This window comes from Novosphingobium sp. Leaf2, assembly GCF_001421325.1.
GTDB lineage: Bacteria > Pseudomonadota > Alphaproteobacteria > Sphingomonadales > Sphingomonadaceae > Novosphingobium.
The window spans coordinates 519,045-575,278 of record NZ_LMJY01000012.1; the positions used below are offsets into that span (position 1 = coordinate 519,045).

General features: G+C 64.7%; 55 protein-coding genes and 1 pseudogene (1 of these 56 only partly in view). 27 read left to right on the forward strand and 29 right to left on the reverse strand.

Annotation, left to right across the window (positions count from 1 at the left end):
- Nucleotides 1–272, forward strand: partial view of a tetratricopeptide repeat-containing sulfotransferase family protein gene (locus ASE49_RS09090; RefSeq protein ID WP_056770760.1) — the 3' end only. 1,324 nt of this gene lie to the left of the window's left edge; the window shows 272 of its 1,596 coding nt (coding positions 1,325–1,596); its start codon lies off the left edge, out of view; the stop codon is at nucleotides 270–272.
- Between the two features lie 184 nt (nucleotides 273–456).
- Nucleotides 457–879, forward strand: coding sequence for a hypothetical protein (locus tag ASE49_RS18205; protein WP_156370225.1), 423 nt, complete (start codon nucleotides 457–459; stop codon nucleotides 877–879).
- A gap of 200 nt (nucleotides 880–1,079) precedes the next feature.
- Here the strand turns inward: ASE49_RS18205 and ASE49_RS09100 are convergent, their stop codons facing one another.
- From ASE49_RS09100 to ASE49_RS09110, 3 genes are all read right to left on the reverse strand, one after another.
- On the reverse strand, nucleotides 1,080–3,545 hold the full coding sequence (locus ASE49_RS09100) for a TonB-dependent receptor (RefSeq protein ID WP_056770765.1): 2,466 nt from the start codon (nucleotides 3,543–3,545) through the stop codon (nucleotides 1,080–1,082).
- Between the two features lie 193 nt (nucleotides 3,546–3,738).
- Nucleotides 3,739–4,728, reverse strand: coding sequence for a sterol desaturase family protein (locus ASE49_RS09105; RefSeq protein WP_082456372.1), 990 nt, complete (start codon nucleotides 4,726–4,728; stop codon nucleotides 3,739–3,741).
- Between the two features lie 120 nt (nucleotides 4,729–4,848).
- Nucleotides 4,849–5,109 carry a hypothetical protein gene (locus ASE49_RS09110; protein ID WP_156370226.1) on the reverse strand — a complete coding sequence of 87 codons (261 nt, stop codon included), beginning with the start codon at nucleotides 5,107–5,109 and terminating at the stop codon, nucleotides 4,849–4,851.
- Between the two features lie 25 nt (nucleotides 5,110–5,134).
- On the opposite strand from ASE49_RS09110, the gene ASE49_RS09115 reads away from it, so the two are divergent.
- From ASE49_RS09115 to ASE49_RS09160, 10 genes are all read left to right on the forward strand, one after another.
- Complete coding sequence (locus ASE49_RS09115; RefSeq protein WP_056770770.1) at nucleotides 5,135–5,602, forward strand: CopG family ribbon-helix-helix protein; 468 nt, start codon at nucleotides 5,135–5,137, stop codon at nucleotides 5,600–5,602.
- Nucleotides 5,603–5,796: 194 nt separating this feature from the next.
- Nucleotides 5,797–6,879 (forward strand): putative urea ABC transporter substrate-binding protein, encoded by a 1,083-nt coding sequence (locus ASE49_RS09120; protein WP_056770773.1) that lies wholly within the window; start codon nucleotides 5,797–5,799, stop codon nucleotides 6,877–6,879.
- 37 nt (nucleotides 6,880–6,916) lie between these two features.
- On the forward strand, nucleotides 6,917–7,732 hold the full coding sequence (locus ASE49_RS09125) for an ABC transporter permease (RefSeq protein WP_056770776.1): 816 nt from the start codon (nucleotides 6,917–6,919) through the stop codon (nucleotides 7,730–7,732).
- Nucleotides 7,729–8,517, forward strand: a complete 789-nt coding sequence (locus ASE49_RS09130; RefSeq protein ID WP_056770779.1) for an ATP-binding cassette domain-containing protein — start codon at nucleotides 7,729–7,731, stop codon at nucleotides 8,515–8,517. Before ASE49_RS09125 ends, ASE49_RS09130 begins: the two co-directional genes overlap by 4 nt.
- A gap of 32 nt (nucleotides 8,518–8,549) precedes the next feature.
- Nucleotides 8,550–8,993 (forward strand): CopG family ribbon-helix-helix protein, encoded by a 444-nt coding sequence (locus ASE49_RS09135; protein ID WP_442945973.1) that lies wholly within the window; start codon nucleotides 8,550–8,552, stop codon nucleotides 8,991–8,993.
- Nucleotides 8,990–9,814: an urea amidolyase associated protein UAAP1 gene (locus ASE49_RS09140; protein WP_056770785.1), complete on the forward strand. Its 825-nt coding sequence runs from the start codon at nucleotides 8,990–8,992 to the stop codon at nucleotides 9,812–9,814. The genes ASE49_RS09135 and ASE49_RS09140 overlap by 4 nt, the downstream gene beginning before the upstream one ends.
- Before the next feature lie 17 nt (nucleotides 9,815–9,831).
- Entirely contained in the window at nucleotides 9,832–10,467 is a 636-nt protein-coding gene (locus ASE49_RS09145) for an urea amidolyase associated protein UAAP2 (RefSeq protein ID WP_056770787.1), read from the forward strand.
- Entirely contained in the window at nucleotides 10,464–14,060 is a 3,597-nt protein-coding gene (gene uca / locus ASE49_RS09150) for an urea carboxylase (protein ID WP_056770792.1), read from the forward strand. Before ASE49_RS09145 ends, uca begins: the two co-directional genes overlap by 4 nt.
- Nucleotides 14,057–15,826, forward strand: coding sequence for an allophanate hydrolase (atzF, locus tag ASE49_RS09155; protein ID WP_056770796.1), 1,770 nt, complete (start codon nucleotides 14,057–14,059; stop codon nucleotides 15,824–15,826). The genes uca and atzF overlap by 4 nt, the downstream gene beginning before the upstream one ends.
- A 49-nt stretch (nucleotides 15,827–15,875) precedes the next feature.
- Nucleotides 15,876–16,820 carry a Vgb family protein gene (locus ASE49_RS09160; protein WP_056770799.1) on the forward strand — a complete coding sequence of 315 codons (945 nt, stop codon included), beginning with the start codon at nucleotides 15,876–15,878 and terminating at the stop codon, nucleotides 16,818–16,820.
- Between the two features lie 17 nt (nucleotides 16,821–16,837).
- Here ASE49_RS09160 and ASE49_RS09165 read toward each other — a convergent pair whose 3' ends face one another.
- From ASE49_RS09165 to ASE49_RS09185, 5 genes are read right to left on the reverse strand one after another with little or no spacing between them, the layout of a single operon-like run.
- On the reverse strand, nucleotides 16,838–17,398 hold the full coding sequence (locus ASE49_RS09165; RefSeq protein WP_056770803.1) for a hypothetical protein: 561 nt from the start codon (nucleotides 17,396–17,398) through the stop codon (nucleotides 16,838–16,840).
- Between the two features lie 9 nt (nucleotides 17,399–17,407).
- Nucleotides 17,408–18,550, reverse strand: coding sequence for a glycosidase (locus ASE49_RS09170; protein WP_056771067.1), 1,143 nt, complete (start codon nucleotides 18,548–18,550; stop codon nucleotides 17,408–17,410).
- Between the two features lie 26 nt (nucleotides 18,551–18,576).
- Nucleotides 18,577–20,601 (reverse strand): M3 family metallopeptidase, encoded by a 2,025-nt coding sequence (locus tag ASE49_RS09175; RefSeq protein ID WP_056770806.1) that lies wholly within the window; start codon nucleotides 20,599–20,601, stop codon nucleotides 18,577–18,579.
- Nucleotides 20,594–21,409: a transglutaminase-like domain-containing protein gene (locus tag ASE49_RS09180; RefSeq protein ID WP_056770809.1), complete on the reverse strand. Its 816-nt coding sequence runs from the start codon at nucleotides 21,407–21,409 to the stop codon at nucleotides 20,594–20,596. Before ASE49_RS09180 ends, ASE49_RS09175 begins: the two co-directional genes overlap by 8 nt.
- Before the next feature lie 4 nt (nucleotides 21,410–21,413).
- Nucleotides 21,414–22,352 carry a transglutaminase family protein gene (locus ASE49_RS09185; protein ID WP_056770812.1) on the reverse strand — a complete coding sequence of 313 codons (939 nt, stop codon included), beginning with the start codon at nucleotides 22,350–22,352 and terminating at the stop codon, nucleotides 21,414–21,416.
- 14 nt (nucleotides 22,353–22,366) lie between these two features.
- On the opposite strand from ASE49_RS09185, the gene ASE49_RS09190 reads away from it, so the two are divergent.
- The 3 genes from ASE49_RS09190 to ASE49_RS09200 all read left to right on the forward strand — a co-directional run bounded on the left by ASE49_RS09190 (nucleotide 22,367) and on the right by ASE49_RS09200 (nucleotide 24,832).
- Complete coding sequence (locus ASE49_RS09190) at nucleotides 22,367–23,149, forward strand: N-formylglutamate amidohydrolase (RefSeq protein ID WP_056771071.1); 783 nt, start codon at nucleotides 22,367–22,369, stop codon at nucleotides 23,147–23,149.
- A gap of 161 nt (nucleotides 23,150–23,310) precedes the next feature.
- On the forward strand, nucleotides 23,311–23,976 hold the full coding sequence (locus ASE49_RS09195; protein ID WP_235522903.1) for a glycine zipper 2TM domain-containing protein: 666 nt from the start codon (nucleotides 23,311–23,313) through the stop codon (nucleotides 23,974–23,976).
- Nucleotides 23,977–24,130: 154 nt separating this feature from the next.
- Nucleotides 24,131–24,832 (forward strand): EthD domain-containing protein, encoded by a 702-nt coding sequence (locus ASE49_RS09200; RefSeq protein WP_082456373.1) that lies wholly within the window; start codon nucleotides 24,131–24,133, stop codon nucleotides 24,830–24,832.
- 4 nt (nucleotides 24,833–24,836) lie between these two features.
- On the opposite strand, the gene nhaA is transcribed toward ASE49_RS09200, so the two are convergent.
- The 3 genes from nhaA to ASE49_RS09215 form a co-directional block, all read right to left on the reverse strand.
- On the reverse strand, nucleotides 24,837–26,030 hold the full coding sequence (gene nhaA, locus ASE49_RS09205) for a Na+/H+ antiporter NhaA (RefSeq protein WP_056770822.1): 1,194 nt from the start codon (nucleotides 26,028–26,030) through the stop codon (nucleotides 24,837–24,839).
- 165 nt (nucleotides 26,031–26,195) lie between these two features.
- Nucleotides 26,196–27,302: a purine nucleoside permease gene (locus ASE49_RS09210; protein ID WP_056770825.1), complete on the reverse strand. Its 1,107-nt coding sequence runs from the start codon at nucleotides 27,300–27,302 to the stop codon at nucleotides 26,196–26,198.
- Between the two features lie 76 nt (nucleotides 27,303–27,378).
- Complete coding sequence (locus tag ASE49_RS09215; protein ID WP_235522904.1) at nucleotides 27,379–29,850, reverse strand: TonB-dependent siderophore receptor; 2,472 nt, start codon at nucleotides 29,848–29,850, stop codon at nucleotides 27,379–27,381.
- A 333-nt stretch (nucleotides 29,851–30,183) separates the two neighbouring features.
- Here ASE49_RS09215 and ASE49_RS09220 point away from each other — a divergent pair, with 333 nt between their 5' ends.
- The 3 genes from ASE49_RS09220 (at nucleotide 30,184) to ASE49_RS09230 (ending at nucleotide 32,321) form a co-directional block, all read left to right on the forward strand.
- Nucleotides 30,184–31,119 carry a LysR family transcriptional regulator gene (locus tag ASE49_RS09220; RefSeq protein WP_056770834.1) on the forward strand — a complete coding sequence of 312 codons (936 nt, stop codon included), beginning with the start codon at nucleotides 30,184–30,186 and terminating at the stop codon, nucleotides 31,117–31,119.
- A 90-nt stretch (nucleotides 31,120–31,209) separates the two neighbouring features.
- Nucleotides 31,210–31,743, forward strand: a complete 534-nt coding sequence (locus ASE49_RS09225) for a phosphoribosyltransferase (protein ID WP_056770838.1) — start codon at nucleotides 31,210–31,212, stop codon at nucleotides 31,741–31,743.
- Nucleotides 31,743–32,321, forward strand: a complete 579-nt coding sequence (locus ASE49_RS09230; RefSeq protein WP_056770840.1) for a TIGR00730 family Rossman fold protein — start codon at nucleotides 31,743–31,745, stop codon at nucleotides 32,319–32,321. The genes ASE49_RS09225 and ASE49_RS09230 overlap by 1 nt, the downstream gene beginning before the upstream one ends.
- Before the next feature lie 13 nt (nucleotides 32,322–32,334).
- On the opposite strand, the gene ASE49_RS09235 is transcribed toward ASE49_RS09230, so the two are convergent.
- From ASE49_RS09235 to ASE49_RS09315, 17 genes are read right to left on the reverse strand one after another with little or no spacing between them, the layout of a single operon-like run.
- The gene (locus ASE49_RS09235; protein ID WP_056770842.1) at nucleotides 32,335–33,354 is read right to left on the reverse strand and encodes an adenosine deaminase; all 1,020 of its coding nucleotides are present in this window, start codon (nucleotides 33,352–33,354) and stop codon (nucleotides 32,335–32,337) included.
- The gene (gene guaD, locus ASE49_RS09240; protein ID WP_056770845.1) at nucleotides 33,351–34,646 is read right to left on the reverse strand and encodes a guanine deaminase; all 1,296 of its coding nucleotides are present in this window, start codon (nucleotides 34,644–34,646) and stop codon (nucleotides 33,351–33,353) included. The genes ASE49_RS09235 and guaD overlap by 4 nt, the downstream gene beginning before the upstream one ends.
- Entirely contained in the window at nucleotides 34,646–35,563 is a 918-nt protein-coding gene (gene xdhC, locus ASE49_RS09245; RefSeq protein WP_056770847.1) for a xanthine dehydrogenase accessory protein XdhC, read from the reverse strand. Before xdhC ends, guaD begins: the two co-directional genes overlap by 1 nt.
- Nucleotides 35,560–37,863, reverse strand: coding sequence for a xanthine dehydrogenase molybdopterin binding subunit (xdhB, locus tag ASE49_RS09250; RefSeq protein WP_056770849.1), 2,304 nt, complete (start codon nucleotides 37,861–37,863; stop codon nucleotides 35,560–35,562). Before xdhB ends, xdhC begins: the two co-directional genes overlap by 4 nt.
- Nucleotides 37,856–39,280 carry a xanthine dehydrogenase small subunit gene (gene xdhA / locus ASE49_RS09255; RefSeq protein ID WP_056770852.1) on the reverse strand — a complete coding sequence of 475 codons (1,425 nt, stop codon included), beginning with the start codon at nucleotides 39,278–39,280 and terminating at the stop codon, nucleotides 37,856–37,858. Before xdhA ends, xdhB begins: the two co-directional genes overlap by 8 nt.
- A gap of 1 nt (nucleotide 39,281) precedes the next feature.
- Nucleotides 39,282–39,611, reverse strand: coding sequence for a hydroxyisourate hydrolase (gene uraH / locus ASE49_RS09260; protein ID WP_056770856.1), 330 nt, complete (start codon nucleotides 39,609–39,611; stop codon nucleotides 39,282–39,284).
- Nucleotides 39,608–41,047 (reverse strand): NAD(P)-binding domain-containing protein, encoded by a 1,440-nt coding sequence (locus ASE49_RS09265; RefSeq protein WP_056770861.1) that lies wholly within the window; start codon nucleotides 41,045–41,047, stop codon nucleotides 39,608–39,610. Before ASE49_RS09265 ends, uraH begins: the two co-directional genes overlap by 4 nt.
- A complete protein-coding gene (gene uraD, locus ASE49_RS09270; protein ID WP_056770864.1) occupies nucleotides 41,044–41,487 on the reverse strand; it encodes a 2-oxo-4-hydroxy-4-carboxy-5-ureidoimidazoline decarboxylase in 444 nt (147 codons plus the stop codon). Before uraD ends, ASE49_RS09265 begins: the two co-directional genes overlap by 4 nt.
- Complete coding sequence (gene hpxZ / locus ASE49_RS09275) at nucleotides 41,484–41,864, reverse strand: oxalurate catabolism protein HpxZ (RefSeq protein ID WP_056770867.1); 381 nt, start codon at nucleotides 41,862–41,864, stop codon at nucleotides 41,484–41,486. The genes uraD and hpxZ overlap by 4 nt, the downstream gene beginning before the upstream one ends.
- The gene (gene puuE / locus ASE49_RS09280) at nucleotides 41,851–42,753 is read right to left on the reverse strand and encodes an allantoinase PuuE (protein ID WP_056770870.1); all 903 of its coding nucleotides are present in this window, start codon (nucleotides 42,751–42,753) and stop codon (nucleotides 41,851–41,853) included. The genes hpxZ and puuE overlap by 14 nt, the downstream gene beginning before the upstream one ends.
- Nucleotides 42,750–43,988 carry a pyridoxal-phosphate-dependent aminotransferase family protein gene (locus ASE49_RS09285; protein WP_056770873.1) on the reverse strand — a complete coding sequence of 413 codons (1,239 nt, stop codon included), beginning with the start codon at nucleotides 43,986–43,988 and terminating at the stop codon, nucleotides 42,750–42,752. Before ASE49_RS09285 ends, puuE begins: the two co-directional genes overlap by 4 nt.
- On the reverse strand, nucleotides 43,981–45,282 hold the full coding sequence (locus ASE49_RS09290) for an allantoate amidohydrolase (RefSeq protein WP_056770875.1): 1,302 nt from the start codon (nucleotides 45,280–45,282) through the stop codon (nucleotides 43,981–43,983). Before ASE49_RS09290 ends, ASE49_RS09285 begins: the two co-directional genes overlap by 8 nt.
- Nucleotides 45,276–46,853 (reverse strand): gamma-glutamyltransferase family protein, encoded by a 1,578-nt coding sequence (locus ASE49_RS09295; protein WP_056770879.1) that lies wholly within the window; start codon nucleotides 46,851–46,853, stop codon nucleotides 45,276–45,278. The genes ASE49_RS09290 and ASE49_RS09295 overlap by 7 nt, the downstream gene beginning before the upstream one ends.
- Nucleotides 46,853–47,773: a 5'-methylthioadenosine/S-adenosylhomocysteine nucleosidase gene (locus tag ASE49_RS09300; protein WP_056771075.1), complete on the reverse strand. Its 921-nt coding sequence runs from the start codon at nucleotides 47,771–47,773 to the stop codon at nucleotides 46,853–46,855. Before ASE49_RS09300 ends, ASE49_RS09295 begins: the two co-directional genes overlap by 1 nt.
- Before the next feature lie 5 nt (nucleotides 47,774–47,778).
- Nucleotides 47,779–49,149, reverse strand: a complete 1,371-nt coding sequence (locus tag ASE49_RS09305; RefSeq protein WP_082456386.1) for an NCS2 family permease — start codon at nucleotides 49,147–49,149, stop codon at nucleotides 47,779–47,781.
- Between the two features lie 5 nt (nucleotides 49,150–49,154).
- Nucleotides 49,155–50,507: an AtzE family amidohydrolase gene (locus ASE49_RS09310; RefSeq protein ID WP_056770881.1), complete on the reverse strand. Its 1,353-nt coding sequence runs from the start codon at nucleotides 50,505–50,507 to the stop codon at nucleotides 49,155–49,157.
- The gene (locus ASE49_RS09315) at nucleotides 50,504–50,773 is read right to left on the reverse strand and encodes a hypothetical protein (protein WP_056770883.1); all 270 of its coding nucleotides are present in this window, start codon (nucleotides 50,771–50,773) and stop codon (nucleotides 50,504–50,506) included. Before ASE49_RS09315 ends, ASE49_RS09310 begins: the two co-directional genes overlap by 4 nt.
- 257 nt (nucleotides 50,774–51,030) lie before the next feature.
- Here ASE49_RS09315 and ASE49_RS09320 point away from each other — a divergent pair, with 257 nt between their 5' ends.
- The 8 genes and pseudogenes from ASE49_RS09320 (at nucleotide 51,031) to ASE49_RS18215 (ending at nucleotide 54,354) form a co-directional block, all read left to right on the forward strand.
- Nucleotides 51,031–51,408, forward strand: coding sequence for a lysozyme inhibitor LprI family protein (locus ASE49_RS09320; RefSeq protein WP_235522905.1), 378 nt, complete (start codon nucleotides 51,031–51,033; stop codon nucleotides 51,406–51,408).
- Between the two features lie 136 nt (nucleotides 51,409–51,544).
- On the forward strand, nucleotides 51,545–51,907 hold the full coding sequence (locus ASE49_RS17735; RefSeq protein ID WP_235522906.1) for a hypothetical protein: 363 nt from the start codon (nucleotides 51,545–51,547) through the stop codon (nucleotides 51,905–51,907).
- 31 nt (nucleotides 51,908–51,938) lie between these two features.
- Entirely contained in the window at nucleotides 51,939–52,157 is a 219-nt protein-coding gene (locus ASE49_RS09325) for a helix-turn-helix domain-containing protein (RefSeq protein ID WP_235522907.1), read from the forward strand.
- On the forward strand, nucleotides 52,154–52,411 hold the full coding sequence (locus tag ASE49_RS18695; protein WP_156370227.1) for a hypothetical protein: 258 nt from the start codon (nucleotides 52,154–52,156) through the stop codon (nucleotides 52,409–52,411). Before ASE49_RS09325 ends, ASE49_RS18695 begins: the two co-directional genes overlap by 4 nt.
- 399 nt (nucleotides 52,412–52,810) lie before the next feature.
- Nucleotides 52,811–53,065: pseudogene (locus tag ASE49_RS18700) on the forward strand (DUF3631 domain-containing protein); the annotation flags it as partial.
- 65 nt (nucleotides 53,066–53,130) lie between these two features.
- A complete protein-coding gene (locus ASE49_RS18705; RefSeq protein ID WP_235522917.1) occupies nucleotides 53,131–53,259 on the forward strand; it encodes a DUF3631 domain-containing protein in 129 nt (42 codons plus the stop codon).
- 327 nt (nucleotides 53,260–53,586) lie between these two features.
- Nucleotides 53,587–53,769 carry an HGGxSTG domain-containing protein gene (locus tag ASE49_RS18930; protein ID WP_442945974.1) on the forward strand — a complete coding sequence of 61 codons (183 nt, stop codon included), beginning with the start codon at nucleotides 53,587–53,589 and terminating at the stop codon, nucleotides 53,767–53,769.
- 153 nt (nucleotides 53,770–53,922) lie between these two features.
- On the forward strand, nucleotides 53,923–54,354 hold the full coding sequence (locus ASE49_RS18215) for a hypothetical protein (protein WP_156370228.1): 432 nt from the start codon (nucleotides 53,923–53,925) through the stop codon (nucleotides 54,352–54,354).
- Nucleotides 54,355–54,875: 521 nt separating this feature from the next.
- On the opposite strand, the gene ASE49_RS18710 is transcribed toward ASE49_RS18215, so the two are convergent.
- Nucleotides 54,876–55,175 (reverse strand): hypothetical protein, encoded by a 300-nt coding sequence (locus ASE49_RS18710; protein ID WP_235522908.1) that lies wholly within the window; start codon nucleotides 55,173–55,175, stop codon nucleotides 54,876–54,878.
- A 286-nt stretch (nucleotides 55,176–55,461) separates the two neighbouring features.
- Here ASE49_RS18710 and ASE49_RS17745 point away from each other — a divergent pair.
- Nucleotides 55,462–56,219 (forward strand): IS5 family transposase gene (locus ASE49_RS17745; RefSeq protein WP_156370230.1). Its coding sequence is split into 2 segments (ribosomal slippage): nucleotides 55,462–55,798 and nucleotides 55,798–56,219, totalling 759 coding nucleotides; the frame shifts between segments, so codons are not numbered across the junction.
- Nucleotides 56,220–56,234 lie beyond the last annotated feature (15 nt).

The following is a 56,234-nucleotide window of genomic DNA, read 5'->3' on the forward strand; positions in this document are numbered from 1 at the left end:
GGCTGTTCCCCGACCGCGTGCTGCAACTGTCTTACGAAGCGCTGGTCGCCGATCAGGAAGGCCAAACCCGCGCGCTGCTGGCCCATTGCGGCCTGCCGTGGGACGATGCCTGCCTGTCATTCCACCGGAACAGCGCAGCGGTGGCCACGCCCAGCGCCGCGCAAGTGCGCCTGCCGATGAACGCGAAGGCCGTGGGCAAATGGCGATCCTATGCGCACGAACTGGAACCGGCGCGCGCGTGGTTAACAGCGCAAGGCATCGCTACCGGTTAGGGGGTGGGCAGGTTCAGTTTGGGGCCAAGGCATGGTTTGTTGTGGGTGTTTGATCGCAACCGGACTTTCTGCTTACGCCCCTTTGTCGCCGTTAGAGCGCAACCAAGGCGCGCCCTATTGCTGACGTTCTCATCGGCTGGCATAGATCAACGCCATAGGGAGGCGAAAATGCTGCCGATTTTTGATGCTTGCTGCTGCCGCTGACGCGCCCGAGGCGGCTCCCACACATGATGGCGGCATCTGTGCTGGATTGGCGTGGGTCGAACTTGGTCCCAATGAGAAGGTCTTCATTGAAAGAGGACCGGATTTCAACGTCTTTCGGTTTGAGGGACCGGCCGGATCAACTGATCACTGGTGGGGCGTGTATAGCGGCAACGCCGCGCAGGTCCAGGGCAACGGTCCGTTACTAATGCGCCGCGATGGTGTAACCGTCCATCGCGCGATCGAAAATGGCAAGTTCCGTGGCTATCTTGCTGAGAGGGGTGATTGGCAAAACCAATTCTTTGGTTCTGTTTTCGACGGGAGCACGAAGGACAAAGCCTTTTTTGATCGAATAGACTTCGGCCCGAAAGGGCAGGCCCTTTGCGCGAAGGGCCGACAGCGTTAGCCAGTAGGTGCGACCGGACATTACGCCTTACGATCGTTGTAGCCTCAAACCCGACCGTCCTGAATCCACCAAAGTAAGCCATTCAGGGAACTCTCGACCGCGCACGCATATCGCCACCCATTTCGTTCGGAACTATCCTTGCCTCCCAGCCGGAACCAGAGCGCCGCGCTGTTGCGCGACGCCCTGTTCCCTTGCCGCGATCAGTATTTGATGCGCGCCTCGATGCCCACGGTGCGCGGGTTCAGCACCGTCTGGCGATAGTACCGGACCGTCACGCCATCGACGACACCGATGCGTGACCGGTCGTTGCCGACCGACACCACCGCATACTTGTCGAAGATGTTGTTGGCGAACAGGCTGACGGTGTAGGCGTCCGTCTCATACGCTAGCGTCGCACGGTGCAGCACGTAGCCGGGTATCTTGTCACCGTAAGCGCGGTCATAACCGAGCCGCGATACGATGTTGCCGCGATACGTGGCCGTCCAGTTGGCGATGATGTTCCCAGCCTTGAACGGGGTGGTGTAGGTAACTCCAAGGCTGCCGGCATTCTTGGCGGAACCCGGCAGGCGATCGCCCGCCAGTGCATCAAGCTGGGTGAACTTGGGCCTGGTGTCGTAATCGCCCGGCGTGGTGCGTACGGTCAGGATATTGGGAATATCCTCGGTCAGCTTCGCGTCCGTGTAGGAGTACGTGCCCTGGATCGACAGCTGCGGCACCGGCTTGAACTGAAACGAGGTTTCGAAGCCGCGCGATTTTGCCGCGCCGCCGTTCACGGTAATGCCGGTCGCCCCGTAGAATGTCGCGGAATCTACCTGGATGCCCTGCCACTTGATGTCGTACACATCGAAGTTCAAGGTCAGCTTGCGATCCAGCAACTGCATGCGCACGCCAATTTCCGCGTTCTTCGTCTGGTCCGGCCCGTACTGTATTTCATTGGGCAGCGCGCAGGCGTTCTGCACTTCCTTGAGGTCTGCCGGACACGGCGCAACGCGGTTGGGTCCGCCGATCCGATAGCCCTTGCTGTAGGTTCCGTAGACCATCAGGTCCGGCGTGAAGTTGTACGAGGTGTTGAACTTCCACACCCAGCCATCCTTCTTCGCGGCGCCGCCTGCGGGTTTCACGTCATAGGGGCTGAGAGGCTCGCCAAGCAGCGGCAGCGTCAACGCGCCCTGGATGTTCGACGTATACTTGAAATAGCGCGCACCGGCGGTGACCTGCCACTGCTGCGTCACCTTGAAGGTGCCTTCGCCGAAAATCGCCTTTTCAGTCACTTTCGACTTGGTGTAGCTGACGTATTCCAGATCCTGCGGGTTGCCGGTTATGCCGTAGTAGTCCGAAAGGCCGGGCACGTGCTCGGCATAGTCGTTGTGCAGTTTCTGTTCGTTGTAGAACCCGCCCAGCACCCAGCTGAACGGACCGCCGTGGCGTGAAACGAGGCGTACTTCCTGGTTGAACTGCTTGCGCTTGTTGTCGCTCTCGTTCCAGCTGGAGAAGGCCGGGAACAGCTGGTAGCCGTAATCGAGATCGAGCAGCAGATCGGTATTGTCGCTGCGCGAACGCGTGCGCACATTGGTGTAGGCGGTGGTCGATACCAGATCGGCGATATCGGCGATGTTGGCGTTGACCTCCATGCTGGCCAGATGCGCGCGACGGTTCACCGGCTCTTCATAGCGCGACGCGTTCTGATACTTGCCCGTGCCCAGCACCCCGGCGCTGTTGGACTGCGCACCATCGGTCTTGGTCTGCTGGAACGCGTATGTGAAGATCACCTTCAGGTCGTCAGTGGTCTGGAACAGCAGCTGGTTGCGGGTGGTGAAGGTCTTCTCGTAATTGAGATCCTTCTTGGACTTGAGGTTCGCCGCATACCCTTCAGGCGTCACGCTGGTGGGGCCGCTCGGCTGCGGGAGCGATACGCCCGGCGTTTGCAACAGCAGCGGGTAATCGATGAAGCCCGGATCATAGTAGTAGCCCGTTGCCGAGCGGAACGCGATGTGGTCTTTGACGATCGGAATGTTGATCATCCCGTCCATCTGGTAGCCCGCCTTGCTGGCGTGCGCCTTGTCGTACAACCGCCCGTGCACTTCGCCTTCATAGTCTTCGACGTTGGGCCGGTTGGGAATGTAGCGGATCGCGCCCGCCAGCGTGCCCAGCCCGTACAGCGTCCCTTGCGGGCCCAGCAGCGTTTCCACGCGGGCAATATCCAGCAGCTTGAAGTCGTAATAGAGCGGCACTTCGCCAAGGTAAATGCCCAGCGAGTCGTCGTAGCTATTGCCGTTCGAGCCGACGTCCGACGCATTGAGACCGCGCAGGACGATCGTTCCGGTCGAACCGGGACCGGTATCGGAGATGGTCATGCCAGGCGTAAAGGCGGCAAGATCGCGCACATCGTCGATGCGCTGGCGCTGGATTTCCTCAGTACCGATCGCAGAGATGTTGATCGGGGTTTCGATGATCGTGGTATTGCGCCGCGTGCCGCTGACGATGATCGCATCGCCGCTGTACGTGTCCGGAGCGGCTGCATCTGCCGGTGCCGGCGCTGCATCGGCGGCAGGCGCTGCGGCGGCGGCTGCCGGCGTTTCGGCAGCCAGTGCCGGCGATGCCAGCGCGGCGCTGGTGAACACTGTGGCGGACAGTAGCGCTGCCCTCATTTTGGCGCGGTGTTTCATGTGCTTCCCCGTTTTCTGGTCATGTCTGTCCTGCGGCCTGACCACACGTGGTCAGACGCGGCAGGCGTCTGGTTGAAGTCCCTGGTCTTCGCCGGCCATCGCTTTGCGGATGTCATGCCGGTTGAGTTCTGCGGCCCGGCTTGAACGTGTTACCGGACCTGTTTGCTATGCGTGCCTCCTGACACGAACCGCATTATGGCACCGGCAAACCGGTCTTTCCGTGCCGTGCTCCGATCCGAGCGATCAGGGGTTGGAACGGAAACAGGAATTGTTCGCCGATCGACAGCCGCTTGCGCGCGTCCTGGCCAACGATGTCGGACTCACCTTCGCAGTACGTGCCGAATATGCGATCGAGCAGGATCAGTGAATTGGCGTAGTTGCAGCGGGTGTTCTCGTAACCAACCGAGTGGTGCAGGCTGTGGTTACGGATCGTCGTGAAGAAGAACGCGTAAAAGCCCGGCGGGTCTGAGCGCACGTTGGCGTGCGCGAAGGTGGACACCACGTTGAGGATGCTGAGCCCGCAGAACACGGCCGCCAGCGGCACGTCGAACAAGGCCACTACGCTCAGGCTGATCAGGAACAGTTCGACCGGATTTCCGACATAGCCCTTCATTGCATTGAGCTGGGTGATGTGATGATGCGGCGCATGGGTAAGCCACAGCGGCGTCCACCCATGCATCGCGCGGTGCATCCAGTACTGACCGAACTCGATCAGGACAACGACCAGAGCCACCTGCGCCACGAAGGGCATGTGCATCGCCCACTGCGTGGTGATGCCCAGCGATTGCTTCACGGCGTGCAGCGGATCGTCGGCGAATGCGCTCGACGCCCAGGCAATGACTGTGAAGCTCAGAATAACGTAGAACAAGTCCGTCGCGAACTCATGCGTAGTGATACGCCAGCCGGAGTGACGCTCGTGGATAAATTCCAGTGCCTGCACCAGCGCAGAGATGAGAACGGAGGTTACGACGATCGCCCACGCATTGTTGACCAGCGACGGTGGGGCGTATGCCCAGAACACAACGATCGCCACTACGAAGATGGGTGGCAGCAGGTTGAAAAAATGTGTCCGCAACGTGCCGGAACCCTGCTCGGCTTCAGGCTTTACGGTGAACGATGCAGCGCCGGCGACGGATGACACGTCGTCTGACGATATCGTGTTGCAGGCCGGCAATCGCTCCATAGAAAACCCCCATCCAAGCCGGACACCCCGACTGGTTGCTAAAGATTCTCTCTCCCGGAAACATCGCTCTGCCAGGCGAATACTCATACGGTATGGATATTACGTTTCCGGTCAAGCGTATTAATTTACCACACCACTTTTTGCCTTCAGCCTTTCGCAAACCGACGCGGATGCGGGCTTTGTGCGTAAATCCGTAACATTGGGACGATAGCGTTGGCGCAGGTGCTGCAGGCCAAACACGCGCCGTCGTGGCCGCATGGCGATTCGCAGGGCGCTTTCCGCTTGGTATCGGCGCACGGCGTTGATACCGATGCGTTCGCCAAACGCGGCAACTCCGGTCGCGCGCAGCCCCAGCAGCGGACAGGAATACAGCTTGAGCACCGACCCCTCCCTTGCCCGCCTCAGCATGAGCCTTCCCGCAGAACTGTTCCGGCAACTGGACGCGATGGTGGAAGAACGGGGCCTGCCTTCGCGATCGCAGCTCATCGCCGAACTGATCCGCCATGCGCTGGCAGAGCATGAAGCGCACACTCGCCCGGAAGAGATGCTCGCCGGCACGATCACCCTGGTCTATCGCGGCGATCGCGGGCGGGTGCGGCAGCAACTGGCGCAGAGCCAGGCGGAATACCTCAAGGAAGTGATCTCCTCGCAGCATGTCTTTCTGGAAGATGACCAGTCGCTCGAAGTGCTGCTGGTGCAAGGCCCGGCGATGCGGCTCAAAGGCCTGTGCGATGCGCTGCGCGCCATTCGCGGCGTCCACCAACTTCAGCTGGTGACGACGACGGCGCTGCTGCCACAGCTGCATGAGCCGGATGGTGCCGACGATCTGCCTTCGCCCGGCGCGAAACACTCCAAGCGCGAGGTTGCGGCCTGACCGGCCGACCGATGCGTTGACTCGCAGCGCCTGCCGGTTGGTTCTCGCCGAGCCCACCGCTCATCAAACACCGCGCCGCATCCACACATATTCCCGCTCCGCCAAAGTATTACAGAATTATCTGCTCGTAATATTTTTGTGATGGACAAAAGTGCGAATCGCAGCGATGCTGCAGTGCGAAAGGGGACCGAGTGATGAGCGTATCGATCCGTAGTGCAGCCAAGGTCGCAATGATGACCGGAGCGCTCTTTACCGCCGCCTGTTCACAAACATCAGGCGATGCGCAAAAGCCCCGCCAGGAATTCAGCATCGGCTGGTCGATCTATGCCGGTTGGATGCCGTGGCCTTACGCACAACAGGCCGGCATCGTGAAGAAGTGGGCTGACAAGTACGGCATCAAGATCAATGTCGTCCAAGTAAACGACTATGTTGAATCGGTGAACCAGTACACTGCCGGCAAGCTGGACGGCGTTACTGTGGCGAATATGGACGCGCTGACGATACCGGCCGCAGGCGGCAAGGATACCAGCGCGATCATCGTGGGCGACTATTCCAACGGCAACGACGGGATTATGCTCAAAGGGGCGTCGGATCTGAAGGCCATCAAGGGCCAGACGGTCAATCTGGTGGAATTGTCCGTCTCGCACTATCTGCTGGCGCGCGGGCTGGGCACGGTCGGCCTGTCGCTTAAAGACGTGAAGACGGTCAACACCGCGGACGCCGACATCGTCGGTGCGTTCGCCAGCCCGGATGTCAAGGCAGCGGTGGCGTGGAACCCCCAGCTTTCCGTCATGAAGACGCAGGCAGGCGCGAAGGAAGTGTTCAGCTCCGCCGACATTCCCGGCGAAATCCTCGATCTGCTGGCGGTCGATACCGCAACGCTCAAGGCCAATCCCAAGCTGGGCAAGGCGCTGGCGGGCATCTGGTACGAAACCGTTGCGCTGATGAAACGCCAGGACGCGCAAGGCAAGGCCGCGCGCGCGGCGATGGCGAAGCTGGCCGGGTCCACACCCGAGGCGTTCGACAATCAGCTGACCACGACCTATCTTTACGCCGATCCCAAGGCCGCCGTTGCCGCCACGGCCAGCCCCTCGCTCATCACCACGATGACCCGGGTGCGCGATTTCAGTTTCTCCAAGGGCCTGTTCAAAGGCGCTACCTCCGCCGACGCGGTGGGCATGGCGTTTCCCGGCGGCAAGACGCTGGGCGATCCCCAGCACGTGACGCTGCGCTTCGACGACAGCTTCATGAAGTTGGCTGCGCAAGGCAAGCTCTAAGCCCGCTCCCTCACCTTCTACCTGAGGACATGACGATATGCGTTGGGTGAACCGCCACGTGCGGGGCAGCGACCGGATTTTGCTTGGCGCGCTGCCGATCGCAGTGCTGGCGATCATCTATCTGGTGGTCGCGGCGGATCGTCATGCCGCGAACCCGGCGGACAAGATCCTGCCGCTGCCCGGCACCATGGCGCACAGCATGGCCGCGCTGATATTCCAGCCGGATGTGATGTCGGGCCAGCTGGTGTTCTGGGCCGATACGCTGGCCAGCCTTGAGCGCCTGGGCGCCGGGCTTGGCATAGCCACGCTGATGGCGCTGGTGGTGGGGCTGGCGCTGGGCGTGCTGCCGCCCATCCGCGCCACCTTTTCGCCGCTCGTCACCGGCATCGCCGTCATTCCGCCCATCGCGCTGCTGCCGATCCTGTTCATCGCGCTGGGCCTTGGCCAAACCTCCAAGATCGCGCTCATCGTCATCGGCATCGCGCCGGTGATGATCCGCGACATTTCCGCGCACGTGGGCGCCTTGCCGCGCGAGCAGATCATCAAGGCGCAAACGCTGGGCGCCAGCAGCTGGCAGGTGATGATCCGCGTGGCGTTGCCGCAAGCCATGCCCCGGCTGCTGCACGCCATGCGCCTTTCGCTGGGGCCGGCCTGGGTGTTCCTGATATCTGCGGAGGCGATCGCGTCGGACGTGGGGCTGGGCTACCGAATCTTCCTGGTTCGCCGCTACCTGTCGATGGACGTGATCCTGCCGTACGTGGCGTGGATCGCCCTGCTGGCGATCGCGATGGATACGCTCCTCGTATTCCTCAGCCGGCGGCTGTTCCCCTGGGCCCACGGAGAAAGCCATTGAGCGCGATCCTGAGCCTGCGCGACGTATGGGTCGAATACGGCGACCGCATCGTCATCGAGAAGCTGAACTTGGAGATCGCGGATCGCGCGTTCGTGTCGGTAATCGGGCCATCGGGCGCTGGCAAAAGCACGTTCCTGCGCCTGATCCTGGGTCAGGAAGCGCCCACGCGTGGCAGCATCCGTCTGGATGACGTGCCGCTCAAGCCGGAATGCGGGCCGGACCGCGGCGTCGTGTTTCAGCGTTATTCGGTGTTTCCGCACTTGTCGGCGCTGCGCAACACGATGCTGGGGATCGAATGTGCGCAAGCGCCGTTCTCGGCCCGCCTGTTCGGCGCCGCCCGTCGCGCAGCACGGGACGAAGCGGCGGCGATGCTCCACTCGGTCGGCCTGGCGGACAGCATGCACTTGTATCCGGCGCAAATGTCCGGCGGCATGCAGCAGCGCCTGGCGATCGCGCAGGCGCTGGTGAAGCGCCCGCGCATCCTGCTGCTGGACGAGCCGTTCGGCGCGCTCGATCCCGGCATCCGCGCCGACATGCACACGCTGATCAAAAGCCTCTGGCGCGATTATGCTCTGACCATCATCATGGTGACGCACGATATCCGCGAAGCGTTTACGCTGGGAACCCGCGTGCTCGCGCTGGACAAGCGCCGGCACGACCCGCACGCGCCGCACCGCTTCGGGGCCACTGCCGTATACGACCTGCCCTTGCGCAACCGGATTGACGTGGCGGCAGACGACATCACGGCCAGTGACATTGCCACTATTCTGGAGGCACGGGCGTGAGCGCGGAATCCTCAACCCTTGCGCGGCTCAGCATGAGCCTGCCGGCGGACCTGTTCCGCCAGCTTGACCTGATGGTCAGCGAACGCGGCCTGCCCTCACGCTCGCAGTTGATCGCCGAACTGATCCGCCATGCGCTGGTGGAACACGAATCCCTGTTCCGGCCTGACGAGACGCTCGCGGGTACCATCACGGTTGTCTACCGCAGCGAGCGCGGCCGCGTGCGCCATCTGCTTTCGCAGACCCAGGCGGAATTTCTGAAAGAGGTCATCTCCTCGCAGCATGTGGTGCTGGAGGACGACCAGTCGCTCGAAGTCCTGCTCGTCCAGGGCCCCGCCGCCAAGCTGAAGGCCCTGTGCGACGCAATCCGGCGCGTGCGCGGCGTCCAGCAGCTTGAACTGGTGACGACTACCTCACTGCTGCCTCCGCTTTACGAACCGGAACCCGGCACCACCCAATCCACCGGAGTGAACGTATGACCGAAACCCTGGCCAATCCCCTGGCCGCGCGTGACCATGCGCGCGCGATGGCCGGCACCGTGGCCGAAAGCATGCCGGTGCTGCCACCCAAAGCCGACGATCTGCCGCCCGACGTCAAGGCTGCGGACCATGTGTGGGAGGAAACCATCGCTGCGGGCGGTTACGCTGCCCGGCGCCTGTCGCGCGGCACGCGGCTGCGGCTGATAGATCTCAAGGGCGATGCCTGCGCCTCCATGCTGGTGTTCAACGCCGACATGCCCAGCGAACGCCTAAACGTCGCAGACACGGTGAAAGTGCAGTGGAACGCGTATCTTGGCGCGGGCAAGCTGCTGCTGTCCGACATGGGCCGGGTGCTGATGAGCATCCTTGAGGATGACGCGCAGACGCACGACGCCTTCAGCGGCACGTCGAACGCGGCCACCAATGCCGCGAAGTACGGCAACGGCAGCAACAGCGGCCCCTTCCCCAGCGGGCGCGACCGGTTCCTGCTGGGCGCAGCCAAACACGGGCTTGGCCGGCGCGACGTGCATCCGTGCATTACCTTCTTCAAGGGCGCACGCATCGAGGCGGACGGCACGATCACGCCGCAGGTCGGCCCGTTCGCCCCGGGTCGCAGCATCGTGCTGCGCGCCGAGATGGACGTCATCGTGGTGATCGCCAATTGCCCGCATGTCCTCGACCCGCGTGACGACTGGACGGTGACCCCGCTGCGCGCCTCGGCATGGCGCGGCCCCGTCACGCCGCCCGACGACCCGGTACGCAACGCCACGCCGGAAGGGCTGCGCGCCTTCCAGAACGCCGAAGATTACTTCCGCCGCTGACAAGGACAGGCTTTGCCATGACTGCCGACCTCCACCTTTCCGGCCTTGCAGGCGCCGTTATTCACGACGAGATCGTGCCCGCCCGCGCGCCGTGGCTGCATCATATCGCTGCTGGCCAAACCCTGCGCATCGTCGATCTCGAAGGCAACCAGGCCGTCGATTTCCTGCTGTACGCCGCCGCGGACGATGCCGAACGCTACAGCGCGCAGGATACCGTCGCCGCGCAGGGTAACCTGTTCCTGCGCCAGGGCACCGTGCTGCGCTCCAACGAGGGCCGCCCGATGATGACCATCGCGGCCACCTCGGTCGAATATCACGACACCATCGGCGGCGCGTGTTCGTGCGAATCCAACACTTTGCGCTACGGACATCACACCAAGGCCGAGCACGCCTGCGTGGAGAATTTCCTGGAAGCCAACCTGCTGGAAGGCCGGGGCAAGCGCGATATCGTCTCGAACATCAATTTCTTCATGAACGTGCCGGTGGAAGCGGATGGCGTGCTGGGGATCGTCGATGGCATTTCCGCGCCCGGCCTGTCGGTCGATCTGCACGCGGAAATGGACGTGATCGTGGTCGTGTCCAACTGCCCGCAGATCAACAACCCGTGCAACGGCTTCAACCCCACGCCCGTGCGCATGATCGTTTCCGCATGAGCTTCGACACCGTCCTGATCGCGAACCGGGGCGCGATCGCCACCCGGATCATCCGCACGCTGCGGCGCATGGGCCTGCGCTCCGTCGCCGTCTATTCCGAAGCGGACGAAGGGTCCAACCACGTCTCCGAAGCGGACGAGGCGATCTGCATCGGCGGCGCGCGCGCTTCCGAAAGCTATCTCAACATTCCCGCGATCCTGGCCGCAGCCCGCGCCAGCGGTGCCGGCGCGATCCATCCGGGCTATGGGTTCCTGGCCGAAAACGTGGAGTTCGCGCAGGCGTGCGAGCAGGCCGGTATCGTCTTCATCGGCCCGACCGTGCCCAACATCCGCACCTTCGGATTGAAGCACAGCGCCCGTGCGCTCGCCGCCGCCCATAAGGTGCCGCTGGCGCCGGGCACCGACCTACTGACGGACGAGAACCAGGCGGTCTTCGCCGCGTGGGAGATCGGTTACCCGGTGATGCTCAAGGCCACTGCCGGCGGCGGCGGGATCGGCATGCGCGTGTGCGAGGACGAGGCATCGCTTCGCGAAAGCTTCGAAGCCGTCGTGCGTCAAGGCCTGAGCAACTTCGGCGACGCCGGCGTCTTCCTGGAAAGCTACATCCGGCGCGCGCGGCACATCGAAGTGCAGCTGTTTGGGGACGGCAAGGGCCGCGTGATCGCGCTGGGTGAGCGTGATTGCTCGCTGCAGCGCCGCAACCAGAAGGTGGTGGAAGAAGCGCCCGCACCGCTGCTGCCGCAGCCTGTGCGCGAAGCCCTGTTCGATGCCGCCGTGCGCCTGGGGCAAGCTGCGCAGTATCGCTCGGCCGGCACGGTCGAGTTCCTGTACGACGCTGACCGCGAGCAGTTCTTCTTCCTCGAAATGAACACCCGGCTGCAGGTGGAGCACGGCGTGACCGAAGCGGTCATGGGGATCGACCTCGTCGAATGGATGGTGCGCGGGGCCGCCGAAGACTTCACGTTCCTCGATGGGCCGGCACCGACGCCGCAAGGCCATGCGGTGCAGATGCGCTTGTACGCCGAAGACCCCTCGCTGGATTACCGGCCTACTTCGGGCACGCTGACGGCGCTGGAATTTCCGTCGGATATCCGGGTAGAAACCTGGTGTTCGTCCGGCAGTACGGTGAGCGCGTGGTACGATCCCATGCTCGCCAAGCTGATCGTGCACGCCCCTACCCGCGCCGAGGCGGTGACGGCCGCGCAGCGTGCGATCGACGCCAGCCGCGCGGACGGTATCGAAACCAACTTGCGGTGGCTGCGCGATGTCGTGCGTGCGCCCGCCTTCACCAGCGGCGAGGTTTCCACCCGCGTGCTCGATACCATCGCGTATCAGCCCCGCTCCATCCGCGTCATCAGCGGCGGCACCGCTACTACGGTGCAGGACTGGCCCGGTCGGCAAAAGCTGTGGGCGGTGGGTGTTCCGCCGTCGGGCCCGATGGACGACCAGTCGTTCCGCCTCGGCAATCGCCTGCTCGGAAACCCCGAAGGCACGCCCGGCCTGGAAGCGACCGTCACCGGCCCGTCCCTGGCGTTCGTCGCCCCGGCGCGCATCTGCCTGACGGGGGCGGACTTTGGCGCGACGCTGGACGGCGTGCGGGTCGACCCGGGTGTCCCCATCGACGTTGCGGCGGGCCAGACGCTGGCGATGGGCCGGGCCTCCAGCGGGGGCCTGCGCGGTTATATCCTGTTTGCCGGCGGGCTGGACATCGCGCCGTATCTGGGCAGTTGCAGCACGTTCGAGCTGGGACAGTTCGGTGGCCATGCCGCCCGCCGCTTGCTGGCCGGTGACACGCTGCACCTGGGCGATGGCGATACCGGGGCCGCGCTGCCACAGGTGGCCCTGCCGGCCATCAACAACGAGTGGACGTTGCGCGTGCTGTACGGTCCGCACGGTGCGCCGGACTTTTTCCGGGACGAGGACGTCAGTACGTTCCTGGCGGCGGCGTGGCGGGTCCACTACAACAGCAACCGCACGGGGGTGCGGCTGATCGGCCCCAAGCCGCGCTGGGCGCGCACCGATGGCGGCGAGGCGGGGCTGCACCCGTCCAATATCCACGACAATCCTTACGCCATCGGCGCGGTCGATTTCACCGGCGACATGCCGATCATCCTGGGGCCGGACGGGCCGTCGTTGGGCGGGTTCGTGTGCCCGTTCGTGGTGATCGCGGCCGATCGCTGGAAGATCGGGCAACTGGCACCGGGAGACAAGCTGCGCTTCGCACCCGTGACGATCGAGGACGCAGGCCAGGCCGATGCCGCCCAGCGCGCGCTGATCAGCGACGGCTTAAGCCCCGCTCAAGGCCCGGTTAGCGCGATCGAGACACTGTCTCCCATCCTGGCGGAAATCCCGGAAGGGCCGGGCCGTCCGCGCACCGTCTACCGCCAGCAGGGCGACCGCAACATCCTGGTCGAATACGGCCCGATCGTGCTGGACATCGAACTGCGCATCCGCGTGCACGCGCTGATGACCGAGCTTGAGCGGCTGGCCCTGCCCGGCATCATCGACATCGTGCCCGGCATCCGCTCGCTCCAGCTACATTTCGATGGCGAGACGATGCGCCCCGCCGCCGCGCTGGCCGCGCTGATCGACGCGGAGGAGCGGCTGGGCGATCTGGAGGATTTCACCATCCCCTCACGCGTGGTGCACCTGCCGCTCAGCTGGCGTGACCCGGCGACTATCGAGACGATCGCGAAGTACATGGCCACGGTGCGCGCCGATGCGCCGTGGTGTCCGGACAACATCGAGTTCATCCGCCGCATCAACGGGCTTGCCGATGCCGACGCGGTGGAAAACCTGATCTTCGATGCCAATTACCTCGTTATGGGCCTGGGCGACGTATACCTGGGCGCGCCCGTGGCAACGCCGGTGGACCCGCGTCATCGCTTGGTCACCACCAAGTACAACCCCGCCCGCACCTGGACCCCGCCCAACGTGGTGGGCATCGGCGGGGCCTATATGTGCATCTACGGCATGGAAGGTCCGGGCGGTTACCAGCTGTTCGGCCGCACCATCCAGGTATGGAACACCTATCGCCAGACGGACGCCTTCACCGAAGGCAAACCCTGGCTGCTGCGCTTCTTCGACCAGATCCGCTTCTACCCGGTCAGCGCCGAGGAACTGGCCGACTGGCGGCGGGAGTTTCCCACCGGGCGGCGTTCCATCCGCATCGAGCAATCCGAATTTAGGCTGGCGGACTATCGCGCGTTTCTGGCGCGCAATGCAGAGGGAATCACCGCCTTCGAGGAACGCCGCAAGGCCGCCTTCGACGAGGAGCGCGCCGAGTGGGAGCGCCGGGGCGAATTCGATCAGGTGGCCGATCTTGGCGAAGCCGAAGCGCCGGCAGATGCGGCAGTGGAGCTTCCTGCCGGTTCCGATCTGGTCGAAGCGCCCTATGGCGGCAGCGTCACGAAATTGCTGGTGGCGGCGGGCGATACCGTCACCGCCGGAGACAAGATAGCGATCATCGAGGCGATGAAGATGGAAACGTCGGTGGAAAGCCCCGGCAGCGGCACCGTGGCCGCGCTGTACATGCAGGAGGGGCAATCGTTGCAACCGGGCGCGCCGATGCTGGCGCTGAGGCGGCACGCATGAGCGCCGCGCCGCGCCAGAGCGCAGCGGCCATCGCCGCCGCCGTCCAGTCCGGCAACACCAGCGCGCAAGAGGTTGCCGCCGAAACCCTGGCGCGCATCGCGGCTTACGATGCGGTTCAGCCGCAGATATGGATCAGCCGTGCCAATCGCGACGATCTGCTGGCCGCCGCCCGCGCCATCGACGCGCGCATCGCCAACGGGGAAGTCCTGCCGCTGGCCGGGGTACCGTTCGCGGTGAAGGACAATATCGACGTGGCCGGCTTTGCCACCACCGCCGCCTGCCCGGCCTTTGCCTATGATCCGGACTCCAGCGCCGCTGTGGTGCAACGCCTGCTCGATGCCGGCGCGCTGTGCGTGGGCAAGACCAACCTGGACCAGTTCGCCACCGGGCTGGTGGGCACGCGCAGTCCCTATGGCATTCCGCGCAACGCCTATAACCTGGCCTACGTCAGCGGCGGGTCCAGTTCGGGATCGTCCGTGGCGGTGGCCGCAGGGCTTGTCGCTTTCGCGCTGGGCACCGATACCGCCGGGTCGGGCCGGGTGCCGGCCGCGTTCAATCACCTGATCGGCTTCAAGCCCAGCAAGGGCCGCTGGAGCACGCGCGGGCTGGTGCCGGCCTGCCGCACGCTGGATTGCATCACGGTATTTACCGATGATACCGTCGATGCCCGGCTGGTGGATCACGTGGTCGCCGGGTTCGACCCGCGCGATCCGTATTCCAAGCCGCTGATAGACCGCACCATGGGCACCCGGCGCATCGGCGTGCCGCGCGCACATCAACGCAACTGGTTCGGCGACGGCGAGGCGCAATATCTCTATGACCGCGCGCTTGCCACGCTGGCCCGTAGCGCCCAGATCGTGGAGATAGACTACGCGCCGCTGCAGGAAGCCGCGCAGTTGCTGTATGGCGGCCCGTGGGTGTCTGAACGCACCGCCGCCATGGCCGATATCCTGGCCACGAACCCCGACGCGGTGGACGAAACCGTGCGCGCGGTGGTGCAGCCCGGCAGCGCGTTCAGCGCGGTGGATCTGTTCAACGGCATGTATCGTCTGGCCGAAATCAAGCGCCACGCCGATACGCTGTGGAGCGGGATCGACATGCTCGCCTTCCCCACCACCGGCACCACATACCGGGTGGCGGAACTGCTGGCGGCCCCCATCGCGCTCAACAGCAACCTGGGGTTCTACACCAATTTCGTGAACCTGCTGGACATGGCCGCCGTAGCGGTTCCAGCGGGCATCAGGGCCAACGCGACCGGGTTTGGCATCACCCTGATCGGCCCGGCGGACAGCGACCGCGCCCTGCTGGACGCGGCTGATGCCTACCTTGCCAGCGCCGAGCTTTCCGCCGTCCCACCACTTGATACAGAGGGTAAGATGCAAACCGTAAAACTGGCCGTCGTCGGCGCGCACCTGAAAGACATGCCGCTGCACTGGCAGCTGACATCGCGCGATGCCACGTTCGTCGGCGCGTTCGAAACCGCACCCAATTACCGGCTCTACGCCATGGCCGACAGCGTCCCGCCAAAGCCCGCGCTGGTGCACAGCGACAGCGGCGCACCGATCGCGGTGGAGGTGTACGAACTGGGCGTGGCCGAATTCGGCAGCTTCGTGGTGGATGTGCCTGCGCCGCTGGCGATCGGCACGGTCACCCTGGCCGATGGCAGCAGCGTCAAGGGCTTCGTCGCCGAACCGCGCGCGATGGATGGCGCGGAAGACATCACCAGCCTGGGCGGCTGGCGCGCCTATATCGCACGCGGGGCCTGACCGGCTGCAAAGGGCTCATTGTCCACACACGTTCACTAAGGGGGCACACATGCGCAAGCGCGAATTGATGGCTTTGGCGATAGGTATGGTCGGGCTCGGGGTATCTGCCGCCGCATCAGCAAAAGGCGAGCAGGTTATCGCCGTGCCCGGCTTTGCCGACTTTCTGGCCGTCGATGGCAAAACCGTGTGGGCCACCAACAAGGGCCGGGTGGAACAATGGTCGCGCAAGGGCAAGCTGGCGCAAGTGGCGATGGCGCACCCGTGCGGGGCGATGGCGATCGCCAATGGCGCGTTGTGGGTTGCCGATTGCGGAAAAGGTACGCTCAATCGCATAGATATTCGCACCGCCACGCTGACCGCCACGATCCCTACCGGCATCGCCAATCCCAAGGGTGAGCTTAACGTGGTAGCGGGCGACGGGTCGATCTGGGTGGCCAGCGACGCGAAAGGCATGGTCGCGCGCATAGATCCGGCCACCAACGCGGTGATCGCTTCGGTCCCCGTTGATCCGGGCACGTGGTACCTCGCGTTCGGGGAAGGCGCGGTGTGGGCGGTCAGCGCCTCGCAGCAATCGTTGCAGCGCATCGATCCCAGGACCAACACCGTCACCGTGCGCACACCCCTGGGCAAGGAGCCCGGTTTCCTGGCCGCCGGCGAAGGCGCGGTGTGGGTGCAGGAACAAGGCGATGGCACCGTTGCCCGCATCGACCCTGTAAGCGGCGTGGTGACCGGGCGGATCAAGGTGGGCGACAATCTCAAGTGGGGCGATATCGATACCGGCGGCGGCAAAGTGTGGCTGCGCACCACGGACGATCAGGTGTTCGTGGTCATCGATCACGCCTCCTCGGCGATCGAAGCGCGCATCGGAAAGCCCGCTGGCAGCGGCGCGCTGCGCTACACCCCGTCCGGCATCTGGACCTCCGCGCATGACGAGCACGCGCTGACATGGTGGCCACGCTCGGCCGTGAAGCGACAGTTGCGCGGCGAACAGTAAGCCGACCTGCGCACGGTTCAATCGGCGGCGCGCCATCTGGTCATCGCCGCATCGTAGGCCCTACGCGCCGTCTTGACCGTGCGTTCAAGGTGGGCCGTGCGCGCCTTCGCGTCCTTGCCCAATTGCACGATACGATCGGCAAGGGTCTGGCGCTCTGCCTCGATGCGCGCGATTTCGTCAGCCAGTTCCTGCCGATCGCGGTCCAGGCGCGCTTGCGCATCGTCCAGCGCGGCGCGGCTTGGACGCTTGGGGCGCGGCGTATCGGCTTTGCCGGCCTTGCCCGCCGCTTTGGGTTTGCCCCCATCCTTGGCTTTGCCCACCGCCTTGGATTTGGCCAGCACTTTGGGAAGCGAGGCCAGATGCTCGTCAAGCGTGCCGCGCGCAACCGTGATGACGGTGCCCGGATCGGCAAGCGGGGCCTTGGTGAGTTCCGGGTCGGTAACCTGCCGCGCCGCGCCCGATGCGAACAGATCGCCCTTCGCGCCCCAGGCCGCCAGCGCCGCCTTGCGGCTTGTCACCGCAACGTAGGCATCGTGAAACCCGATGGCGGTGGCAAATACTTTAAGTTTTGCAGCCATCGCGCCGACTTAGCCGGGCGCAAACGCGGTTTTGGGCACGTGGGTAATACGGCACGCCAAGTCCGCCTCGCCCGATGCCACGATGTAATGATCGCCGGCATCGACGATGCCGGTGGTGAACACCACGTCGCGGATATACATCTGGTGTTCGAGCGGGCGGGTCAGTTCGGGGTTGGGCTCCAGCAGCGGATGATGCTGCGTTCGAATGACCACGCTGGGATCGTCGGCATCCAGAATCGACCAGTACGTGCGATAGATGCCCACCACTTCCTTGGGCTCCACCCCGTGCCACAAGGTCAGCCACCCGCCTTCCGCAATGCCTTGGGTCAATACCGGCGGGCTGCCGCCGCCCATGCGCGCGGTGGCAAGGGTGGCGGCATGCGGACGGATGCCCGGCTTCGCGCTCGGCTTCCAGAATAGCGCGTCGGGCGAGTGCGCCAGGTTGATGGAGGGGCCCGCGCGCCATTCGCTGCCGGGGGGGTAGGCGAAATACAGATCACCCAGCGGACGGGTTTGTGCCCAATAGTGGCCACCGATCAGCCCTTCGAAGATCAGCATGTCCTTGTTCTGGTGGTCCAGCACGATGTCCGCGAACGTCCAGTCCAGCCCGTTGTCGGACGTATAGAGCGTGGTGGAATGCCGCTCTGGGCTGACCGAGCACGTGGTCATCAGCCAGCGCTGGCCCACTTTGCTGATGCGTGCATCCTCGATCCCGTAGCATTGCAGGCTGCTGGCAGGCGCAATCGCCTTGTCGTAATGAATGGCAACAATTGCCAGTCCGTCCGGCGTCAGTTCGACCGGCAGCAGCCACGACAGCGAGGTCAGCGCCATGACCTTCCAGCCGCCCCCGCTCAGCATGAACTTGCGGGGGTCGGTGGTGTCGGCATGTTCCAGCGGCCAGGCGTCCAGCGCATAGCGTCCGCCGTCCGCCTCGTCCCAGCGGATCGCGTGGACATGCCCGTCGAACACCGGCTGGCGCAACGCCTCGGCGATCCGCACCATCAGCAGCAGGTTGCCATTGGGAAGCCTCGTCAGGCCGGGGTTGAACGCGCCCAGCACGTAGGTCTCCACGCCCAGTTGGCCCGCCAGCGGCGAGCGCGACAGGTCGATATCGTCAGGCACGAGGACCAGGGTATCGATGTCGTACGTCACGAAAGTCTCCTGCGCTTGTGGCCCGGTCACACGTCCGCCAGATGCCGTGATCGCATCAGCGCGGCGGGATCGGGCGCGCGGCCCATCAGGGCCACGAACGAGTCCATCGGATCGCGCGTATCCCCAACGCTCAGGATCTCGGTCCGGAAACGGTCGGCCAGCACGGGATCGAAGATATCGCCGCTTGCCGTAAACGCCTCGAACACATCCGCATCGAGCGCCTCGGACCAGGCGTAGCTGTAATACGCGCTGGCGTAGCCGCCATCGAACACGTGGGTGAAGCACGGGAACCGGTGGCGCAGGCCGATCTGCGGCGGCATGCCGATCCGGTCCAGCTCCGCCGCCACGAAACCGCGCGGATCGGCGCGCGCCGCCGCGGACCCGTGCACCGCCAAATCGACCAGCGCACAACTGATCAGCTCCACCGTGGCAAACCCCTGCCCGTATCCTTCGGCATTGCGAATCGCTGCAATCAATGCGTCCGGCATGCCAAGGGCAGAGAGCACTTCACCGCTCACGATCCAGTTTTCCATCAGCTTGCTGGGAAACTCGACGAAATCGCGTGCCACTGCCGTGCCCGACTGGCTGGGATAGGTAACGCGTGAGAGCAACCCGTGCAGGGCATGGCCGAACTCATGGAACAGCGTGCGCGCTTCGTTGATCGAAAGCTGCGTGGCACCGCGATCGGGCGGCGGCGCGGGCGCGAAGTTAGCAACGAGGTAGACGATCGGCAGCACCGGCCCGTCCATACTCTCCTGCACGCGCAGGCTGCCCATCCACGCGCCGCCGTGCTTTTCGGGCCGGGCGAGATAATCGGTGAGCAACAGCCCGACCGCCCCGCCGGTGCCATCGCGCACCTCCCACGTCTCCGCGTCAGAGTGATAGCCGCCGATGTCGGGGCGAGGCACGAAAGCCAGGCCGTACAGCCGCCCTGCGGTGTCGAACGCAGCCTGGCGCACCCGGTCCAGCCGCAAGTGGGCCGCCACGGCTGCGCCATCCAGCGCATAGTCCGAACGGCGCACGCGCTCCGCATAAAAGCGCCAGTCCCACGGCGCCAGGGTGAAGCCGCCACCGTCCGCATCGATCAGCGCCTGCAACTGTGCTGCTTCGGCTTCGGCGCTGCGCTTGCCCGGCACCCACAACCGGCGCAGCAGCTCCAGCGCGGCGTCCGGCGTGCCGGCCATGCTGTCTTCCAATGCGTAGTCGCAATGGTCGGCATAGCCCAGCAGCACGGCACGCTCGTCACGCAAGGCCAGAATGTGCGCAACGACCGCCCAGTTGTCGTGCGCCCCGCCGTCGCAGCGGGCGTTGAAGCCGCGCCAAAGCGTTTCGCGCAGGTCACGGCGCGTTGAAAAACTGAGAAAGTTTTCGTAGTCCGTGCGGTTCAAGGTGATGTGAAACCGGCCCTCCCACCCGGCGGCGGCGGCCACGGCGGCGGCGCTGTCCCGCATGGCGGCAGGCAATCCGTCCAGATCGTCCGCCGCCAGATCCAGCACCCAAGCGGTCGATGCGGACAGCACATTGTGGCCGAACTGCACGGACAGCGCGGACAATTCCATACCGATCGCGGCAAAGCGTTCCTTGTCCGACGCCGACAACGCCGATCCGCCGCGCAGGAAGCTCTTGTGGCTGCCCTCGACCAGCCGCACCTGCTCCGGCGTGAGGCCGGTGGTGCGCCGCGCTTCGTATACCTCGGCCACCCGCGCGGCCAGTGCCGCGTCATGGCTGATCGCGATGCCATGCGCGCTAAGCAGCGTAGACACCGCGCCTTCGATCGCGCGGATGTCCGGCGTCCCATGCGCGGACGAGAGCATCCAGAACAGCCGCCGTACGCGCGCAAGTGGCTCACCGGCGCGTTCCAGCGCCGCAATCGTGTTGTCGAACGTCGGCGCATCCCCCTGCCCCGCTATCGCCGCGATCTCGGCGCGGTGCCACGCGGTGGCGGTTTCGAGCGCGGGTAGAAAGTCCTGCGCCCGCACGCTGGCAAAATCCGGTGCGCCCAGCGGCCCATCCCAGGCGCGCAGCAGCGGGTTTGCCGCGCCGTCATTCAAGGGAAGCGACCTCGTCGGTATACACGTCGAAGCGTTCGAGAATGGCGGGGCCAAACGCGGTGGTCAGCGCCACGTCGGTGGCATCGCGACCCCGCGCCATCAGGATGCGCCCGATGCGCGGCTTGTTGTGACGTGCATCATGGGTGTACCAGTTGCCGTCGATATACGCGTCGAACCAAGCGCTGAAATCCATCGGCGCATCCGATACCGGCACCCCGATATCCCCCAGATACCCGGTGCAATAGCGCGCAGGGATGTTCATGCACCGGCACAAGGTGACCGCCAGATGCGCGAAATCACGGCATACCCCCTGGCGTTCCTGATAGGCGTTCCAGGCCGTCTTGTCGGGACGGGCATAATGATAGCCGAACTCGATATGGTTATGCGCGAAATCGACGATCGCCTCCACCCGGTCTCGCGCGCTGGTGTAATGCCCAAAGTTGCTCCATGCCACGCCCATGAGACGGTCGGTTTCGCAGTAGCGGCTGCCCAGCAGGAACGGCATCACGAAATCGGGTAAGTCCTCGACCGCCATCTGCGGACCGTCCGGCGCGCGCATGTCAGGCAGGCCGTTGTCCTCGATCACGAATTCGCACGAGAGCGTTACGCCGCCCGGCGGAATGCTGAGGCGCGTCGCCACGTTGCCGAAGGCGTCCTCATATTGGTACAGCGGAATGTCCGGGTCCGCCAGCAGGCGCTGCGGGGTGCGAAGGTCCTGATGGCGCGAGGGATGCAGGCTTAGCATCGCCATCATCGCGGTCTTCGTCTCGGTCTGGAAACGGATGTCATATCCGCAGCGGATCAGCATGGGGTCATTCTCCTAATGGGCCAATACGGCGGCTGTTGACGGCGCCATGCGCGTTCGAGGGAAACTGGTCAGGGTCGGCGCGGTGGACATCGACCGTCACGTCCATGTCCAGAAAACTGGTGGGCAGGCCGAACCACGTGCCCGACAGCGGCAGCGCCTGATACGGATCGCGCGCCACCGCCACGCGGATCAGGCCGCGATTGCCGATGATGCCGTTGGTGGGATCGAACTCCACCCAGCCGGAACCGGGCAGGAAGATGCGCACCCATGCATGGGTGTTGCCGCCGCCCACCACGCCTTCGGTGCGCGACGGGTTGTAGACATAGCCCGACACGAACCGCGCTGCGAAGCCCAGCGCGCGCACTGCCTCGATCATCAGCACCGCAAAATCACGGCACGTGCCCTGCCGCTTTTGCAGGGTTTCGATCGGGGTCTGCGTGCCCTTTTCGTGGCGCGGCACATAGGTAAAGTCGCGCTTGATGCTGGTGGCGATGTCGGTGACCAGCGCGATCGTTTCGGTATTGCCGTCATTGGTGACGAAGCTGCGCGCCCAATTGTCGACCACGCGCTCCGGATCCAGATGCTGGCGTTCGATAGAGCGCAACAGATCTGGCATGTCCTCCGCCGAATAGGTGAAGGGGAACAGCCGCGCATAAGCCTCTACGTCCACTTGCGTCTGCGCCAGCGGGGCGTGTTCCAAGGTGGCCTCGCTGGTGACGGTCAAATTGGCGGTCCGTCCCGTGAACGCGGCGATGGCAACCGAATTGCCGAACACGTCATGCAGCCAGCGTAGTTCGGTGGGCGGCGGATCTATATCGAGCCGGGCCGACAGCAAGCGCTGGTCAAACGCCTCGCGCGGCCGCATCATGATACGATGTTCACCCAGCGTCACCGGTCGTTTGTAGGTATAGTGCGTCGCATGTCGGATCGTCAGCAGCGGCATGGAGGATGGTCCTGATGGCCGGGCTTACGGCGAATATGGTGCTAGGGCCGGACGATCCGATACCAGTTGGAGTGTTAAACGCAGAAGGGACTTCCCCGTTCCTGCTGATCGGCGACCATGCGGGCTGGGCCATCCCGAAAACGCTTGGCGATCTTGGCCTTGGCGCTGTCGATCGGGAGCGGCATATCGCTCTGGACATCGGCGTGCTGGGGCTTGGGCAGGCCTTGTCTGCCGCGCTCGATGCGCCGTTTGTGCACCAAGCCTATTCTCGGCTGGTGGTGGACTGCAACCGCAACCCCGGCCACGCAGACGCCGTCCCGGCGATATCGGACGGCACCGCGATTCCCGGCAATCACGGGCTCGAAACGGCTGCACGACAGGCAAGGATCGCCGCCATCCACCGCCCGTACCACGCCGCGCTGGCGGACGTTCTCGACGCGAGGCAGGCGGCGGGTCGGCCAACGATCCTGCTGTCCCTGCACAGCTTTACGCCGGTAATGGCCGGCATTCCTCGGCCGTGGCATGTGGGCATCCTGCATTGGGCCGGGCAAAACGCCTTCGCGCTGGCGCTGCGCGATGCGCTTGCCACAGACCCCTCAATTACGGTGGGCGACAATGTCCCCTACGCGATGGACGAGACCGATTACACGGTGCCCTTGCACGCATTTCCAAGGGGCCTGCCCTATGCCGAAATTGAGGTGCGGCAGGATCTTATACCGATGCGCGATGACCAGTCGTCTTGGGCCGCGCGGCTGCGTGCAGCGGCGCAATCGGCTCATAAAGCCTGCTTCGCCTAGCCTCAATCCTCCTTTGCACAGCCCGCAGAGCGCCCCCTGCCGGCACATGCCGGCCAGAGCGCCCTGCCCGTTCGCCGAACGGTTGGAACAACCAGCCACCGCCGTAATTTAACGCAGCAGAGAAACACTAATTTACGTTATGGAAGCAGGAGTACTGAAAAATGGCGAAACGTTCGTTTGGAATAGTGCGGCCCGTTCTGCTCGCCGTCGCCTGTGCCACGCTTGGCACCGCGATACCCAGCGTGGCACAGCCCGCCGGTCCAGGTTGGCGCGCCGGGGACACCTGGAACCGCGATGCATTCTGGCGCGGTGCGCCTGCCGGCATCCGCGAACGGGTGGACTGGCTGCAGCAGCGCATCAACCGCGGCGTGGCCGATGGCACGATGGATCGGCGCGAGGCTGACCGTGCCCAGCGCGAACTCGATGGTATCCGGCGCGATGCGGTGATGCTGGAGCAGCGTCTGGACGATACCAGCCGCAATATCAGCTGGGCCCGTCGCAGCGGCGCATATTACGGCGGCGCGGACCAGCGCGATCCCTACGTCACCGATTACGATGCCTCGCGCTACTACCGCGATGACCCGCGCTATGCCGAGCGCCGCCTTGGGCCGGACGATCAGGTCTATCGCGGCTCCGACGGTCGCTATTACTGCAAGCGCAGCGATGGCACCACCGGCCTGATCATCGGCGGCGTGGGCGGCGCGCTTGCCGGCAACGTGATCGACGGCGGTCGTCACCGTGCGGCCGGCACGCTTATCGGCGGTGCGCTGGGCGCCCTGCTCGGCAAGTCGGTAGACCAGAACAACAGCGACGTGCGCTGCCGCTGATATCGTGGGGCCGGGTGCATAGCCCGGCCCTGTACGAGCACTGTTCAAAAGGATCAGTGTGCCGTGCCAACGTGCAGCTTATCCTCCGCCCGTAACAAGGCGTGGGTGCGTAGACATGGGACTGGTTGAAGCGCACGAAGGATGGCGACGTTAGATGCCCACCGCGCCCTTCAGTCCGGCAATAGCAACTTCTACCAAGATCCTGGCGTTCCTGGCGTGTGCGCCGGCTGATCGCGCGTCGGTTCAAGCCACGCTTCTCCACGCAATCGTTGCAACACGATCGCCGGAGGTCATGGCGGAATTTTGGGTAGCCCTGCCCCCGGATACCTTGGGCGCCAGCCCGCAAGGTCAGTCGCGGCTGGATGCTTACGACTTCGTTCTGGAGTTCACCGGTACGCCCGCCGTCCACGACGCATTCGCCGGCATGACCTGGCCCGCGCCGATCGATTCTCAGCGCAGCGCCGTGTTCGCCGGTACCGAATACTGCATCGTCCCGGGGCGCGGCGAGGTGGCGCTTTTCTGTCCACTGATCCGCAGGGCGCACCTTGGTCCGGCGCAGTTCCAGCACTATTGGCTGCACGAGCATGCCCGGTTCGGACGCGACAACCCGCACAACGGATACTGCCAGGTCCACCCGGCGGCCCTGCCATCCACTGACCGCGTGACGGCGTCTGCGCTGCCCCATGCACCGTTCGACGGCGTCGCGGAGGCTTACTTCGTCGATCTGCCGGCGATGCTGAAACGCCTCAACTCACCCGAAATCGCCGGCGATGCTTATGCGGACGAGCAGCGGTTCATCGATCACGCGCGCTCGTCTTTCCTGCCGTTTGAACGGGGGGGCATCGCGGCGCGCTGACGTTTCACGCCGCAGCGATACTGACCTCGCCCTTCGCCGTGCCGCCTGCCCAGCGCAGCAATGCATAGCCCGCCAGGCCGGACAGCAGCGATCCGGTCAGCACCCCCAGTTTGGCCTCGGTCTGCAGCAAGGGGTCGCCGGCATAGGCCAGCAGCGTAATGAAGATGCTCATCGTAAAGCCAATGCCGCACAGCAGCGCCACCCCCAGCATCTGCGCGCGGGTAGCGTGGGCGGGCATGTCGGCAAGATCAAACTTTACGGCCAGCATCGAAAACCCGAATACGCCCAGCACTTTGCCCACCATCAGCCCGGCAGCCGCGCCCAATGTGACCGGCGCAATCAGGGCGGCAGCCGGCAGCCCCACCACCATGACCCCGGCGTTCGCCAGCCCGAACAGCGGAACGACCAGAAAGCCCACCGGCTTTTCCAGAGCATGCTCAAGCCGGTGCAAGGGGCTGTCGCATTCAGCGTCTGACCGGCTTGGCGTAAGGTCCATCGGAATGGTGAGTGCCAGTATCACCCCGGCAAGCGTTGCATGAATGCCCGACTGCAAAACCAGCACCCAGAGCACTGCGCCCACCAGAAGATACGGGAGCAGACGTTGTACGCCCAGTCGGTTGAAGGCCACCAGCACCGCCACGGCCACCATCGCGCCGCACAGATACAGGGCCGAAATGCTGGTCGTGTAAAACGCAGCGATGATGATCACCGCGCCCAGATCGTCGATGATGGCAAGGGCGGCGAGGAATATCCGCAAGGATGCCGGTACGCGCTTGCCCAGCAGCGCGATGACGCCCAGCGCAAAGGCAATGTCCGTTGCCGCCGGGATCGCCCACCCGGACGCCGTGGCGCCGCGATTGAAAGCCAGGAAGATCAGCGCGGGCACGATCATCCCGCCTAGCGCCGCGATCCCCGGCAGGATCCGCCGCGACCAGGTGGACAGTTGCCCATCCAGCATCTCGCGCTTGATCTCCAGCCCCACGAACAGGAAGAACACGGCCATCAGCCCATCGTTGATCCAGTGCCCGAAAGAGAGCGGCCCCAGCTTCGCGTGCAGTATCGCTTCGTAGCCGGGGCCAAGCGGCGAGTTGGCGATCACCAGCGCCGCTACGGCCACCGCCATCAACACGATGCCGGCAGACGCTTGGCCTTCAAGGAATTTGCGGATCGCGCTAGGGCGGGCGTGAAGGGTCAGCATACGGTGTATTCCTGGCATCGGCGGTTTTCGCTGGCGGCCCGACCAGCGTTAACACCTGCCCACACACCACAAGGGAAACGTGAACACCCAGGCGGCCTATCGCATCACCAGCCGGCATGTGCAACCCAGGCCGCCTGGATTGGCGCCCTACGCCGCGCCCCCCTTTCAGCGCGGCGGGCTTTTCTCGAACGTGGCCCAATCGGCAAGCCACGCATCCACCACTTTCGAGCCCACGCGGTAGACGTTCTCCACTGCGGCTTCGAGGCCGGCGTAGCCTTCGTTCTCGCGCAGCAGATAGCTCGCGGCATCGACACCGGGCGGCGGCATTGTGTAATTGCTGCCGGCCCGCAGCACCAGCACGCGATGCTTGTCTGCACGCCCCGCCTTGTCGAGATACGTCATCGCCTGAAGCACGCCGGTGTCTTCCATCGCGGAAGTGACGAACTCGCCCTTGCCGCCGGTCCAGCGTTTTACCCAGGTGTTGGCCCAGTCAGTCAACAGCGTGCCGTGCCAGAACGTCATGGCCGAAAGCTGATCGCCTTCCAGCACGAACGGCGGCTTGCGGGCGTTGGGATGGCCCGTAAAGCGCAGCCGCTCCGCCTTTATCGCCGGCGAATCCGGTAGCGGCATGTCCTTGGTCAGGCGGTAGGCCCAGTTCACCAGCGCCGGATTTATCTGGAATACCTCGCCATCGGGATCGAGCACGGTGGTGGTGTCATTCGGCCCTTTGGACCCGCGCGGAAAGTAGCCGGATTTCCAGTCCTTGGGGATTTCACGCGCGTCGATCTCGTGCGCCAAATCACCATCGACGACATAGCGCGCCCAGGCGACTGATCCTATCGAGGCGTCCTGCGGATCGATCCCGGCAATCCCGGCGACAAGCCAGTAGGCATGCCTGAGATCGAAGCGCGGATCGAGACCCAGCGCCATAGTCGCCGCTGTCGAGCGCGAGGTGCCGATGCCCGTTACCATGCCCAGCACTTGGGTCTGTGGGTTGTAATACAGGTCATGATACGATTGCGGGAAGGCGATCCGCTGGGTCAGCCCGCGCCGCGCCTTCCACAACTGGAACTCGCCGGCCTGGTCGCCTTCGTCCTTGCCGATCTCGAAGAGCGACACGATCACGACTTTGACGACGATGGGATGGGCGCAAGGCCCGGTCGGCAGACATTGCGCGGCGGCAACCGGTTGCGGGGCCGCCGTGGCCGGCGCCGATCCGGCGAAAAGCACGGCGGCGCCTGCAAGCAGGCTCGCCCAAAACGGGAAGCGCATGGATACCCTTTCGTCGATCACGAAAACCTGCCCTCGCCGCCGTGCCCAGCAAGGCGCAGCAGCAAGGGCGGGCGCATCAGAACTTGTACTTCACCGCCGCCTGCCAGCTGCGCGGCAGTTCCGGCTTGATGTTCTGCGAGGCATAAAGTTCGACGAAATTGGCGCGGAAGTAGCGCTCGTTCAGGGCGTTCTTGACGTTGACCTGAAACAGCCAGTGCGGCGTCTCGTACGAAACGCCCAAATCGACGATGGTGTACGCCGGCAGGCGCAGCGTATGGGGGTAATCCGCCCAGGTCTTGGGCACGTGATAGGCGCTGGCCGTCAACGCGATGCCGTTGTCGAACGCGTACGATGCCGTGCCCGAATACAGGTTGCGCGGAATACCGGGGCGTTCCGCAAGGTCCTTGCCGGTAAGCGCAACCAGGCCGCTAGGGGCAGCACCGAGCAGGAGTGCCGGGTCGACGCCGTTGTTGGCGAGCAGATCGGCGCCGTAGTAATAGAAGAAGGCGCCCCCGCTGTTGGCGAATGCCAGGTTCAGAACCTTGGTGTGGGTATAGGCGGCGGTCAGCAGCAACTGGCGGTTGACCGACCAGCGCGCCTCCGCTTCGAGGCCCGTGGTGCGGATCGCCTGGTTCACCGTCAGCGACTGGATCGAGTAATCGGTGCGCGTCTGCTTGTAGACCGACAGCGCGGCATACAGCGTATTGTCCAGCCAGCTGCCCTTGATACCGCCTTCGTACAGCTTGGACGAGGTGATCCAGCTGTCGCTATAGACGTTTGACGGGTCTACTTCCGCCCCCTGCCCGGTAATGATCACCGATTGCTTGGCGATCGTGGCGTAGGGAATAAGCCCGAAGGGTAGCTTGTAGTTGGCGCTTGCGGTCCACGACCATACGCCCTTGGTGTCTTTTTGCGTATTGTTGCCGTTTGGCCGGTTGGCGGTATTCACCGCTGCCAGCGGAATGTTGACGCTGAACTGGGTGGCATCAATCTTGGGCAAAACCGCTGTGGAGGTAACGCTCATGCGATCATAACGTCCGCCCACCGTCACATCGAAACCGAAGGCGAAATCGAGATCGGCCAGCAGGCTCATCGCCGCGTCGGTATAGTGGCCCTGGAAGTAGCTGGAGTAATCGCTGTCTGTCTGCGTCGAGAGCAGCCGGGTGGACAGCGGCGTGTAGCCTTCCGTCAGATCCACACGGCCGAAGTATTCATACCCGAAGTCGTCGGCGTGCTTGAACTTGGTGTAGCGGATCGAAGGCGCGGCCTGGATCTGGAACGTGCCCGCCGTGCTGGTGAACTTCTTGGACAGAACGACCTTGTCTTCGATCACGTAGGAGTTGGCGAACTGCGAGAAGCCGTAGGCGTTCTCGTTGCTGTTCTTGTAGCCATCGTAGAAGAACTGGTTCTTGATCTCCAGATCGTCACCACCATCCCAGATTAGATCGGCGTAGATGGTCTTGGCGATCGTGTTGAGGAAATCATCGGGACCGGTCAGCGTCTGCCGGCGGCTGAGCTTGGCGGCGCCCACATTCGTCAGACCTGAATCGGGATAAAGGGTCTGCAGGCACGCGTTGTTCAGGCCCGACGCAAAGGGGTTGCTGAACGCAGGTGTCGTGCAAAGCGCTCCGCCGAAGGTGCCAAGCCCCTTGCCCCCATTTGCCGCACGCGCTTCGCCGGTGGAGATCTTGCCGTCTCCATCGGTATCCAGCGGCTTGGCCTGTCCGGTGATATAGTTTCCATTGTCGATCAGGTCTTGCGTCACGCGGTTCCAGCCACCGTTCTGCGCGCCCTTGTAGTTCTGGTACATACCGCCAAATTCAACCCGCAGATTGGAGGTTATGTCGGTATCGAACGAGGCCTGGATGAGCGTCTGGCGGGTCGTGATATTATCGTAGTAGCTGTCGGAATCGGTCAGTTCGCCGTAAAGGCTGTAGCCGAACGGATGATTGCCGATCTTGCCCGGTCCGACGACGCTGGCAGACAGCACGTTGTTGTTCCAGCTGCCCCGCGTGTACGTGAATTCAGCCTTCGGCTCGCTCATATAACCGCCGCCGGCAACGCGCGCTGACTTCGGAATGAAGTTGATGTAGCCGCCAGTCTTGGCCGGACCCATGATCGGCGAGGCTGGCCCGCGCACGATATCGATCCGGTCAGCCGCGCCGATCGGGGTGGGATAGTTGCCCGGATTGTCGAGGCGACGCATCCCGCGAAAATACGTCTCGCCCGGTGTGCCGCGAATATCGAGGGAACCGCCGACCCCGAAGAACGAGTTGGTGAAGGTGCCCGGCGCCTGCGCGATCAGATCGTAGATCGAGGTAACGCCGAAACGCTCGATCTGCTTCTGGCTGACCGTCGATACCGAGCGCGGCGTCTCGGTCACCGTTTTGTCGAAACCGAAGACGGTGCCCACGTCCTTGATCGGCAAGGCATCGAGCGAGCCGGTGACGATGATCTCGTTCGCCGGATCGGCGCTTGCGCTGTCCTGCGCATACGCCGGCGCCGTGAACGCGGTGCAGCACAGCATTGTCGCCGTGAGTGCCGCCAAAGATTTCCGTGGAGCCGCGTGTGGGACACGGTAAAAGTTCCGATAAACGGAATCGAGCTTGGCCGTCATTGTTAACCCCCCTGATGAGCCGAAAGCCGGCGTCGCTGCCGCTTTCGGTCCCCGTACCCTGTTCGCCCTCTCCCGATCGCACCCTGGAAGTGCCGCATTGCGTGACCTTGATCGTCTCCAGATGCGCCCGGTGCCCCGTCCGTCTGGAGAGCGCGCGTGGCCAGCACGCGCGCGTCATCGTTAATCAGAAGTGGTATGCGCTTGACTTAGCGCTCGCAAACGCAATGAATCCTTCGCTGCGTTGCAAAAATTAGAGCGGGGTTCATGCCGGCATTCTCACGCTTCCTGCGCTACTTCATGACGGTGGGCCGATTGGGCTCGATCCGCCGCGCTGCCGACGAACTCAACGTCTCGGCCTCGGCGATCGCGCGCCAGATTCTCAACGTCGAGGCGGAGATCGGCGCGCCGTTGTTCGAGCGGCTGCCATCGGGCCTTCGGCTCACCGCAGCAGGCGAAATCATGATGGCTGCCGGCGGGCGCTGGCAGAAGAACATGGCTGACGTGCGCGGCCAGATAGAAGCCCTGCGTGGTCTCAAGCGCGGCCATGTGGACATGGCGATCATCGATGCGCTGGCCAAAGGCGTGATCCCGGCGGCCATCCATGCGATCAAAAGCCGCTATCCCGGCATCACCATCGGCGTAAAAGTGCTGGAGAACGAAGCCGTGCGCAAGGCGGTGGCGGACGGATCGGTGGACTTCGGCATCCTGTTCGAACCGCATTCTTATCGCGAACTGAGCGTGCGCGCATTCGTGAATGTCGTGCTGGGCTTTGTGACCCCACCCGATCATCCGCTCGCCGGCACCAGCGAGGCGCGCTTCTCGTCTTGCATGGGCGCGGGCCTGATCGTGCCAGCCGAACCGCTGGCGGTATCGCAGCAGATCGCTGTGCTGGAAGGCGCCACGGGCCTGCAGATCGAGCGGGCCGCGACGTCCGACAATATCCAGATGATAACCTCGCTGGTTCTGCAGCGCGTGGGCATCGGCATCCTCACCTCGCTCGACGTGATGACCGAGGTGGAGCAAGGCGTGCTCTCGTTCACGCGCATCTCCGACACGCTGCTGCGACCGATGACGCTGGCGCTGTGCACCGCTGCCGCGCGCATGCCGTCCCACGCCGCCGGGATCGTTCTGACCGAGATCGAGAACGGCTTTTCGCAGTTGAGCTATACCCCGCCGGCGAAGGCGGAGGAAACTATCTGACGTCCAAGGCTGGTTGCCCACCGCGCGCGGCTGGGTTACGCCATAGGCAGGCCCCGCAGAAAGCCGGCCATCTGCCGCCCAGGAGTATCGATGAGCGACGCTGCCCCCCCCGATCTGTATTATCTGGAATATTACGAGGAATTCCTCGCCAAGGTGCGCCTGCTCGCCGGCAAAGTGCGTGATGGCGACTGGTTGCCGGAGTTCGTGATCGGCGTGGGGCGCGGGGGCCTGGTGCCGGCGGTGTACATTTCGCACCAGCTGGACCTGCCGATGCTGTCGATCGACCATTCCAGCCGCGTGCCGGGCTTTGCGGACGAACTGCTCGCCAAGATCGCGGCGATGAGCGCGGATGGATCGCGGCTGCTGTTCGTTGACGACATCAACGATAGCGGCAGCACCATCGGCTATATCCGCGACCTCCTCGTGGGCAACGGCTGCGCGGCGGAAAACCTGCGTTTCGCGGTCCTGATCACCAACACCGGCAGCCGCGCGCAGGTAGACTACTGGACCGACAGCATCGATCGCGCAGTAGACAAGCGGTGGTTCGTGTTCCCTTGGGAAGCTGTCAGCTCGAAGGCGGCGCTGGTGGAAGAGGCGCTGTCCGTGCCGGAACGGCTGTCCTGATGCGGATCTGCGTCTATCTCGGCTCGTCGGCGGGAACCCGGCCTATCTATCGCGACGCTGCAGAGCAGTTCGGCACCTTGCTGGCGAAGCGCGGCATCGGCCTGGTCTATGGCGGCGGCATGGTAGGCCTGATGGGCGTCATCGCCGATGCGGTGTGTGCAGCCGGCGGCGAAGTGATCGGCGTGATCCCCGAAGCCTTGCGCGCGCGTGAGCACGACCACCAGGGCATCTCCGAATTGCACGTGGTGCAGACCATGCACGAACGCAAGGCGATGATGGCCAATCTGGCGGACGGGTTCGTCACCCTGCCCGGCGGCATCGGCACGTTCGAGGAAATGTTCGAGGCGTGGTGCTGGTCGCAGCTAGGCTATCACGCCAAGCCGGTCGGGCTGCTGGATGTCGGCGGCTTTTATTCCGGCCTGCGCGATTTCATCGACCATGTGGTGGAACAGGGCTTCCTGCAGCCCCGGCACCGCGCCATGCTTCTGGTGGAAAGCGACCCCGAGGCCCTGCTTGATCGCATCGCCGGGTTCGTTCCGCCAGAAACCGAGCACTGGCTGGGCGACAAGGACGTTTAAAGCCGTCAGCCGGTCATGACGGATGCGCCGCCAGATACGCATCCAGCGTCTCTAGATGACGCGCGATCTCGTCTGGCGGCAGGAATGCGCCGGTAAAGCTGTTGCGCGCCAATGTCGCCAGATCGTCCCGGCTTAGCCCGCGCGCCGCAGCCACCGCGCGATAGTTTTCGCCGACGTAGCCGCCGAAGTAGGCCGGATCGTCGGAGTTGATCGTCGCCTTCAGGCCCGCCGCCAGCATGCGGTCGATCGGGTGTTCGGCCAGATCGTCCACCACGCACAGCTTGAGATTGGACAAGGGACATACCGTCAGCGTCATCTGTGCATCGCGCAGCCGCTCCACCAGCACGGCGTCCTCCAGCGACCGGTTACCGTGGTCGATCCGGTCGGCCTCGATCACGTCCAGCGCCTCGTAAACGTACGCGGGCGGCCCCTCCTCGCCCGCATGCAGCGTTAGCTTCAGGCCTTTGGCGCGGGCGGCGACGAATACGCGTGCGAACTTGGCGGGCGGATGGCCCACTTCGGAAGAATCTAGCCCCACGGCAGTGATCCGGTCCAGCCACGGCTCGGCTTGGGCGAGGGTGTCGAAAGCCTCGTCCTCGCTCAGATGACGCAGGAAGCACAGGATCAGCTGCGTCGTCATACCGTAGCGTTGGTGGGCCTCAGCCTGCGCGGACATCAGGCCCTCGATCACGTCGCCAAACGCGATGCCGCGCGCAGTGTGCGTCTGCGGATCGAACATGATCTCGGCATGGGTGACGCCATCCGCCGCCGCACGTGCGAAATACGCGGCGGCCAGATCGTGAAAGTCCGCGCGCGTCTGCAGCACAGCCGCGCCGGCGTAATAGATGTCCAGAAAGTCCTGCAGGTTGGAAAAGGCGTAGGCGGCGCGCACCTCCTCCACTGACGCATAGGGGATGGCGATGCCGTTGCGCTCCGCCAGCGCGAACATAAGTTCGGGCTCCAGGCTGCCTTCGATGTGCAGGTGCAGCTCTGCCTTTGGCAGGCCGGTGATGAAGGCGTTAAGGTCGGTCATGATTGTCCTTGGCAGGGTCTGCGCCAGGCGCGCTGGCCCATGATGTAGGTGGCCGCGATCGCGCGGTCATCGCCCAGGATCTGGAGTGCGAAGAGCCGGGTGGCAAGGTCCGCATCGTGCGTGCGGCGCGCCAGCAGCGGCGTGGCGGCCGGATCGAGCACCACGAAATCCGCCTCCTGCCCCGGCTCCAGCGCGCCCACCCGGTCGCTGATATGGAGCAGCGCGGCGCTTCCCGCCGTGGCCAGATACAGCGCGCGGAACGGGTCCAGCGCCTGCCCCCCCGCCAAGGCCGCCTGATACGCGAGGCCCGCTGTGTGCAGCATCGAGAACGAGGTGCCCGCGCCAACGTCGGTGCCAAGGCCCAGCCGGACCTTGTGCGCGTCATTGCGGGCAAAATCGAAGAAGCCCGAACCCAGAAACAGGTTGGAGCTAGGACACACCGCGATCCCCGCGCCGCTTTCGTGCAGGCGGTGCCAGGCGCGGTCGCTGAGGTGGATACCGTGCGCGAACACCGATCGCGACGTGAGGAGGCCGAAGCGGTCGTAAACGTCGAGATAATCGGCCGAATCTGTAAACCGTGCAGCCACCGCCGCGCATTCGTGCACGTTCTCCGCAAGGTGGGTGTGCATCAGCACGTCCGGGTGCCGGGCGACCAATGCGCCGGCATCCGCCAGTTGCGCGTCGCTGGAGGACAGCGCGAAGCGCGGGGTCACCGCATAGCCCAGCCGGCCACGCGCATGCCAGCGGCGGATCAGCCCCTCGCTTTGCGCCCGGCCCGAAGCGGGGGTGTCCCGCAAGCCATCCGGGCCAAGATCCATCAGCACTTTGCCTGAGATCACGCGCATGTTGCGCACTTGCGCTGCTTCGAACAGGGCGTCGACCGAATGTTCGTGAACGGTCGGGAAAACCAGCGCGCTGGTGGTGCCGTTGCGCAGCAATTCGTCGAGAAAGAACGCGGCGACGCTGTCCGCATGGGCCTTGTCGGCAAACGCCTTTTCGGCGGGGAAGATATGCCGGTCCAGCCAGTCCAGCAGTTGCGCGCCGTGCGAGGCGATGCGATCGGTCTGCGGGTAATGGATGTGCGCATCGACGAAGCCGGGGACGATCAGTCCGGCAAGGCGTTCGGTGGGGATTGCGGCGTATCGCCCGGCAAGATCGGCATACGCCCCGCGCGCGATGACGATGCCATCCTCGATGACCAGCAGCCCGTCCGCCTCGTGCCGCACCGCGCCGGGCGCATCGCGCGGGTCGTGGGGAACGGACAGAAGTTCCGCGCGGATGGCGTGGATCATTACGCGCCCCGCAACGTCAGTAGCTGCGCCAGCACCGAGATCGCGATCACGTCCGGCTCCTTGCCGCGCACGCCTGGCATGCCGATCGGCGTGGTGAGGCGGGCCAGTGCTTCCTCGCTCACCCCGTCCGCCGCAAGGCGCGATCGGAACCGCGCGATCTTGGTCTGCGAGCCGATCAGGCCAACGAAAGCCAGCGGCTTGCCCGAGAGCGCCGCCAGCACCAGATGATAATCGAGCGGATGATCGTGCGTCAGGATCGCCACTGCCGCGTCTGCAGGCGCGTCGGCGAGACAATCGGCAACCGTTTGCTCGTCCACCACCGTCACCCCATCGATCGCCGCCTGCTCGGGCCGGGTGTCGAACCATGCCAGCTGAAACGGCAGGCCGGTCATGTGCCGCGCGATGGCCTGCCCGACGTGGCCCGCGCCAAACAGATAGAACGGGCGCGGACGCTCGCCCACCGGCTCTACCAGCCGCGCACCCGGCGTGGGCTTGTCGCCGCGTGCGGACTGGCGGGTGGAAGTCTCGCGCACGTGGACGGCGCGGGTGACGGTGCCGTCGTCCAGCCGCGTTTCCAGCATCCGGCCAGGCTCCGCATCATGCAGCCAGTCCAGCGCGGCAGGGTCGAGATGCTCCACCATCAGCCGCACCCGCCCGCCGCAGCACTGGCCCAGCATCGGCCCAAGCGGATAATCCTGCACCCGCCATGTCCCGCGCGGCATATCCAGCACGACGCGCGCCTGCGCGATCGCGCGCAGTTCCAGTTGGCCGCCGCCGATGGTGCCTTCCTGCCCGTCCGCCCACACCAGCATCCGCGTGCCGGCACCGCGGGGCGCAGAGCCCTCGGTCGCCAGCAGCGAGATCATCGCGGTGGGCCTGTCAGGCAGGCGCCGCAGCCAGCCGATCCATTGGGTCATAATCGGTGCCCGGCGATGGCATTCAGGATCTTTTCCGGCGTTGCGGGCGCATCAAGCGGGGGCATGGCGCGCTTGTCCGGTTTGGTCGCCGCGATGGCCCGGTTCAGCGCGCTGAATACCGAGATCGCCAGCATGAACGGCGGCTCGCCCACCGCCTTGGAGCGGTTGATCGTCGGCTCGGCATTCTCACCGTCCCACAAGTCTATCCGCAAGCGCCTGGGCCGGTCTGACGCGGTGGGGATCTTGTACGTAGCGGGGCTGTGGGTGAGCAGGCGGCCAGCATCGTCCCACACCAGCTCCTCGGTGGTCAGCCACCCCTGCCCCTGCACGAAGCCACCCTCGATCTGGCCGCAGTCGATCGCAGGATTCAGCGAGCGTCCGACATCGTGGAGAATGTCTACGGCCAGTACTTTGTGTTCGCCGGTCAGGGTATCGATCGCAACTTCCGACACCGCCGCGCCATACGCGAAATAATAGAACGGTCGCCCCTTGTGCGCGGCGCGGTCGTATTCGATGCCAGGGGTGGCGTAATATCCGGTCGAGGAAAGCGAGATGCGGCCGATATGCGCCTTGCGCGCGACATGGGCAAAGGGGATTGTCTCGCCTGCAACCAGCACGCCGTCACTGGTGAACAGCACCTGTTCCGGCGCGCAACCGTAAGTGCGGGCCAGGAACGCCGTCAGCCGTTCACGAATCGCGATGGCCGCTTCATAGGCCGCCATGCCGTTCAGATCCGCCCCTGATGAAGCGGCGGTGGCAGAGGTGTTGGGCACTTTATCAGTGCGGGTGGCGGTGTTGCGGATGCTGGCCAAAGGGACCGCGAACACGTCCGCCACCACTTGCGCCACCTTGACGTAAAGCCCCTGTCCCATCTCGGTGCCGCCGTGGTTCACCTGGATCGAGCCATCGGCATAGACATGCACCAGTGCGCCTGCCTGATTGAGATGGGTGGTGGTGAAACTGATGCCGAACTTGACCGGGGTCAGCGCGATGCCTTTCTTGAGGATCGGACTGCCGGCGTTGAACGCATCGATCGCGGCGGCACGCGTATCGTAACGTGAGGTTGCGCGCAGGCGGGCGATCAGCGCCGGGGCGATATGGTCCGTCACCTGCATGTCGTAAGGCGTCACGTCACGCCCCGGACCATAGAGGTTGGCCATGCGCACGTCGAGCGGGTCGCGGCCCAGCGCCATCGCCACGTGATCCATCACCCGTTCGATCGCCAGCATCCCCTGCGGTCCGCCAAAGCCGCGAAAGGCGGTGGCCGAGACGGTGTTGGTCTTCAGCCGCTCGGACACGATCGTGATGTCCGGGATGAAGTAGCAGTTATCGGCATGGAACATCGCCCGGTCGTTGATGGCGGGGGACAAGTCCACGCTGGCGCCGCAATCGGACGCCAGATGCAGCGCAAGCGCCAGAAGGTTGCCCGCATCGTCATACCCCGCGTCGTAGCGGATTTGAAAAGGGTGACGCTTGCCGGTAAGCACCATGTCATCATCGCGGTCGCAGCGGAATTTTGCGGGTCGTCCGGTTTTCGCGGCGACCAGCGCAGCGGCGGCGGCGAACAACGCGGCCTGCGTCTCCTTGCCGCCAAATGCGCCGCCCATACGCCGCACTTCGACCGTAACGTCGGCGGAACTGAGGTTCAGCAGGCCGGCGACGAGGTGCTGCACTTCGCTGGGGTGCTGGGTGGAACTGAGCAGATGGATCTGCCCATCCTCCCCCGGCGTGGCGAGCGCTACCTGGCCTTCGAGGTAGAAGTGATCCTGCCCGCCCATCGCGAACCCGCCCGAAAGGCGGTGCGGGGCTTGTACCAGCGCCGCTTCGGCATCGCCGCGCGCCATGCGTTGGGTGGGCTCGATCAACGACGCGGCGGCCCGCGCACGGGCGATCGTGAGGATCGGCTCGGCTATGTCATACGTCACTTTGCCCAAGCGCGCCGCCTTGCGCGCGGCCCGCTGGCTCGTCGCCGCGACGAGGAACAGCGGCTGGCCGTGGCTGATCACTTCGCCATCGGCCAGCAGGCGATCGTCATGCACCACTGGACCGACGTTGTTCTCGCCGGGGATGTCGGCGGCGGTGAAGACCGCGACCACCCCGTCTGCCGCCCACACGTCGGACAGATCCATCGCCACGATCCGCCCGCACGCCTGTGCGCTCTGCCCGAACGCGAGGTGGAGCAGATCGGCAGGCTCGGCCACATCATCGGCATAGCGGGCCGCGCCGCTCACGTGCAGGCGGGCGCTGTCATGCGGGTGCGAAGGCTTGGGCAGCACCAAGGCGGGATCGCACTCAGCCATCGGCCTGCAGTTCCAGCACCGAGATCGCCTGCCCCTGCTCACGCGCACACAGCCGGCGCAGCAGGTTGGCGGCGGCTTCCAGGCGATAGGCCGCGCTGCCGCGCACATCGTCGAGCGGGGTGAAGTCCTGCCGCAGCGCGCGCGCCGCCCCCTCGATCGTCTCTGCGCTGAACGGCTTACCCGCCAGCGCTGCCTCGCACGCCGTCGCACGGCGCGGGGTTGCCGCCATGCCGCCGAACGCCACGCGCGCCGTGACGATCGTGCCGCCGCGCACGTCGAGCGCGAAGGCACCGCACACAGCCGAGATGTCGCTGTCGAACCGGCGCGAGAGCTTGGCGATGTGGATCACCGAGTCTGGCTTGGGGCGGGGCACGAATACACTCTCCACGAACTCGCCGGCGCGGCGGTCCTGCTTGCCATACTCCAGGAAGTAGTCCTCCAGAGGCATCGTCCGGCGTCCCTCTGGCCCCCGCAGGGTCAGCGTGGCGCCGAGCGCGATCAGCGCCGGCGGCCCGTCGCCGATCGGGGAGCCGTTGGCTATGTTGCCGCCGATCGTCGCCGCATTGCGCACTTGCAGCCCGGCAAAGCGGCGCGTCAGTTCGTAAAGGTCGGGATGCAGCCGCCCCAGCGCCTTGTGCGCCCGGGCATAGGTGACGGCGGCGCCTAAGTTGATGCCCGCAGGCGTCTCTTCGACCGCACGCAGTTCGGGAATATCGCCGATGAAAATCAGCGTGTCGAGCGTGCGCAGGCCCTTGGTCACCCACAGGCCGACGTCGGTCGCGCCCGCGACGATCCGCGCATCCGGATGTTCGGCGAGAAGCTGGGCGAGCATCGCGGGCTCACGCGGCGCGAACCACGTGCGGCCCTGGTATTCGCCGGAGGTCATCGTCTGCGGCGCAATGTCTCGGAGCGCGGGGATCAGTGCGCTATCGTCCTGCGGCACCGTGGTAACGCATGCCGCCGCGTCCAGAATCGGCCCATAGCCGGTGCAGCGACACAGGTTGCCGGCGATCCCGTCCGCCACCGGCAAGTCGCACCCGCTCGCCCCGATCGCGCGGCCATGCAGCGCCATGACGAAGCCGGGGGTGCAAAACCCGCACTGCGAGCTGCCGTTGGCCGCCATGCATGCCTGCAGCGGGTTAAGTTCGCCGATGGGCGCCAGGCTTTCCACCGTCATCAGCACCTTGCCGTCCAGCATCGGCAGAAACAGAATGCAGGCGTTGACCGCGCGCCAGCTAATGGACGCGCAATCCAGTTCCCCCACCAGCACCGTGCAGGCGCCGCAGTCCCCCTCGCCGCAGCCCTCCTTGGTGCCGGTGCGGCGCAACTGGTAGCGCAGGTAATCGAGCACGGTCGCGGTCGGATCGACTTCGGCAAGCTCGATCACCGCGTCATCGAGAAGGAAACGCACCGCCACCTTAGCTGCCCCGATACGTCGAATAGCCATAGGGCGAGACCAGCAGCGGCACGTGATAATGGCCCTCACCCGATACGCCGAAGTCGATCCCCACTTCATCAAGGAACGGCGGTTCGGGCAGCACCATGCCGGCTTTCAGGAAATAATCGGCGACAGCGAACGTCAGCGTGTAGCGGCCCTGCGCCAACACCGGAAGGCCCGGGCAGCGACCATCCGTGTCGGTCATTCCGGCGAACAGCACCACGCCGTCAACGCTGCGCAGCGTCAGCGACACCGCGGCTGCGGGCCGTCCGTGAGTGGTATCGAGGACATGGGTAGACAGGCTGCTCATTGCGCCCCCTCCTGCAAGCCGTGCGCACGCCGGGGCCACTCGCCCACAAACTCGTGCTCATCGTACGTAACGAGATCGGCGATCAGCGCCTCACGGTCATCAAGGAACAGCTGGTCCGCCACGCCCTTGACCAGGCGGGGCAGCGCGTTCTTGAGGCCGGAGAGCGCCGAGGCAGACAGCCCCAGACTGATCAGCGCGGAGTAGTTGAAGGCGAACAGGCCGTGCAGCGCAGTGTCGCCTGCATCGCGCGGGAGAAACTCGAACGCGGGGCCAAGGTAGGGATGCGCATCGATCAGCGCGTTCTCCTGGCCTGCTGGGGGCGTGTAACGGTCCGACCAGCGGGCGATGCGCTCGCCCAGCACGCGCAGTTCGGGCCTCAAGGACGGATCGCTGACAAGGCCGGTCGAAAGGATCAGGAAATCGTAGTCGAACGTGCCGTGCGGTGTGGTGACCCGCGCGCCCTGGTCGCTCTGCTCGACCGACAGCCACGGCGAGCCCAGGTGCAGTTCAAAGCCCGGCCAGGCGGCAGCGCGGTTGAACGTGTCGTTGGTGGGCGGCTGGTTATGGCCCAGGAACGCGCGCATCACGGCATACTTTTCGGCGTCGCTAAGCGCCGGATAGCGCGCGGTGAAGCCCACGCGCTCCATATAGCGGATCGGGTTGATGCGCGGCAGCACGTTGCGGCGGATATGGACATGGACTGCGCCCACCCCTTGCGTCAGCGCGGCATTGGCGTTGTCGAACGCCGAAGCGCCGCCACCCAGGATCGCGACCCGCTTGCCGGCAAGCGGCGCGAAGTCGATCGGCTGGCTGGTATGCGCGTAGCGTGTCGACGACAGCGCGCGCGAAATCATCGGCGGGGTATGCCATTCGCCGCCGCCTTGAATGCCGGTCGCCAGCACCACCTTGCGCGCCAGCAACGGGGCGCCATTCACCAGATCGAGGCGGAACAGGCCGGGCTCGACTGGCACAATGTTATCGAGCCTGGCATCGTTGCGCACCGGCAGGTTCAGCACGCGGCGATACCAGCGCAGATACGCCATCCAGTCTCCACGCGCGATCTTGTCCACCGCGGCCCAGCTGTCTGGCCCGTGCTGCGCCTCCCAGAATGCCCGGTACGTCAGCGCCGGCACGCCGAAGTCGATCGGGGTCAGATCCTTGGGCGTGCGCAGCGTGAGCATGCGCGCGTACGTTTCCCACGGGCCTTCATAGCCGGCGGGGTTCTCGTCGATGACGAGGATATTGGACACCCGTTCGCGCAGCAGGCCGAACGCGGCAGCCAGTCCGCTTTGCCCGCCGCCGACGATGACGACATCGTACACATGGCCGCAAGGGTGCGCGCGCGGGCGCGTCCAGTCAGGCCCGCCGTGGCCGATCAGCGCCAGTTGGCGGGCAAGCTGCGCTTCCAGCGCCGCAAGGTCGCCGGGGCCGTTCATACCGCCTGGTCCGCTAGGCGCAGCCGCACGATTTCACCGATCTGTTCAAGCGCCGTCGTGATTTCCGCCTCGCGCGCATTGCCAAGGCGCCGTTCCATTTCGGCGAGGATACCAGCCTTGTCGGTCAACCGCACGCAGATGATGAACGGCATGGCGAACCGCGCGCGATACGCAGCGTTGAGCGCGTGGAAGCGGTCGTATTCTTCGGGGCTCAGGCGATCGAGCCCGGCGCTGGCCTGCTCGGCAGCGGACGCATCGGTCAGCGTGCGGTCGATCGCTGCCTTGCCCGCCAGTTCCGGGTGCGCGCGGATCAGCGCAAGTTGCTCGTCAGGCGTCGCATCGTGCAGCACCGCCATCAGGTCGGCATGGCGATCGCCGGTGGAGGGCCGCGCGGCGGCGCGCTCCTCCACCCAGGGGCTGTGTTCGAACAGCGCGGTCACGCAGTGGTCCCTTCCAGACTGACGTGGGCGGAGACCACTTTCCAGCCATCTGCAAACCGGACCCAGCTTTGCGTCTGGCGGCCCCTTCGCGCGCTGCCTTCACGGAAGAACTCCGCATCGGCGGTGGCGAAAGCGTCGCCATAGGTGGTGATGGCCACCCGGCCGAGCGTGCGCTGGGGCGAGCCGCCGCGACCCTTGCGAAAGTGCCGGATCGCGGCGATGCCGTAGAGGACTTCGCCCACGCCATAGCGGTTGGTGGTGGGCGCATCGTGGAACAAGGCGTCCATCGCCGCCACGTCATCCGCCATCAGCGCGCGTTCGTAAGCGTGGAAGGCGGCGGTGACTTCGGCAAGGCGCACGGGGTTATCGATCTCCATGCGCCAGCCCTTTTGCCCGCGGATGCACCTCCATCCAGTGACGCGCGATATCGATCCGGCGCGCGATCCAGGCGTCCCCGCTGGCCATCACGTGGTCGAGGAACCGCGCCACCCAGCGCGCCCGGCCGGGCTTGCCGGCGATGCGCGCGTGCAGGCCTACGCTCATCATGCGGCCACCCTCTTCGCGCAACTGGTCGAACGTATCGCGCATGTGGCGGAAGAACTGCTCGCCCTCCGTAAAGCCGTTAAGCGCCACGATCTTCATGTCGTTCACGTCCAGCGTGTAGGGGACGATCAACTGCTCCCCGCTCCAGTAGGGAAGATCGTCGGCATAGCTGTCGGCATCGTAGAGAAACCCGCCTTCCTCGGCCACCAGCCGCGCGGTGTTGGGAGAGGTGCGGCCCTGATACCAGCCTAGCGGGCGGCTGCCGGTAAGTGTCTCGTGCAGCGCCACGGCCTCGGCGATGTGCGCGCGTTCAACGTCTTCGGGCACGGTCTGGTAGTCGATCCAGCGCAGGCCGTGGCTGGCGATCTCCCAATCCGCAGCCAGCATCGCGGCCACGGCTTGCGGGTTCATGGCCATCGCCTTGGCCACACCGAACACGGTGACGGGCAGGCCGCGCTGCGTGAACAGGCGATGCAGACGCCAGAAGCCCGCGCGGCTGCCGTATTCGTAAAGGCTCTCCATCGCCATCGCCCGGTCCGGATGGCTGGGCGCGCCGACCATTTCGGAGAGGAACGCCTCTGATCCAGCATCCCCGTTCAGCACAGAGTTCTCGGCGCCTTCCTCGTAATTGATGACGAACTGCACCGCCACCCGTGCGCCGCCCGGCCATTGCGGGTCGGGCGGCGTGGCGCCGTAGCCGACGAGATCGCGCGACGGGCTCATGCGTGCCACGCCGCAATCGCCGCAGGCACCGCTTCTCCCAGCGGAACAGCGTACCCTTCACGCTTCAGACACGCTTCCAGCGCCGCCAGCGTCAGCAGCACCTTGTGCTTCATCGCGTTGTAGCCCATCGCGCCCAGCCGCCAGATCGTGCCCTGCAGCGGACCGAAAGCGGTGCCGATCTCGATCTCGAACTGCTCACGCATGGCAAGGCGCACCGCCTCGCCATTGATCCCATCGGGAATGTAGACGCCGGTCACGTTGGTCATGCGATAGCGATCGTCACCAAACACCGTCAGCCCCATTGCGCGCAGGCCCGCCGTCATCGCGCGGCCGGCGCTGGCGTGGCGGGCGAACCGCGCCTCAAGCCCTTCGGCCAGCGCCACGCGGGCACATTCGCGCGCGGCATACAGCATGCTCGTCGCCTCGGTGTGGTGGTTCAGGCGCTTGTCGGACCAGTAATCCATGATCATCGCCAGATCGAAATAGTTGGAGCCGATGCGCGGCCCCTGCCCGTCGGCGATGTCAGCGCGGCGGATGCCCTGCTCCACATGGCGGCGGCGCGCGATATGCTCCGCCGCCCGGTCCGAGATGGTGATCGGCGCTGAGCCGGAAGGCCCGCCCAGGCACTTCTGCAAGCCGCCGGTGACCACGTCCGCGCCCCAGCGATCGGCGGCGATCTCCATGCCGCTGATCGTGGCGGTCACATCGACGTAAAGCAGCGCGCCGGCGGCATGCACCAGCGCGCCCACCCCGTCGAGCGGCTGCGCCATGGTGGTCGAGGTATCGCCGTGGATCGTCGACACATGGTGCGGCTGCACACGGTGAATGGCCTCGGCGATGGCCTCCAGCGGCACCACTTCGCCCCACGGGGCATCCACCGTCTCGATCTTCGCGCCGATGCGGCTGAGGATTTCGGTGAGCAGCAGCCCGAAACGGCCGAAGTTTACCACCAGCACCGTCTCACCTGGCGCCACCATGCTCACCAGCGCCGCCTCTATCCCGGCGCGCGCGGTCCCGTCGATCAGCATCGTCCACTGGTTTTGCGTGCCGAAGATCGGGCGATACAGCGCCATGACCTGGTTCATGTAGCCGGTCATCTCGGGGTCGAACTGGCCAAGCAGGTCCGCGCTCATCGCGCGCAGCACGCGCGGGTGCGCGTTTACCGGACCCGGGCCCATCAGCAGGCGCTGGGGCGGGTCGATCTCACCGAACAGAAGGGGGTCCAGATCAAGCATGTTTCGCAGCCAGTCGTTCGATGAAGCCAAGCATGACCTGCAGCGCGATGTCGGCGTCCGCAGGGTCCACGTGCTCGGCGGGATTGTGACTAATACCGCCCTTGCAGCGGATGAACAGCATCGCGGTGGGGCACAGCGCAGCCATGTTCATCGCATCGTGCCCCGCGCCCGACACAAGGCGGCGTGGCGACTGACCGGCGGCGACGAGCGCCGCGTCCATAAGGTCCATCAGCGCAGCATCGCAGGGGCTGGCGGGAAGATCGTGGATGCGCTCAATCGCGAAATCAAGGTCGCGCGCATCGGCGATTTCGACGATGCGATCGAGTATCTGCTCGGCCACGGTGTCGCGGCGGGTCTCCACGCCCGAGCGCACGTCGATGGTGAAGCGCACTTCGCCGGGAATGACGTTGGGTGCGCCGGGCAGCGCTTCGATCATGCCGACGGTGGCGACGACGTCGGAGTTGTCGGCGCGCGCCAGTTGCTCGACGCTGAGCACCATCGCCGCCGCACCGGCCAGCGGATCGCGGCGCAGGCGCATGGTGGTGGTGCCCGCATGGCCCGCCATGCCCGTCACCACCACCCTGTACCGCAGTTGTGCGGCGATACCGGTGACGGTGCCGACAGCCAGCCCGTCGGCTTCGAGGGCCGGACCCTGCTCGATGTGCGCTTCGAGATAGGCGAGCACATGACCGGTCCGGCGGCGGGCCTTGTGGAAGCCCGCGATGCCGAGCGGCGCCGTTTCAAGAATCTGCATCACGCCTTCGTCGTCATCAGCAGCGTTGAAATCGCGCAAGGCATCGGCGAGCGGCACGCCGTGCGTATCGGCGATCGTCATCAGATCCACGTCGAGCGTGCCTGCCACCGCACGGCTGCTGAGCATCGCGGCGGGGAAGCGCGATCCTTCTTCATCGCCGAACCCGTATACGTCGATGGCAAAGGGCAAACGTCGCCCGGCGGCGTGTAGCGCTGCCACGCATTCGATCCCGAGCATCACGCCCAATGGCCCATCATAGCAACCGCCGTCCCGGACCGAATCGAGGTGACTGCCAATTATCAATGCCGGCGCATCGCTCCGAGCGCCCGGATAATGTCCGACGAGGTTGCCGGCAGGGTCGATGCGAGCGCTCATGCCAGCCTCGAACATCCAGCCCCCCACCTGATCGACGGTGGCGCGGTGCGCGGGCGTCAGATACGCCCGGTACAACCCGCCCATCATATCGCTGTACGGCGCGAGGCCAAGCTGGTCGCAGCGTGCAACCGCGCGGGCCCCGCCACTGCAGCTTCCCGTCACCATGCGCTGACACCGCCGTCGCTACGCGGGTCGGTCGCGCCGATGAAGCCAGCCTCCGGCAGCCGCACCAGCGCACCGGCATGGCCCATCGTGGCCGTCAGCGGACCGACGCGCTCAACGTCATGCCCAGCCTCGGCAAGCTGTGTGTAGAGCGCCTCATCGAACCCGTCCTCCAGCTTGAGTGTGGTCGACTGCTCGCCCCAGGTGCGGCCCAGCAGCCAGCGCGGCGCGCTGATCGCGTCCTGCAGATCCACGCCGAAGCGGGCGTAGCGGGTGAACAGCGCGGCCTGCGTCTGCGGCTGGCCCTCCCCGCCCATGGTGCCGTAGGCCATGACCCGGCCATCGTCGAACACCGCCAATGCCGGGTTGAGCGTGTGGAACGGCTTGCGCCCGGGCTTCAGTGCGTTCCAGCCGTTTTCGGCGAGCCGGAACGAACTGCCCCGGTTCTGCCAGGTAATCCCGGTCTGCGGCAGCACGAGACCGGAGCCGAACTCGAAGTAGGTCGACTGGATCGCCGAGACGACGCGCCCGTCGCTGTCCGCCGCGCCAAACCAGCAGGTGTCCCCCCACTGGGGCGGCTGTGGCCACGGCAGTGCGCGGCGGCGGTCGATCCGCGTCGCGAGCGCATCAAGCGCGGCGGGATCATCGAGCAGCGCCTGAAAGGCGTACGCCGTGTGCAGCGGATCGCCCACGTGGAGATCGCGCAGCAGGAACGCCTGCTTGGTGGCTTCCACTAGACCGTGGACATGGTCGAACCCGTCGGGCGCGGCGGCAGCAAGGCGGTCGAACAGCGCCAGGATCAACAGCGAGGCAAACCCCTGGGTGGGCGGGGCGCTGTTATAGAGCCGCGCCCCGGTTATCGCCGTGCTCAGCGGCGCGGGGCGGCTGGCAGTATGTGCGGCAAGATCGGCGGCGGAAACCGGACTGCCCAGCATGGCAAGATCCTGCGCGATCAGCGCCGCCAGCGCGCCGTGGTAGAAATCGTCAAGGCCGTTGGCCGCCAGCGTGCGCAATGTTGCCGCCAGCAACGGCTGGCGCAGCACGTCGCCGGGTTGCAGAGCCCTGCCGTCCGGCTCGAACGCCGCGCCGTAGCTGCCGGGCTGCACCCGCAGTTCCGGCCCCTTGGCGGCGGCGATGGCGGCCCCGCCCGCAGTGACCATCACCCCCGCTTCCGCATGGGCAATCGCATCGCCCAGCAGGCGGCTCAACGGCAGCTGGCAGTACGGCGCGGCCAGCGCGGCTTCCCAAGCAGAAATTGTGCCCGCCACGGTGTTCGCCGCCAGCGGTCCGCGTGTCGGCACCGCGCCCAGCCCTGCGTATAGTGACAGGTCGGCGCTGGCCGCCGCACCGCCGCAGCCGTGGATCGCATGTACGACGCCATCCGGCTCGCGGATCACCCAGAAGCCGTCGCCGCCGATGCCGGTCATGTGCGGATAGACCACTGCCAGCGTTGCCGCGACCGCGACCGTCGCTTCCACCGCGTTGCCGCCGTCCCTGAGCACATCGCAGCCGGCCTGCGCCGCCAGATAGTGCGGCGCGGTAACGATCCCGTTGTAGGCGTGGACTGTCTGCATCAGTTCGGCAGCGCCTTGACGAACGCGCGCACCACTTGCGCGGAATTCACCGACGCCAGCGCCATGAACGTCTCCATCTGGTTTTCGCTTTCATCGCCACCGGCGAGGTCGGACAAGCTGCGGAAGACGATTGCGGGCACCTGATTGGCATACGCCACTTGTGCCACCGCCGCACTCTCCATGTCGAGCACGCGCGCCTTGTAGGTGGCCTGCAGATATTGGCGAAACTCGGCATTGTCGGCGAACACCGTGGCGCTCACCCCGGTGCCGCCGACGACGATCTTGGGCTCATGCTCCAGGCAGGAACCGCGCGGGGCCGAGGCGTTGGCGGGCGCGGCGCCGATGCAGCGCTGCAACCGGGTCGTCGCCGCGACCTTGCGCGCGAGCGTCACCAGTCCGGGATCGACGGCGATGGTGTAGTGGCGCCTGGCTTCCTCCTTCGCGTTGCCCACCCGCACGCCGCGCGGGAACATCATCTCCCAGTTCTTGGGCGCTTGCGGGTCGATCGGCTCGGGCGTCTTCCAGCCTTGCGGCGTCTTTCGCGCGAACGAGACCTCCAGATACTGCGCCCAGTCCTGGGCCACCACGACATCGCCGATGGACAGATCCGGGTCGACGCCGCCGGCGATGCCCGAAAAAACAATGCGCTTCACCGTGAACCGGTCGAGCACCAGCTGCGTATTCATCGCCGCATTGACCATGCTGACGCCGCTTTGCATCAGCACGATCGGCTTGCCGTCCATCGTGCCGGTGAGGAAAGTGAGACCGTTGATCTTGTAGGTCCTGGGCTTTTGCACCGCGTGTTCCAGCGCCTGCCATTCGGGGAAGAACGCGGTCATCACCACCGTGCGCGGGGTCGGGTCGATCGGCCTGGCAAGTGCGGGGGTGGCGCATAGGCCCAGCAGCAGCGCGAAGATCATGCGCATCAGGCGCCTCCCATCCAGACGAAGCGGAATACGAACAGCAAGGCCAGCACCAGCAGGAACCAGTCGCTCTTCACGATCGTGCCGCGCACCAGCTTGAGCGCGGCGTGCGCGGTGATGCCAAAGGCCAGGCCGTTGGCGATGGAAAACGTCAGCGGGATCATCGCCACGGTCAGGAACGCCGGGATCGCGGACAGCGGGTCCTCCCACTCGACTTCGGTCAGCGGCAGCAGCATCAGCCCGCCCACGATGATCAGCGCCGGGGCGGTAGCGGCCAGCGGGATCAGCTGCGCATAAGGCGCCACGAACATCGTCGCCAGAAACAGCACGCCGGTGACCACAGCCGTAAGCCCGGTGCGCCCGCCCGCCTGCACCCCGGCGGCGCTTTCGACATAGCTGGTGACCGTGCTGGTGCCTGCCATCGAACCCACGATGGTGGCGGTTGCATCGGTGAACAGGATGCGGTTGAGCTTGGGGATACGGCCATCGGCATCCATCAGCCCGGCGCGCTTGGTCACCGCCACCAGGGTGCCGATGTTGTCGAACAGATCGACGAACAGGAACACGAACAGGATTTCCAGCAGCCCAAGGCCCTGCTTGCCTGACAGACCCAGCACGCCGCCAAGGTCCAGCTTGAAGGCGGTGGCGGTCAACGCGTCGAGCGAATAAGGCTGCGCGCTGACCGAAACCTGGCCCGTCAGCCAGCCGGCCAGCGTGGTCGCCACGATGCCGATCAGCATCGCCCCGCGCACCTTCCACACGCTGAGCGCGCCGATCACCACCAACCCGAAGATCGCCAGCGCCGCGCCCGGCGCCTTGAGGTCTCCCAGCGCGACGAAAGTGGACGGGTTGGCAACGACGATGCCGGCGTCCTTGAGGCCGATAAAGCCGATGAACAAGCCGATCCCGCCCGCCACTGCCGCAAACAAGTATGGTGGGATGGACGCGACGATCAGCTGGCGCACCCCGGTTGCGGTCAGCAGCAGGAATGCAACGCCGGAAATGAACACGCAGCCCAGCGCCACTTGCCAGGGCACGCCCATCTGCTGGACCACGGTATAGCTGAAATACGCGTTCAGCCCCATGCCCGGCGCGAGCGCCAGCGGGGTGTTTGCCACCAGCCCCATCAGGATCGAGGCGAACGCGGCGGCAAAACACGTCGCGGCGGCAACGGCGGCGACCGGCATCCCCGCGCTGCCCAGGATCGCCGGATTGACCAGCACGATATAGGCCATCGTCAGGAACGTGGTGACGCCGGCCAGCACTTCGGTGCGCACCGTGGTGCCGCGCGCGCCAAGCTGGAAATAGCGCCCCAGAGCGCCGGTTTCCGGCGTGCCGTCCGGTTGGTCCCCGGAAGGCTTTGCCCCTTGAATCTGAGTCACGCCGCTGCCCCCTGCTTGGTTCCGCGCGCATTCCCGCGCGGCGCCGTCCACCCGATAATCCCTTGTGCCTCAAGCCGCGCGGCGAAGGCAAACAGGTCTGCCTCGCGATACGGGCGACCCACCAGTTGCAGCCCCAGCGGCAGACTATCTGGCCTGCGCAGCGGCACCGCCAGAGACGGCAGCCCGAGAAAACTGATCGGCTGCGTGTGAATGCCAAGGTCCGCCCGTGCCGGAGACAGCGCGCCGTCGATCACGATGCGCGGGTCGGCGATCACGGGCGCGGTGCAAGGCGTGGCCGGCGCGAGCAGCACATCGAAATCGCCGATCAGCGCAGCGATCCGGGACTTGTAGGCGTGCCGAAACGCCTGCGCTTCCCGATACAGCTCATCCGGCAGCAAGGCCCCGGCGAGCAGGCGATCGCGGGTCGCCGGGTCAAACGCCATCGGGTCTCGGGACAAGGCCTCGCGGTGCAGCGCGCCGCCTTCATAGGCGGTGATGAGAAACGCTGCGGAGCGAGCGCGGGCGATCTCGGGCAAGACGATCAGCGGCGCGTCCGGGGCGATGGCATCGATCGCGGCGAGCTGGTCAGGGTCGGCGTTCTCGCGAAAGCGGCCGCCAAGCCGGGCAACACGCAAGGCAGACGGCGATGGCTCTGCTGCCCGTCCGGCCAGAACCTGCCATACCGCCTGTATGTCGGCCACGCTGTTGGCGAACGGACCGGCATCGTCGAAACTCTCGGCGAAAGGAAACACGCCCCCTAACGGCAAGTCTCCATGCGTGGGCTTGAGGCCGTAGGTACCGGTCAGGCTGGCGGGCACCCGGACCGAGCCGTTGGTGTCCGAGCCCAGCGAGAAGGCCAGCAGCCCGGCCGCAACCACCGCCGCCGATCCGCCCGAGGAACCGCCGGCCAGCCGCGTAAGGTCGTGCGGGTTGCAGGTGGTGCCGTGGCGCGCGTTGATCGTCGCAAAGCCATAGGCGAACTCATCCATGTTAAGCGTCGCGACCAGGATTGCCCCCGCGTCGCGAAGCCGGACTATCGCCTCGGCATCGCCCGTGGCTGCGGGTGCATCGGCATACAGCGCGGAACCCGCGGCGGTGGGCAGGCCGGCCACGTCGAACAGGTCCTTGACCCCGTAGACCACCCCGGCAAGCGGGCCCGGATCGCGGCCTGAAGCAATGGCGGCGTCCACGGCGGCGGCTTCGCGGCGAGCGCGCTCGGGCAGCAGGCGCGTAACCGCGTTCAACGCCGCGCCGTGCTGCGCAAGGTCCGTCAAGGCCCGTTCCACAAGATCGACGGCGCGCGCCTGGCCGCTCCGCACGTGCGCGGCGGTTTCCACCAGCACGGTCACGATGGCCCCGGGGGCGCATCCGTGCGCAGTCGTTCGGCATGCTCGGCAAGCAGCGCCAGGTTTGCCGCCACGCCTTGCGCGCACGCGACCGGCACGCGCATACCGCGCGCCGCTGCCGCAGCGGCGATCTGCCTGCGTGTGCGCGGGATCACGCCGCCGGGCGCAAGCGCCCGATTACCGCGCAACGCAACAAACCCCGTGACGACCGCCACACCGGCACCCAGCGCCAAAGGGTGGATCTTGAAGAGGAACGGTGGTCGCCACATGCCGGTATTCTCCTGCCCGCGCCTACCCTAGCGAGCAAACGCAATGATCCGAACGGATCGATGCAAAAATGCGAACACCTGACCATGACATGTCTCCCGTTCGCCCGCAGCACCGGCCCTCACCGCGTGTAAGATAGTTTCCGCTTTTGGTCGCCATGCCTCGTCGCGGTCCATCGAAGGCGGCGGCGGCAACCCTTGCTGACCTTGACCCGCGGGTTCATGAGTGGAACCATACCAAGGCGTTTGTGGAGATGGATATGAAATCGGTATTGATGATCGCTGTTCTGGCGGCAGCAGGCATCCCAAGCGTTGCGCTCGCGCAAGGTTCGCCGCACCTTTCGCCGGCCTTCGAAGCCTGTGTTGCGCGCGCCGGGAACAACACTGTGCAACGTAACGTCTGCGCGCAGCGCGAAGCCGGCGCGCAGGACGATCGTTTGAACAAGGCCTATCAGCGCGTGATGCGCCAGCTCGACAGCAACCCATCGGCGAAGCTCGCATTGCGTGATCGCCAGCGGCGCTGGATCGCCGAGCGCGACTACACCTGCAAGATCAACGGCAACACCGTCGATGGCGGCTGCGTGGTCCTGAAAACGGCGGCGCGGGCAGATGAGCTTGAAAGCCAGGTGCGGTTCTGACGTATATGGCCTCCCAACGCTAGGCGGCGTGGACAAATTCTGGGGGCTTGCGGTTGCGCAGGAGGAGAACTGGAAACCCGAGTTAGCTGGCGCGTTCTTGGGATAAAATCCGCTCTGGGAGGGGCGTGGCGTTCCATTGCATCCTCCCACGCTCAAGGTGGTTGGCGAAAGGTTCGATGCTGTGCGCCAGAGGCTGGTCCGGCATCTCGACAATCATCGCTCCAGCTTTGTCGAGTCAAAAAATAAGGGCGGTCGCCCGCCAACATGGGATTGGGAAGGTGCGCTGATCCATGTCGTGGCCATAGCCAATACACCAGACGGGCTGCCGTCAGAGCGAGGGGCGCAGGCGCGGATTGAGGAAATCATCCGTGACTGGTTCATTCAGGCCGGTGGCGATGCGCCTGCCGACAGTGAAATCCGCAAGCGGGCCAACGGAATAATGAAAAGGGTGAAAACCAGTTTCCAACCCTTACCAGCCGACACCCTCCCGGATTCGTAGTCAACTGTACCTGCCCGCGGAAAGCGGACGCATGGATACGTTGGCTGACGGGCAGGGAATCAAGTCGATGAATGAACCCTATCTGTGTTCTGTCTCCGATGCCGCAAGGATGTTGGGAGTCGGACGAACCAAGCTGTATGACATGATCGCGAAGGGCGAAATCCTGTCCATGCAAATCGGCACAAGGCGGCTGGTCAACGTGGCCAGCATTCGGGCACTGATCGAGCGCCTGACTGGCGGTGCCGCATGAACGATGCCAGCCAGAACGAATGGGCCGGTGCTGCGTCAACAGCAACCGGCCCGGAAGATGCCAAAGCTGCGAACCCGGCACCACTGTCTAACCCGGACCAACCGATGAAGCCAGATGAGATGCAGGCAGATACGGCAAACGTCGATGGTGCGGGACTGCTGAACCGCATTCACGCTTTTACACGCCGTTTCATCTGCTACCCTCGGAACATGCCAGCACCTCACATGTCCTGTGGATCGCCCACACGCATCTGATGGAGGCATGGTTTTTGGCGCCGCGCCTTGCGGTGCTGTTCCCTGAGCCAGGAAGCGGGAAGTCGCGGGTGTTGGAGGTTACAGCGATGCTGGTTCCAAACCCGTTGCTGTCAGTAAACTCCTCTGCGGCGTACATTCTGTGGAAGGTCTCCGATCAGGCGAACCGGCCAACGATCTTGTATGATGAAATCGACACGATCTTTGGCCCTGCCGCTAGGCGGCAACGAAGACCTACGGGGAATGGTCAATGCAGGCTATCGCCGTGGTGCCATGGTGGGTCGCTGCAATACGGAACGCGGCAAGGTGCAGCCTGTTGAACTGGCTACATATGCGGCGTTCGCAATGGGCGGCCTTGGCACCCCGCCCGACACTATCATGAGCCGGTCGGTCGTCATCCGAATGCAGAAACGAGCGGCTGGCGAAAGTGCCGAACCTTTCCAGCCCCGTATTCATGAGCTTGAAGCAGAAGCCCTGCGGAGCGAACTGGCCGAATGGGCCGCCAGCATGGCCGGTCTGGCGGAATTGGCACAACCGGCCATGCCGGACTGTATTGCCAACCGGAACGCCGATGTGTGGGGACGGCTGTTCACGGTCGCCGATCTGGCAGGAGGTGCATGGCCCGAAGCGGTGAGGATGGCTGCGACGAATGCCGTGATGTCAGCGAAGGCCAGTGCGCGCCCTTCTTTGGGTGCTCAACTGTTGGCGGACATTCTGCCTGCTTGGGCGATGCTGATCGGATCACCACCGTCGATGTGCTGGACAGGTTGCTGGCCGAGATGCTGCGTGAATATGGCATCCGCTCGTCCACGATCCGTATGCCCAATGGTCAGACGCCCAAAGGCTATTAGCGCGAAGCATTTCATGATGCATGGAAGCGCTACCTGCCTATGTCACCAGCACACACAACAAACGCCACATCCGACACCGACCATGCCAACACCAATGAAACCGGGGATGGCACTGTGTAGGAGCATGACACGCCAGCGGCGTGTGGCAGCAACAGCGGCTGAAGCACGGACGACGAGGCTCAAAACCATTTGTTTTCGGCCAAGTTGCCCATGTGTCGTCAGTGGCGGCAAATCCGGGAGAGTGGCCGAGAAGCCGACTTGGCCACTCCCCAGACAGCCCGAAACGGAGCGGGAGCCAAGAAGTTGAACATTCTAACGGACAACCCCATGCAACCGGCCAATCTGGCCAATGCTGCTCGTTGTGGTGCCCTTACACGGTCGGGGGCCGAATGCCGGTCCCCGGCTGTTAGAGGAAAGCAGCGATGCAGGATGCATGGTGGGAATAGCTGCGGAGCGCCGAAGGGAAATCGCAACGCATGTAATCGCCGGCGTCGTCCGAAAACACGTTGAATGACTTCATAACTCCCCCTTTCATGGCTGGGCCTGCGAGGCAGGCCCAAAGAAAACACCTATAAGTGTGAATAAGGTAAAATACATCGTAGAAGCGGGATTCACACTTATACGATGTGGTGATGGCGATGCTGGATCGGCAACGACGTTTGCGTGGAAGTCGATCCCGATCTTATCCCGTTGGGTACCAGACCTGAAAATGATGGAGGTCCGCCTATCTCGTTCAAAGCAGCACGAGAGGTTCTGGTTGCTCTGGATGACAAAGAGCGAGGCGACGCGCTGTGGATGTTAGGAGAAATTGCATCTGAACCAGGGACATGGAATGCGTTCGTCAAGCCCTTCATCGAGCAGGCTTGGCCTCGTCAGGTCAAATTTCGAACTGATAGCGCTTCGCGTGGGTTCGCGCATTCGATCGAACGGTCCGGTGATAATTTCCCGGATGCGGTTCGAACTATCGTGGGGCTGATGCGCCCAGTAGCGCACCTAGATATGATAACCTACCGCCTTTCAAAGGAATCAGAGGAAGGCACCAAGGATTTGCCCGGAAGTTTCCAGTCGAAACGCTTCAGCTTCTTGATGCGTTGATTGCGGATGACAGGTCACAGATGCCCTATCAATTAGGCAAGGCCTTGGAGGTCGTGGCGGAAGCCGATCCAGCAGTGCGACGCACCCGCGAATGGAAACGCTTATATGATCTGACCGCCTAAAGATTTTCACCTCTCAAGCCCGCCTCGTAATCGGCACAACTTTGGTCAATTCACGATCCGTGGCGCAATAGGTACCCCATGCATCCATCAGCTTTCGGCGTTTGCGAGCATACCACCCCGCTGATAGGCCCGCTCAACCTCGTTGGGGTTTTGGTGAGCCAGCGCTGCTTCCGCCACTTCGCCAGGGAAATTCGTCTGCTCGGCAACCCATGTACGGAACGAAGAGCGGAAGCCGTGAACCGTCACTGGTTCCGCCATTCTGCGAAGCACTTCAACAGCGTCATGTCTAACATAACGCCGCCGTTCATGCCGGGGAATACCACATCAGTTCCTGCCCTCCGCACGGCAATCGCGCTTCGCAGTACAGCCACGGATTCGAGCGATAGCGGCACAATATGTTCACGCCGCATCTTCATGTGATCGGCTGGCAGTCCACAAGGCGTTCTCAAGATCGAACTCGTCCCATGTCGCCAGTCGCACTTCCTGCGAACGAGCAACGGTCAGCACAGCAAACTCCAGTGCGAGGCGTCCCCACACTCCCCCAGTGACACGAAGGCGGGTTAGAAAAGCCGGCACATCGGCATAGGGCATGGCCGGGTGATGCTTGCCGCCCGATTGCTTGGGCAGGCCCTTGCCAGCCGCCAGAGCCTTAAGCGGAGCTTCTGTGGCTCGCCAACCGCGAGCATGGGTATACCCCATCGATACAAACCTTGAGACAACATTGATTCTATCAATAGGGTTTCGAATCGATTTATGATACAGTATACGATGATGGTCTAAAGGCTATTGAGACGGATCATAATATGTTAGGGTCCGGACCCATAAACAGGATTCCCAGCAGCGCCGGGATATGATTCACCATCCTCCAGCAAGGAGGTATGGCGGATGGCGGATTTCTTCTGGTTTNTAGGGTCCGGACCCATAAACAGGATTCCCAGCAGCGCCGGGATATGATTCACCATCCTCCAGCAAGGAGGTATGGCGGATGGCGGATTTCTTCTGGTTTTCGGATGAGCAATGGGCGCGGATCGAGCCGCTCTTGCCGCAGAATACGCGAGGGATGCCGCGGGTAGATGATCGGCGGGTGCTGTCCGGAATTGTCCATGCGTTGAAGAGCGGCGGTCGTTGGGGCGATTGTCCTGAACACTTCTATGGCCCGAAGAAGACGCTCTATAACCGCTTCCGGCGTTGGGCAGAGCGCGGCGTGTGGGAGCGCATCTTTGCCGACCTCGCCGGGCTCGAAGGCGTGCCATCCAAGCTGTTCATCGACAGCTCGTGCATCAAGGCTCACCGCACTGCTGGTGGCGCAAAAGGGGGGCCTTGGCTCATGGTATCGGCATCACCAAAGGCGGYAGGAACACCAAGCTCCACGCCATCTGCGACGAGAAGGGGCGTCCCCACGTCCTCCTGCTGACGCCTGGCAATACACACGACGCAAAGGTGGCCATGCTGGCGATCAATGCCGTGCCGCCCTCGGACTATCTGGTCGCTGACAAAGGCTACGACAGTAACGCCTTGCGCTMATGGCTGATCGAGCGTGGCACCACGCCGGTTATCCMGTCAAAGTCCAACCGCAAAGTCCAGATCGAGCACGACCGGCAGATCTACCGTCAGCGTAATGTCGTCGAGCGCATGTTCTGCCGGTTCAAGGACTGGCGCCGCGTAGCCACCAGGTTTGACCGCAACATCAAGACCTTCATGGCAACCATCGCCATCGCCGCCTTCGTCATATGGTGGCTCTAATGAGTCCGGACCCTA

Coding starts and splice junctions, on each gene's coding strand:
- ASE49_RS18205 (WP_156370225.1), top strand. CDS start 457: ATGCTTGCTGCTGCCGCTGACGCGCCCGAGGCGGCTCCCACACATGAT.
- ASE49_RS09100 (WP_056770765.1), bottom strand. CDS start 3,545: ATGAAACACCGCGCCAAAATGAGGGCAGCGCTACTGTCCGCCACAGTG.
- ASE49_RS09105 (WP_082456372.1), bottom strand. CDS start 4,728: ATGGAGCGATTGCCGGCCTGCAACACGATATCGTCAGACGACGTGTCA.
- ASE49_RS09115 (WP_056770770.1), top strand. CDS start 5,135: ATGAGCCTTCCCGCAGAACTGTTCCGGCAACTGGACGCGATGGTGGAA.
- ASE49_RS09120 (WP_056770773.1), top strand. CDS start 5,797: ATGAGCGTATCGATCCGTAGTGCAGCCAAGGTCGCAATGATGACCGGA.
- ASE49_RS09125 (WP_056770776.1), top strand. CDS start 6,917: ATGCGTTGGGTGAACCGCCACGTGCGGGGCAGCGACCGGATTTTGCTT.
- ASE49_RS09135 (WP_442945973.1), top strand. CDS start 8,550: ATGAGCCTGCCGGCGGACCTGTTCCGCCAGCTTGACCTGATGGTCAGC.
- ASE49_RS09140 (WP_056770785.1), top strand. CDS start 8,990: ATGACCGAAACCCTGGCCAATCCCCTGGCCGCGCGTGACCATGCGCGC.
- ASE49_RS09145 (WP_056770787.1), top strand. CDS start 9,832: ATGACTGCCGACCTCCACCTTTCCGGCCTTGCAGGCGCCGTTATTCAC.
- uca (WP_056770792.1), top strand. CDS start 10,464: ATGAGCTTCGACACCGTCCTGATCGCGAACCGGGGCGCGATCGCCACC.
- atzF (WP_056770796.1), top strand. CDS start 14,057: ATGAGCGCCGCGCCGCGCCAGAGCGCAGCGGCCATCGCCGCCGCCGTC.
- ASE49_RS09160 (WP_056770799.1), top strand. CDS start 15,876: ATGCGCAAGCGCGAATTGATGGCTTTGGCGATAGGTATGGTCGGGCTC.
- ASE49_RS09165 (WP_056770803.1), bottom strand. CDS start 17,398: ATGGCTGCAAAACTTAAAGTATTTGCCACCGCCATCGGGTTTCACGAT.
- ASE49_RS09180 (WP_056770809.1), bottom strand. CDS start 21,409: ATGCTGATCCGCTGCGGATATGACATCCGTTTCCAGACCGAGACGAAG.
- ASE49_RS09185 (WP_056770812.1), bottom strand. CDS start 22,352: ATGCCGCTGCTGACGATCCGACATGCGACGCACTATACCTACAAACGA.
- ASE49_RS09190 (WP_056771071.1), top strand. CDS start 22,367: ATGGCCGGGCTTACGGCGAATATGGTGCTAGGGCCGGACGATCCGATA.
- ASE49_RS09195 (WP_235522903.1), top strand. CDS start 23,311: ATGGCGAAACGTTCGTTTGGAATAGTGCGGCCCGTTCTGCTCGCCGTC.
- ASE49_RS09200 (WP_082456373.1), top strand. CDS start 24,131: ATGCCCACCGCGCCCTTCAGTCCGGCAATAGCAACTTCTACCAAGATC.
- nhaA (WP_056770822.1), bottom strand. CDS start 26,030: ATGCTGACCCTTCACGCCCGCCCTAGCGCGATCCGCAAATTCCTTGAA.
- ASE49_RS09210 (WP_056770825.1), bottom strand. CDS start 27,302: ATGCGCTTCCCGTTTTGGGCGAGCCTGCTTGCAGGCGCCGCCGTGCTT.
- ASE49_RS09220 (WP_056770834.1), top strand. CDS start 30,184: ATGCCGGCATTCTCACGCTTCCTGCGCTACTTCATGACGGTGGGCCGA.
- ASE49_RS09225 (WP_056770838.1), top strand. CDS start 31,210: ATGAGCGACGCTGCCCCCCCCGATCTGTATTATCTGGAATATTACGAG.
- ASE49_RS09230 (WP_056770840.1), top strand. CDS start 31,743: ATGCGGATCTGCGTCTATCTCGGCTCGTCGGCGGGAACCCGGCCTATC.
- ASE49_RS09235 (WP_056770842.1), bottom strand. CDS start 33,354: ATGACCGACCTTAACGCCTTCATCACCGGCCTGCCAAAGGCAGAGCTG.
- guaD (WP_056770845.1), bottom strand. CDS start 34,646: ATGATCCACGCCATCCGCGCGGAACTTCTGTCCGTTCCCCACGACCCG.
- xdhC (WP_056770847.1), bottom strand. CDS start 35,563: ATGACCCAATGGATCGGCTGGCTGCGGCGCCTGCCTGACAGGCCCACC.
- xdhB (WP_056770849.1), bottom strand. CDS start 37,863: ATGGCTGAGTGCGATCCCGCCTTGGTGCTGCCCAAGCCTTCGCACCCG.
- uraH (WP_056770856.1), bottom strand. CDS start 39,611: ATGAGCAGCCTGTCTACCCATGTCCTCGATACCACTCACGGACGGCCC.
- ASE49_RS09265 (WP_056770861.1), bottom strand. CDS start 41,047: ATGAACGGCCCCGGCGACCTTGCGGCGCTGGAAGCGCAGCTTGCCCGC.
- hpxZ (WP_056770867.1), bottom strand. CDS start 41,864: ATGGAGATCGATAACCCCGTGCGCCTTGCCGAAGTCACCGCCGCCTTC.
- puuE (WP_056770870.1), bottom strand. CDS start 42,753: ATGAGCCCGTCGCGCGATCTCGTCGGCTACGGCGCCACGCCGCCCGAC.
- ASE49_RS09285 (WP_056770873.1), bottom strand. CDS start 43,988: ATGCTTGATCTGGACCCCCTTCTGTTCGGTGAGATCGACCCGCCCCAG.
- ASE49_RS09290 (WP_056770875.1), bottom strand. CDS start 45,282: ATGGTGACGGGAAGCTGCAGTGGCGGGGCCCGCGCGGTTGCACGCTGC.
- ASE49_RS09295 (WP_056770879.1), bottom strand. CDS start 46,853: ATGCAGACAGTCCACGCCTACAACGGGATCGTTACCGCGCCGCACTAT.
- ASE49_RS09300 (WP_056771075.1), bottom strand. CDS start 47,773: ATGATCTTCGCGCTGCTGCTGGGCCTATGCGCCACCCCCGCACTTGCC.
- ASE49_RS09315 (WP_056770883.1), bottom strand. CDS start 50,773: ATGTGGCGACCACCGTTCCTCTTCAAGATCCACCCTTTGGCGCTGGGT.
- ASE49_RS09320 (WP_235522905.1), top strand. CDS start 51,031: ATGAAATCGGTATTGATGATCGCTGTTCTGGCGGCAGCAGGCATCCCA.
- ASE49_RS09325 (WP_235522907.1), top strand. CDS start 51,939: ATGGATACGTTGGCTGACGGGCAGGGAATCAAGTCGATGAATGAACCC.
- ASE49_RS18695 (WP_156370227.1), top strand. CDS start 52,154: ATGAACGATGCCAGCCAGAACGAATGGGCCGGTGCTGCGTCAACAGCA.
- ASE49_RS18930 (WP_442945974.1), top strand. CDS start 53,587: ATGCAACCGGCCAATCTGGCCAATGCTGCTCGTTGTGGTGCCCTTACA.
- ASE49_RS18710 (WP_235522908.1), bottom strand. CDS start 55,175: ATGGGGTATACCCATGCTCGCGGTTGGCGAGCCACAGAAGCTCCGCTT.